58 protein-coding genes (2 of these 58 cut by a window edge) are annotated in these 57,671 nt (G+C 32.6%); 44 read left to right on the plus strand and 14 right to left on the minus strand.

All coding sequences use genetic code 11. The features are described 5' to 3' along the window. Positions 1–253, plus strand: the 3' end of a protein-coding gene (pglS, locus tag AOB58_RS00290) for a 6-phosphogluconolactonase (RefSeq protein ID WP_021339833.1). 785 nt of this gene lie to the left of the window's left edge; only the last 253 of its 1,038 coding nucleotides appear in the window; its start codon lies off the left edge, out of view; it ends in the stop codon at positions 251–253. 66 nt (positions 254–319) lie between these two features. Here pglS and AOB58_RS00295 read toward each other — a convergent pair whose 3' ends face one another. The 3 genes from AOB58_RS00295 to AOB58_RS00305 all read right to left on the minus strand — a co-directional run bounded on the left by AOB58_RS00295 (position 320) and on the right by AOB58_RS00305 (position 3,378). Then, positions 320–1,699, minus strand: a complete 1,380-nt coding sequence (locus AOB58_RS00295) for an aldehyde dehydrogenase (RefSeq protein WP_002507171.1) — start codon at positions 1,697–1,699, stop codon at positions 320–322. A 136-nt stretch (positions 1,700–1,835) separates the two neighbouring features. Next, positions 1,836–2,771: a manganese-dependent inorganic pyrophosphatase gene (locus tag AOB58_RS00300; protein ID WP_021339832.1), complete on the minus strand. Its 936-nt coding sequence runs from the start codon at positions 2,769–2,771 to the stop codon at positions 1,836–1,838. Between the two features lie 55 nt (positions 2,772–2,826). Next, positions 2,827–3,378: a cysteine hydrolase family protein gene (locus AOB58_RS00305; RefSeq protein WP_021339831.1), complete on the minus strand. Its 552-nt coding sequence runs from the start codon at positions 3,376–3,378 to the stop codon at positions 2,827–2,829. Between the two features lie 137 nt (positions 3,379–3,515). Here AOB58_RS00305 and AOB58_RS00310 point away from each other — a divergent pair, with 137 nt between their 5' ends. Beyond that, positions 3,516–4,574 carry a glycosyl hydrolase family 28-related protein gene (locus tag AOB58_RS00310; RefSeq protein WP_021339830.1) on the plus strand — a complete coding sequence of 353 codons (1,059 nt, stop codon included), beginning with the start codon at positions 3,516–3,518 and terminating at the stop codon, positions 4,572–4,574. 162 nt (positions 4,575–4,736) lie between these two features. Further along, positions 4,737–6,296 (plus strand): SLC13 family permease, encoded by a 1,560-nt coding sequence (locus AOB58_RS00315; protein ID WP_021339829.1) that lies wholly within the window; start codon positions 4,737–4,739, stop codon positions 6,294–6,296. Positions 6,297–6,381: 85 nt separating this feature from the next. Here AOB58_RS00315 and AOB58_RS00320 read toward each other — a convergent pair whose 3' ends face one another. Then, entirely contained in the window at positions 6,382–7,194 is an 813-nt protein-coding gene (locus AOB58_RS00320; RefSeq protein ID WP_002507176.1) for a prephenate dehydratase, read from the minus strand. A gap of 40 nt (positions 7,195–7,234) precedes the next feature. After that, on the minus strand, positions 7,235–8,299 hold the full coding sequence (locus AOB58_RS00325) for a nitric oxide synthase oxygenase (RefSeq protein ID WP_021339828.1): 1,065 nt from the start codon (positions 8,297–8,299) through the stop codon (positions 7,235–7,237). 229 nt (positions 8,300–8,528) lie between these two features. Here AOB58_RS00325 and AOB58_RS00330 point away from each other — a divergent pair, with 229 nt between their 5' ends. The 18 genes from AOB58_RS00330 to dinB all read left to right on the plus strand — a co-directional run bounded on the left by AOB58_RS00330 (position 8,529) and on the right by dinB (position 29,318). Then, positions 8,529–9,995 (plus strand): nicotinate phosphoribosyltransferase, encoded by a 1,467-nt coding sequence (locus AOB58_RS00330; protein ID WP_064782807.1) that lies wholly within the window; start codon positions 8,529–8,531, stop codon positions 9,993–9,995. Beyond that, positions 9,988–10,809 (plus strand): NAD(+) synthase, encoded by an 822-nt coding sequence (gene nadE / locus AOB58_RS00335; protein ID WP_021339827.1) that lies wholly within the window; start codon positions 9,988–9,990, stop codon positions 10,807–10,809. Before AOB58_RS00330 ends, nadE begins: the two co-directional genes overlap by 8 nt. Before the next feature lie 86 nt (positions 10,810–10,895). After that, on the plus strand, positions 10,896–11,474 hold the full coding sequence (locus AOB58_RS00340; protein WP_002507180.1) for a DUF2179 domain-containing protein: 579 nt from the start codon (positions 10,896–10,898) through the stop codon (positions 11,472–11,474). Next, positions 11,471–11,656, plus strand: a complete 186-nt coding sequence (locus AOB58_RS00345; protein ID WP_002507181.1) for an NETI motif-containing protein — start codon at positions 11,471–11,473, stop codon at positions 11,654–11,656. Before AOB58_RS00340 ends, AOB58_RS00345 begins: the two co-directional genes overlap by 4 nt. 225 nt (positions 11,657–11,881) lie before the next feature. Further along, positions 11,882–13,177 carry an adenylosuccinate lyase gene (purB, locus tag AOB58_RS00350; RefSeq protein WP_002507182.1) on the plus strand — a complete coding sequence of 432 codons (1,296 nt, stop codon included), beginning with the start codon at positions 11,882–11,884 and terminating at the stop codon, positions 13,175–13,177. Between the two features lie 96 nt (positions 13,178–13,273). Continuing rightward, the gene (locus AOB58_RS00355) at positions 13,274–13,576 is read left to right on the plus strand and encodes a YerC/YecD family TrpR-related protein (RefSeq protein WP_002507183.1); all 303 of its coding nucleotides are present in this window, start codon (positions 13,274–13,276) and stop codon (positions 13,574–13,576) included. A 193-nt stretch (positions 13,577–13,769) separates the two neighbouring features. Further along, positions 13,770–14,441: a M15 family metallopeptidase gene (locus tag AOB58_RS00360; protein WP_064782808.1), complete on the plus strand. Its 672-nt coding sequence runs from the start codon at positions 13,770–13,772 to the stop codon at positions 14,439–14,441. 137 nt (positions 14,442–14,578) lie between these two features. Beyond that, a complete protein-coding gene (locus AOB58_RS00365; protein WP_021339825.1) occupies positions 14,579–15,271 on the plus strand; it encodes a heptaprenylglyceryl phosphate synthase in 693 nt (230 codons plus the stop codon). Beyond that, positions 15,268–17,478, plus strand: coding sequence for a DNA helicase PcrA (gene pcrA, locus AOB58_RS00370; protein WP_002507186.1), 2,211 nt, complete (start codon positions 15,268–15,270; stop codon positions 17,476–17,478). Before AOB58_RS00365 ends, pcrA begins: the two co-directional genes overlap by 4 nt. A 3-nt stretch (positions 17,479–17,481) precedes the next feature. Beyond that, entirely contained in the window at positions 17,482–19,485 is a 2,004-nt protein-coding gene (gene ligA, locus AOB58_RS00375; RefSeq protein ID WP_064782809.1) for an NAD-dependent DNA ligase LigA, read from the plus strand. A 12-nt stretch (positions 19,486–19,497) separates the two neighbouring features. Beyond that, positions 19,498–20,715, plus strand: coding sequence for a CamS family sex pheromone protein (locus tag AOB58_RS00380; protein ID WP_056935768.1), 1,218 nt, complete (start codon positions 19,498–19,500; stop codon positions 20,713–20,715). 702 nt (positions 20,716–21,417) lie between these two features. Next, a complete protein-coding gene (gatC, locus tag AOB58_RS00385) occupies positions 21,418–21,720 on the plus strand; it encodes an Asp-tRNA(Asn)/Glu-tRNA(Gln) amidotransferase subunit GatC (RefSeq protein ID WP_002507190.1) in 303 nt (100 codons plus the stop codon). 1 nt (position 21,721) lies between these two features. After that, positions 21,722–23,179 carry an Asp-tRNA(Asn)/Glu-tRNA(Gln) amidotransferase subunit GatA gene (gene gatA, locus AOB58_RS00390; protein ID WP_064782810.1) on the plus strand — a complete coding sequence of 486 codons (1,458 nt, stop codon included), beginning with the start codon at positions 21,722–21,724 and terminating at the stop codon, positions 23,177–23,179. Between the two features lie 12 nt (positions 23,180–23,191). Next, positions 23,192–24,619: an Asp-tRNA(Asn)/Glu-tRNA(Gln) amidotransferase subunit GatB gene (gene gatB, locus AOB58_RS00395; protein ID WP_002507192.1), complete on the plus strand. Its 1,428-nt coding sequence runs from the start codon at positions 23,192–23,194 to the stop codon at positions 24,617–24,619. A gap of 212 nt (positions 24,620–24,831) precedes the next feature. Then, a complete protein-coding gene (locus tag AOB58_RS00400) occupies positions 24,832–25,749 on the plus strand; it encodes a diacylglycerol kinase (RefSeq protein ID WP_021339822.1) in 918 nt (305 codons plus the stop codon). 153 nt (positions 25,750–25,902) lie between these two features. After that, entirely contained in the window at positions 25,903–27,264 is a 1,362-nt protein-coding gene (gene rlmD / locus AOB58_RS00405; RefSeq protein WP_064782811.1) for a 23S rRNA (uracil(1939)-C(5))-methyltransferase RlmD, read from the plus strand. A 219-nt stretch (positions 27,265–27,483) separates the two neighbouring features. Next, positions 27,484–28,041, plus strand: coding sequence for a DUF3267 domain-containing protein (locus tag AOB58_RS00410; RefSeq protein WP_021339820.1), 558 nt, complete (start codon positions 27,484–27,486; stop codon positions 28,039–28,041). Positions 28,042–28,247: 206 nt separating this feature from the next. Then, positions 28,248–29,318: a DNA polymerase IV gene (dinB, locus tag AOB58_RS00415; RefSeq protein ID WP_021339819.1), complete on the plus strand. Its 1,071-nt coding sequence runs from the start codon at positions 28,248–28,250 to the stop codon at positions 29,316–29,318. Between the two features lie 30 nt (positions 29,319–29,348). Here the strand turns inward: dinB and AOB58_RS00420 are convergent, their stop codons facing one another. Both AOB58_RS00420 and ftnA read right to left on the minus strand, forming a co-directional pair. Beyond that, positions 29,349–29,903, minus strand: coding sequence for a 3'-5' exonuclease (locus AOB58_RS00420; RefSeq protein ID WP_064782812.1), 555 nt, complete (start codon positions 29,901–29,903; stop codon positions 29,349–29,351). 181 nt (positions 29,904–30,084) lie between these two features. Beyond that, positions 30,085–30,585, minus strand: a complete 501-nt coding sequence (ftnA, locus tag AOB58_RS00425) for an H-type ferritin FtnA (protein ID WP_002507198.1) — start codon at positions 30,583–30,585, stop codon at positions 30,085–30,087. A 168-nt stretch (positions 30,586–30,753) separates the two neighbouring features. Here ftnA and AOB58_RS00430 point away from each other — a divergent pair, with 168 nt between their 5' ends. Together AOB58_RS00430 and AOB58_RS00435 are read left to right on the plus strand one after the other, a co-directional pair. After that, complete coding sequence (locus tag AOB58_RS00430) at positions 30,754–32,073, plus strand: lipid II isoglutaminyl synthase subunit MurT (RefSeq protein WP_021339817.1); 1,320 nt, start codon at positions 30,754–30,756, stop codon at positions 32,071–32,073. Beyond that, on the plus strand, positions 32,070–32,789 hold the full coding sequence (locus tag AOB58_RS00435; RefSeq protein ID WP_002507200.1) for a lipid II isoglutaminyl synthase subunit GatD: 720 nt from the start codon (positions 32,070–32,072) through the stop codon (positions 32,787–32,789). The genes AOB58_RS00430 and AOB58_RS00435 overlap by 4 nt, the downstream gene beginning before the upstream one ends. 98 nt (positions 32,790–32,887) lie before the next feature. Here AOB58_RS00435 and AOB58_RS00440 read toward each other — a convergent pair whose 3' ends face one another. Beyond that, the gene (locus tag AOB58_RS00440; RefSeq protein WP_021339816.1) at positions 32,888–33,874 is read right to left on the minus strand and encodes an FUSC family protein; all 987 of its coding nucleotides are present in this window, start codon (positions 33,872–33,874) and stop codon (positions 32,888–32,890) included. A 180-nt stretch (positions 33,875–34,054) separates the two neighbouring features. Between AOB58_RS00440 and map the strand changes: the two genes are divergently transcribed. The 5 genes from map (at position 34,055) to vraR (ending at position 37,675) form a co-directional block, all read left to right on the plus strand. Next, the gene (gene map / locus AOB58_RS00445; RefSeq protein ID WP_002507202.1) at positions 34,055–34,807 is read left to right on the plus strand and encodes a type I methionyl aminopeptidase; all 753 of its coding nucleotides are present in this window, start codon (positions 34,055–34,057) and stop codon (positions 34,805–34,807) included. 104 nt (positions 34,808–34,911) lie between these two features. Then, the gene (locus AOB58_RS00450; protein WP_002507203.1) at positions 34,912–35,298 is read left to right on the plus strand and encodes a hypothetical protein; all 387 of its coding nucleotides are present in this window, start codon (positions 34,912–34,914) and stop codon (positions 35,296–35,298) included. Between the two features lie 16 nt (positions 35,299–35,314). Next, a complete protein-coding gene (gene vraT, locus AOB58_RS00455; protein ID WP_064782813.1) occupies positions 35,315–36,016 on the plus strand; it encodes a cell wall-active antibiotics response protein VraT in 702 nt (233 codons plus the stop codon). Continuing rightward, the gene (vraS, locus tag AOB58_RS00460; RefSeq protein ID WP_002511392.1) at positions 36,013–37,056 is read left to right on the plus strand and encodes a sensor histidine kinase VraS; all 1,044 of its coding nucleotides are present in this window, start codon (positions 36,013–36,015) and stop codon (positions 37,054–37,056) included. The genes vraT and vraS overlap by 4 nt, the downstream gene beginning before the upstream one ends. Beyond that, entirely contained in the window at positions 37,046–37,675 is a 630-nt protein-coding gene (gene vraR / locus AOB58_RS00465) for a response regulator transcription factor VraR (RefSeq protein WP_002507206.1), read from the plus strand. The genes vraS and vraR overlap by 11 nt, the downstream gene beginning before the upstream one ends. A gap of 195 nt (positions 37,676–37,870) precedes the next feature. Here the strand turns inward: vraR and AOB58_RS00470 are convergent, their stop codons facing one another. The 3 genes from AOB58_RS00470 to AOB58_RS00480 form a co-directional block, all read right to left on the minus strand. Beyond that, positions 37,871–39,037, minus strand: a complete 1,167-nt coding sequence (locus tag AOB58_RS00470; RefSeq protein ID WP_002511391.1) for a YihY/virulence factor BrkB family protein — start codon at positions 39,035–39,037, stop codon at positions 37,871–37,873. A gap of 230 nt (positions 39,038–39,267) precedes the next feature. Beyond that, positions 39,268–39,552 (minus strand): hypothetical protein, encoded by a 285-nt coding sequence (locus AOB58_RS00475; RefSeq protein ID WP_002507208.1) that lies wholly within the window; start codon positions 39,550–39,552, stop codon positions 39,268–39,270. A gap of 6 nt (positions 39,553–39,558) precedes the next feature. After that, entirely contained in the window at positions 39,559–40,023 is a 465-nt protein-coding gene (locus AOB58_RS00480) for a low molecular weight protein-tyrosine-phosphatase (protein ID WP_002507209.1), read from the minus strand. 155 nt (positions 40,024–40,178) lie between these two features. Between AOB58_RS00480 and AOB58_RS00485 the strand changes: the two genes are divergently transcribed. The 10 genes from AOB58_RS00485 (at position 40,179) to AOB58_RS00525 (ending at position 48,415) form a co-directional block, all read left to right on the plus strand. Beyond that, on the plus strand, positions 40,179–40,361 hold the full coding sequence (locus AOB58_RS00485; RefSeq protein ID WP_226956897.1) for a DUF1128 family protein: 183 nt from the start codon (positions 40,179–40,181) through the stop codon (positions 40,359–40,361). A 15-nt stretch (positions 40,362–40,376) separates the two neighbouring features. Then, positions 40,377–41,615: an aminopeptidase gene (locus AOB58_RS00490; RefSeq protein WP_064782814.1), complete on the plus strand. Its 1,239-nt coding sequence runs from the start codon at positions 40,377–40,379 to the stop codon at positions 41,613–41,615. Positions 41,616–41,709: 94 nt separating this feature from the next. Continuing rightward, positions 41,710–42,231 (plus strand): acyl-CoA thioesterase, encoded by a 522-nt coding sequence (locus AOB58_RS00495; protein WP_002511389.1) that lies wholly within the window; start codon positions 41,710–41,712, stop codon positions 42,229–42,231. A gap of 308 nt (positions 42,232–42,539) precedes the next feature. Beyond that, complete coding sequence (locus tag AOB58_RS13415; RefSeq protein ID WP_002507213.1) at positions 42,540–42,710, plus strand: SE1561 family protein; 171 nt, start codon at positions 42,540–42,542, stop codon at positions 42,708–42,710. 100 nt (positions 42,711–42,810) lie between these two features. Further along, complete coding sequence (locus AOB58_RS00500; RefSeq protein WP_002507214.1) at positions 42,811–43,329, plus strand: type 1 glutamine amidotransferase domain-containing protein; 519 nt, start codon at positions 42,811–42,813, stop codon at positions 43,327–43,329. Between the two features lie 402 nt (positions 43,330–43,731). Then, complete coding sequence (gene sgtB, locus AOB58_RS00505; protein ID WP_002511388.1) at positions 43,732–44,544, plus strand: monofunctional peptidoglycan glycosyltransferase SgtB; 813 nt, start codon at positions 43,732–43,734, stop codon at positions 44,542–44,544. 360 nt (positions 44,545–44,904) lie between these two features. Then, complete coding sequence (gene recX / locus AOB58_RS00510) at positions 44,905–45,723, plus strand: recombination regulator RecX (protein WP_021339814.1); 819 nt, start codon at positions 44,905–44,907, stop codon at positions 45,721–45,723. Beyond that, positions 45,701–46,015 (plus strand): YfhH family protein, encoded by a 315-nt coding sequence (locus AOB58_RS00515; protein WP_002507217.1) that lies wholly within the window; start codon positions 45,701–45,703, stop codon positions 46,013–46,015. The genes recX and AOB58_RS00515 overlap by 23 nt, the downstream gene beginning before the upstream one ends. A gap of 15 nt (positions 46,016–46,030) precedes the next feature. Further along, positions 46,031–47,563: an ATP-binding cassette domain-containing protein gene (locus AOB58_RS00520; protein ID WP_002507218.1), complete on the plus strand. Its 1,533-nt coding sequence runs from the start codon at positions 46,031–46,033 to the stop codon at positions 47,561–47,563. 9 nt (positions 47,564–47,572) lie between these two features. Then, positions 47,573–48,415 carry a hypothetical protein gene (locus tag AOB58_RS00525; protein WP_002507219.1) on the plus strand — a complete coding sequence of 281 codons (843 nt, stop codon included), beginning with the start codon at positions 47,573–47,575 and terminating at the stop codon, positions 48,413–48,415. A 114-nt stretch (positions 48,416–48,529) separates the two neighbouring features. On the opposite strand, the gene AOB58_RS00530 is transcribed toward AOB58_RS00525, so the two are convergent. Continuing rightward, positions 48,530–49,507 carry a metal-dependent hydrolase gene (locus tag AOB58_RS00530; protein WP_021339813.1) on the minus strand — a complete coding sequence of 326 codons (978 nt, stop codon included), beginning with the start codon at positions 49,505–49,507 and terminating at the stop codon, positions 48,530–48,532. 127 nt (positions 49,508–49,634) lie between these two features. Here AOB58_RS00530 and mutY point away from each other — a divergent pair, with 127 nt between their 5' ends. The 3 genes from mutY to AOB58_RS00545 all read left to right on the plus strand — a co-directional run bounded on the left by mutY (position 49,635) and on the right by AOB58_RS00545 (position 53,236). Beyond that, complete coding sequence (gene mutY, locus AOB58_RS00535; RefSeq protein ID WP_002507221.1) at positions 49,635–50,681, plus strand: A/G-specific adenine glycosylase; 1,047 nt, start codon at positions 49,635–49,637, stop codon at positions 50,679–50,681. A gap of 67 nt (positions 50,682–50,748) precedes the next feature. Continuing rightward, the gene (gene ntdP / locus AOB58_RS00540) at positions 50,749–51,291 is read left to right on the plus strand and encodes a nucleoside tri-diphosphate phosphatase (RefSeq protein ID WP_002507222.1); all 543 of its coding nucleotides are present in this window, start codon (positions 50,749–50,751) and stop codon (positions 51,289–51,291) included. A gap of 208 nt (positions 51,292–51,499) precedes the next feature. Further along, positions 51,500–53,236 carry an ABC transporter ATP-binding protein gene (locus AOB58_RS00545; protein ID WP_002507223.1) on the plus strand — a complete coding sequence of 579 codons (1,737 nt, stop codon included), beginning with the start codon at positions 51,500–51,502 and terminating at the stop codon, positions 53,234–53,236. A gap of 115 nt (positions 53,237–53,351) precedes the next feature. Here the strand turns inward: AOB58_RS00545 and AOB58_RS00550 are convergent, their stop codons facing one another. Next, positions 53,352–54,446, minus strand: a complete 1,095-nt coding sequence (locus AOB58_RS00550) for an FUSC family protein (RefSeq protein ID WP_002512520.1) — start codon at positions 54,444–54,446, stop codon at positions 53,352–53,354. A 75-nt stretch (positions 54,447–54,521) separates the two neighbouring features. After that, positions 54,522–55,811: a glutamate-1-semialdehyde 2,1-aminomutase gene (locus tag AOB58_RS00555; protein WP_002507225.1), complete on the minus strand. Its 1,290-nt coding sequence runs from the start codon at positions 55,809–55,811 to the stop codon at positions 54,522–54,524. An 82-nt stretch (positions 55,812–55,893) separates the two neighbouring features. On the opposite strand from AOB58_RS00555, the gene AOB58_RS00560 reads away from it, so the two are divergent. From AOB58_RS00560 to perR, 3 genes are all read left to right on the plus strand, one after another. Continuing rightward, complete coding sequence (locus tag AOB58_RS00560; RefSeq protein WP_002507226.1) at positions 55,894–56,349, plus strand: peroxiredoxin; 456 nt, start codon at positions 55,894–55,896, stop codon at positions 56,347–56,349. 6 nt (positions 56,350–56,355) lie between these two features. Further along, complete coding sequence (locus AOB58_RS00565; RefSeq protein ID WP_002507227.1) at positions 56,356–57,306, plus strand: phosphoglycerate dehydrogenase; 951 nt, start codon at positions 56,356–56,358, stop codon at positions 57,304–57,306. A gap of 95 nt (positions 57,307–57,401) precedes the next feature. Beyond that, on the plus strand, positions 57,402–57,671 hold the 5' portion of the coding sequence (gene perR, locus AOB58_RS00570) for a peroxide-responsive transcriptional repressor PerR (RefSeq protein WP_064782815.1). 189 nt of this gene lie beyond the right edge of the window; only the first 270 of its 459 coding nucleotides appear in the window; it begins with the start codon at positions 57,402–57,404; its stop codon lies beyond the right edge, outside the window.

Consider the following 57,671-nt stretch of genomic DNA (forward strand, 5'->3'; position numbering starts at 1 on the left):
GCACGATAGTATTGCCATTTTTAAAGTAAGTGATGATGGTTCAACGATTTCATTCGTTGATATTGTATCAAGTGGTGGCGAATTTCCACGTGATTTCAACATTACTGACTCAGACGATTTCTTAGTTTGTGCACATCAAGAAGGTGACTATACATTGACGGTTTTCAAACGTGATAAAATTACGGGAGAATTAGAAAAAGTCGATCATCACGAATCAGCACCAGAAGGCGTTTGTGTACAATTTTTAAAATAAAGACAATTGAAAATAATTAAAAAAATAACCTAGTATGGATAATACACTGCCATACTAGGTTATTTTCTATTTGTTGAAAAATGTTTTGATGTATTTAAATTTCCCTTTATATGGTGGGAATATAAGGCTTGATTCAAGTCTTGTAGATTTAAATACATAAGATTTATCATGACTAAACGTATCAAAACTATATTTACCATGATATTGTCCTATACCCGAGGCACCGACACCACCAAAAGGTAAGTTTGGGTTTGCGAGGTGCATCAACGTATCATTAATCGCGCCACCACCAAATGAAATTTCATGAAGTACACGTTCTGTTGCATTTTCATCTTCGCTAAATAAATATAAGCTGAGTGGCTTAGGTTTAGTGCGTATTAAATCAATTGCTTCATCAAAGTCATCATAAGGAATGATTGGTAAAATAGGGCCGAAAATCTCATCTTCCATTATTTTAGCATCGAAAGTAATACCATCTAAAATGGTTGGAGCGATGTATTTATCATCTGCATCAGATTGACCGCCAAATGCAATTTCTGTTTTATGAACATTTAATAAATGGTCTAAACGGTCGAAATGTTTTTGATTAATGATACGACCGAAATCTGGACTATCTTGTATAGATTTACCGTAAAATTCAGTGATGGTATTTTTGAGTGCCGCGATGAGTTGGCTTTTGACTTTTCGGTTAACTAAAATATAGTCTGGTGACACACAAGTTTGACCAGCGTTCGTAAATTTTCCGAAACAAATGCGTTCGCTTGCTACTTTGATATTTGCTGATTCATCTACAATCGCAGGAGATTTACCCCCTAATTCTAAAGTGACAGGCGTTAAGTTTTCGCTAGCTGCACGATAGACAATACGTCCTACTTTTTCGCTGCCAGTGAAAAAGACATAATCAAAAGGTAGGTGTATGAGCGATTGTGTAGTTTCTGCGTCGCCTTGACATACACTAATATATTCAGGGTTGAATACATCTTCAATAATTTGCTGTACTATATCTGCAACGTGTGGTGTGAATTCTGATGGTTTAAGTATAGCTGTATTTCCCGCTGCTATTGCACCAATTAATGGTTCAATGAGTAATTGGAAAGGGTAATTAAAAGGCCCGATAATTAAGACCGTACCATAAGGCTCTTTCATGATATAACTTTTAGTAGGGAATAAATAAAGGGGCGTGTTAACTTGTTTTCTTTTCGCCCAATTTTTAAGTTCTTTGCGTGCTGACTTAATGCTTTTTAAAGTGAATCCAATCTCGGTTGCATAAGCTTCCACTTTGTTTTTTCCTAAATCTTTTTGAAGTGCGTCGAGTAATTCATTTTCATGATTTTTAATACTTTTACCCAAGAGTTTGAGTTGTTTTTTTCTAAACTTAAGATCTTTGGTTTCGTGAGTATTAAAATATTGTTTACTATTATGGAAAGTTTGCTCTATTGAATTCAAATGATATTCCTCCTAGTATGAGATGTCGCTATGCTTATGCAAATGGATAAAAAACTGGAACATATTTACTATGTTCCAGAATACTGAGCGGCTAGGTGTTTAGTTTCTTTGTCCACTCAGTGTTTATCATATACTATTAAACGACTTCGTTTAAAGCTTCTGTAATTTGAGGTACAACTTGTTTTTTACGAGAAACTACTCCAGGTAAGAATGCAGTATTGTTTTCAAGTTCAACATTGAAAGCTTTACCTACTTTGTCTGTTTCAGGTCCTACTACTAAAATTTTAGAATCACTATTAATGATGTCAGTCACGACTAACACAAATAAATCATATTTTTCATTTGCACTTGTTTCTAACATAGCTTTTGTTAATTCTTCTTGACGTGCAAAGACTTCATCAATATCCACAGTATTAACTTGTCCAATATGAGTTGAATAATCTCCCATGTTGAAAGATTTTGCATCCATAGATAAGATATCTGAAATTGATTTGTCTGTTGTAGACGCACCTGCTTTTAACATATCTAAACCGTAAGATTCTAAGTCAACATTGGCGATCGCTTTCAATGCTTCTGCAGCTTGCACATCTTCTTCAGTACATGTAGGTGATTTGAATAATAAACTATCTGAGATAATTGCAGAAATCATTAAGCCAGCAATTTCAGGTTTAATTTCAAAACCGCGTTCTTTATACATTTTGTATAAAATTGTTGCTGTACAACCAACTGGTTCAGCACGGTAATATAAAGGTGCTGCAGTTTCAAAATTAGAAATTCTATGGTGATCTACGACATGTTGAATTGTAGCGTCAGCAATTGAATCTGCGCTTTGTTGGAATTCATTATGGTCAACTAAAATAACATTTTGATCAGCTAGATTATCGTTAAGTAATTCTGGCGCTTCTACTTTGAAATGATCTAAAGCAAATTGCGTTTCAGGACCTATTTCGCCTAAACGGTAAGACGCAGCCTCCGAATTACCTGTTTGTTGTTCAAAATCTGCCATGATGATGGCAGATGCAATAGCATCTGTATCTGGATTTTTATGTCCGAAAATATAAGTTTTTGCCATATCTAAATTCTCCTTATTTATATAGTTAATATTATTTTATCATGAGTTTGCATAGTTATTCTACTTCAGCACCTAAGGAATTTTTAAAATGATCTAAAGCCCAATCATGACCTGTTGAATTAAATGAAGCAACGCCTTTATGTGAAATACTGATAGAATAACCTAAATTATAGGCAGTAATCGCTGTATGTAATACACAAATGTCAGTACATACACCAACAATTTCTAAATGTGTTACATTTCTTTCCCGAAGCAAAATATCTAACGAAGTACCGCAAAAAGCATCATAACGTGTTTTATCTAAAAAATGTATGTGATCATTAAATAATATATTTTGATAGATATCATTTACTTTGCCGTAAAGCTCTCTCCCAGATGTTCCTAGAATATTGTGAGGAGGGAAGAGCTTGTTCTCAGGATGATAACTATTTTCTTCAAAATGTAAATCCATCATAAAGAAAATGTTCTGCTGTTTTTTATTATATACTTCAATTCTTTCCACAATATAATGTTCAATTTGTTGGCCTGGAATGCCACAAGTCATTTTTCCGTTATTTGCAACAAAATCATTTGAATAATCCACTACAATAAGTGCACTTTTTTTCATAATTTGTGAACACTCCTAATATTAAAGATAATAAGTATTATATACTAAGTAGATAAATCAATAAAGCTACAACAAACGCGTTTGAAAATCCTTAATTAAGTTTATTATAAAGTATTGAGAAAGAGAGGGATTGTCCTATGATGATTAATGCAAAGGAATTTGGATTAAAAGGTAAAAGTAAAAGCGCAGATACACGAGCAATGCAACGTGCATTGAATTATGCAAAAAAATATCCTTCGACAACAATATATGTACCTAAAGGTGAGTTTCATATACGCAAGTCACTGGTTATTTATGAGTCTACAACATTATTGCTAGATAAAAGCGCAGTTCTTAAAAGATGTGGGAAAGATGCCTTACTAAAAAATGGTAGAAGATTTAAACCTTACTATGGTTATAACGGCAACAGCCATATTTATATTGCAGGAGGAACATTTGATATGAATGGCTATGATTTCCCTTATAATAATACAGCAATGTGTATAGGACATGCCCAAGATATTCAAATTGTCGATGTGACCTTTAAAGATATTATAGGTGGTCATGGACTGGATGCATGTGGGGTAAATGGATTATATATAAATAATTGTAAATTTTTAGGATTCAATGATAGTGATGGGACAAGAACTTTTTCAGAAGCAATTCAGTTAGATATTCAAGTACCAGGTGCGTTTCCTAAATTTGGGACGACAGACGGAACGATTACAAAAAATGTAATAATAGAAAATTGTTATTTTGGCAATTCAGATACGCCTACGATGCAGTCCTGGAACAGGGCGATTGGTTCTCATGCAAGTCGTTATAATCAATTTTATCAAAATATCCATATTCGTTTTAATACATTTGAAGGGATAAAGCAATATGCACTAACACCTTTAAAATATAAAGATACGTATATTCATCATAATATTTTTAAAAACTGTGCTGGTGGTGTTCGTTTTTTAGCAGTTAAAGATGGTAAAAATGCAAAAGATTTAAAAGGGAAACAAAGATCAACTCAAGCAGGGTGTAATTTAAATATTTATCGAAATAAATTTGTTGGAACGATAGAGAAATATGCAATTCGGATTCAAAGTTATAATAATATAAAACATAAAAATATTTTTATTGCTCAAAATGAGTTTGATGAATCGCCGCCTAAAATGTATTTGAAAGACATTAAAAATTTATTTTTATCTTATGATGATAAAATTTAAAATAATGTTAAGTCTAATTAAACATGATTAGAATGCTACATTGACATTATAAAGGCTGTATTTGTAAGCGGTTTATCATTGATATTTCATTAAGATTATATTATGTTATAAACTAAGAAATGTTATGAATATTCAGAAAAGTAACTTTAGAGGGGGACGAATATGAACAATTTGAACAAAGGGGATATGAGAAGGTCACAATATTTAATGTTTTTTTCTAACAAGAAAGAAAAGAAGTCTTATAACAGTGGACAATTAATAGGCTTAATATTGGGGCCACTATTATTTGTTTTAACATTACTATTTTTACAGCCTGAAGGTTTATCAAGTAAAGGTATATTTGTTTTAGCAATAACACTTTGGATTGCAACGTGGTGGATTACTGAAGCTATTCCGATTGCAGCAACGAGTTTGTTACCATTAATATTGATGCCAATTGGACATGTATTAAGTCCAGAAGAAGTTTCATCACAATATGGTAATGATATTATCTTTTTATTCTTAGGCGGTTTCATTTTAGCGATTGCCATGGAAAGATGGAATTTACATACCCGAGTTGCTCTAACGATTATCAATACATTAGGGACAAGTACAGGAAAGATTTTACTAGGATTTATGATTGCGACAGCTTTTTTATCCATGTTTGTGTCGAACACTGCCGCTGTTATGATTATGATTCCGATTGGTTTAGCAATTATTAAAGAAGCCAGTGAATTAAAAAATAAAGGCATTAAAGATTCAAGTATTACTAAGTTTGAGCAATCCATAGTTTTAGCAATTGGTTATGCCGGTACAATCGGTGGTCTTGGCACGTTAATTGGGACACCGCCTCTGATTATTTTAAAGGGACAATATCAATCTGCATTTGGTGAAGAAATTAGTTTTGCTAAATGGATGATTATTGGTGTACCAACGGTTATTGTTTTACTATTCTTAGTTTGGGCATACATACGATATATAGCTTTTAGACATGATATGAAAGCATTACCAGGTGGTAAAGCGTTAATTAAAAGAAAATTAGATGAATTAGGCAAGATGAAATATGAAGAGAAAGTAGTTCAAGCTGTGTTCATGCTTGCTAGTTTCTTATGGATAAGCAGAGAGTTTTTACTGAAAAATTGGACATATACTTCAGAAATAGATGATGGAACTATAGCTATGTTTATTGCAGTCTTGCTCTTTTTAATTCCTGCGAAAAATAAAGAACAACATAAACGTATTATAGATTGGGATGTGGCTAAAGATTTACCATGGGGTGTATTAATTCTCTTTGGTGGGGGCCTAGCGCTAGCGGAAGGGATATCATCAAGTGGTTTAGCAGCATGGCTTGGCGATCAGTTGAAACTGATAGAAGGTGTGAGTCCTTTAATCATTGTAATAGTCATTACCGTATTTGTACTGTTCTTAACTGAAATTACATCTAATACTGCAACTGCAACGATGATATTACCAATTCTTGCAACATTATCAGTTGCTGTAAACGTTCATCCGTTATTGCTGATGGCACCTGCTGCAATGGCGGCGAACTGTGCATTTATGTTGCCAGTAGGTACGCCACCGAATGCAATTGTATTTGGTACAGGACGTATTAGTATTAAAAGAATGGCGTCTGTCGGCTTTTGGATAAACATGCTAAGTATTATCGTTATAGTACTCGTTGTTTACTTCCTAGTACCACCAGTATTAGGTATAGATGTAACCAAGCCATTGCCACTTAAATAATAATATAGATAAATAAAACTCTCCATTTCTAAATAATGAAATGGAGAGTTTTTGGTTTGTTTAATTGAGTTATATAAAAATAAACTTAACTTAATTTATTAAATGAACCAATAATTGAGACTTGGAAGTCTAGCGTGTTTAAAATTTTAATAACCTTAGCCAAATCTTCATTGATTGGTGTGTCTGCTTGTACAAAAAAGTGGTACATTCCGAGTTGTGTTTTTAAAGGTCTAGACTCAATCCAAGACAAGTTAATATTAAATAAAACAAAAGTATTTAATATGCTTGCTAATAAACCAGGTTTATCAAATTGAGGCGTGATGAGCAATAATGTATCGCTCGCATCCTCTACATCCTCGATGCTACTCGGTTGGTTACTAACGACTAAAAAGCGCGTTACATTATGTGGGAAGTCTTGTATGTTTTCCTCAATAGGTGAATAGCCGTATGCTTCACCACTACCTAAAGGTGCAATGGCACCAACGTGATTAGTTATTTTTTCCAAACTTTTGATTGTACTGTCTACATAGTCATACGTGAACCCTTGCTTTTGTATGTACTGACTCGTTTGACTAATCGCAGGCGCAATAGAATAAACTTTTGAGATATCATTTACTGTAGCACCTTGAGAACCATACAACGCGAATTGAATATCTAAATGAAGTTCACCTTGCGCAAAAATATTTTGTTGTGTTAATGCATCTGCGACAATATTAATCGTCCCTTCAATTGAATTCTCAATTGGTACTACGGCGATACTGTTATCATCGTTAGAAACAGCTTGTACTACTTCGTACAGGTTAGATTTGGCTTCAAAATCCATTTCAGATTCTGATTTATATTGTTTTGCTGCTAAGTATGAAAAGGTCCCTTTTGGGCCTAAATAATAAAGTTTCATGTGACGTTACCCCTTGTTTATATGTGTAAGGATAGAGTGTTTAATGGAATGGACAACCCGTAGATGTTGATTTCTTATAAAAGAAATTAGGTTCTCGAATTTCATTTTTATAACCATGATGATAATTTGCCACCAATGTTGGAGATAACGAAGGTGATAACCATGACCATTTACCAGTAACATCTCTTCCTTCTTTTGTTTCATTCTTTTCAAATCGTTCAAACTGCTTAGAAGCAGTCAAATGATCAACAATAGAGACGCCTTCATTTTTAAAGGAATGATACACTGCATCATTTAGTTCGACAAGTGCACGATCTTTATTGAAAGAATTATTCTTAAGTGTATCAAATTCAAATGCTTCTGCAACACTTTCTAGCAAATTATAACGATAACTATCTGTAAAATTACGAACAGCAATCTCATTTACCATATACCAACCGTTAAATGGTGCTGTTGGATATGTAATGCCGCCAATTTTTAAATCCATGCTTGATATAATAGGAACGGCATACCATTTTAAACCGAGTTGTTTTAACTTTGGATAGCGGTCATGTGTTATAGGAACTTCCTTAATTAATTCTGGGTTATAACTATGATATTTTAAATTACCTTCAGGCATTTTATAAATTAAAGGTAAGACATCAAAGTGAGTATGTTCTCCTGTCCATCCAAGATGTTCAGCGAGTTGCGTTATACTTCGTTCAGCAGGGTCGCCTTGATCTGAATAACCTGCATATCTGATTAATTGATTATTATAAATTTGTGGTGGTTGATGCTGTGAAAAGATAGTGATATAAGGTTTGATTTTTCCATTATTTGTTGCAGTTGTTATGTGATTTTCAATTGTAGCTATAAATTCATCTTCAGTTTGAATATCTCTTGCGTCTGCAACAGTTAATGAATTCCAAAAAAATCGACCAATACAACGATTAGAATTCCTCCAAGCCAATTTAGCACCATAAGTAAGTTCTTCAATTGTATGTTCATACGTGCCATTTGTTTGAATAGCAATTTCAATTTCTTTAATTCTATCTAATGTAACATGTTCATCGTAACTTAATTCTTTATGCATTGTTTTAATAAATGATTTAGCTTCATTTAACATATAAACACCTCACTTAGTATTATAAGTGATTACAGTTAATTTATAATTATAAAACTATAAATGTCACTACTTTGTCGTTAGTAATGTCACACTTTTATCAAAATTTAAAATAATGAACAATAGCAAACTGAAAATGTTGTACGAATGCTATTAAATAGGATGGTATTTCAGGTGCTAACAACGTTTCTTTTATGCTAAACTAATAGAAAAGCTGATTGGAGAGATTTTTGTGTACCAATACGAAGACGATACATTAGTATTGCATAATGATTTATATCAAATAAATATGGCTGAAAGTTATTGGAATGATGGTATTCATGAACGATTAGCAGTCTTTGATTTGTATTTTAGAAATATGCCATTCGACAGTGGCTATGCGGTTTTTAATGGATTAAAGCGTGTGATTGAATATATAAATCAATTTCATTTTTCAGACTCAGATATAGAATATTTAAAATCTATTGGCTATCAAGAGGATTTCTTGAGTTATTTAAAAGACTTGAAATTTACTGGTAATATTCGCTCAATGCACGAAGGTGAGCTTTGTTTTGGTAATGAACCATTAATGAGAGTAGAAGCGCCACTAATACAAGCTCAATTAATAGAAACGATGCTATTAAATATAGTGAATTTCCATACTTTGATTACAACAAAGGCGAGTCGTATTCGACAAGTTGCGCTGGATGATATGTTAATGGAATTTGGTACACGCCGTGCGCAAGAAGCGGGCGCAGCATTATGGGGAGCCAGAGCATCATACATTGGTGGCTTCAATTCTACAAGTAATGTAAGAGCAGGAAAGTTATTTGGCATTCCAGTATCTGGTACACACGCCCATGCAATGGTGCAAACATATGGTGATGAATATATTGCTTTTAAAAAATACGCCGAGCGACATAAGGACTGTGTGTTTTTAGTAGATACATTCCATACGCTAAAATCTGGTGTTCCGACAGCAATTAAAGTTGCAAAAGAATTAGGGGACAAAATTAATTTCGTAGGTATTCGATTAGATTCAGGAGATATTGCTTACCTTTCTAAAGAAGCGCGACGTATGTTAGATGAAGCTGGATTTACAGATGCCAAAATTATTGCTTCAAACGATTTAGATGAACAGACAATCACGAGTTTGAAATCACAAGGTGCAAGAGTTGATTCATGGGGTGTAGGTACTAAATTAATTACAGGCTATGACCAACCAGCACTTGGTGCAGTTTATAAGCTCGTTGCTGTTGAAGATAGTTCTGGCGCATATGTTGATCGTATTAAACTCTCAAATAATGCAGAAAAAGTAACGACGCCAGGCAAGAAAAAGGTATACCGTATCATTAATAAAAAAACGAACAAAGCTGAAGGAGACTACATTACATTGGATCACGAAGATCCGTATGAAACGACGCCGCTTAAACTTTTTCATCCTGTCCATACCTACAAGATGAAATTTATAAAATCATTTATAGCGAAAGATTTGCATCATGATATTTATAAAGACGGTAAATTAGTATATGATTTACCAAGTGAACAAGAAGCACAAACTTATTTGAAAGAAAATCTTACCTATTTATGGGATGAAAATAAGCGTCATCTTAACCCACAAGAATACCCTGTAGATTTAAGTACAGCATGTTGGGAAAATAAACATAAACGTATATTTGAAGTCGCAGAACATGTAAAGGAGATGGAAGAAAATGAGTAATTTACAAGAAATCATTGTTAAAGAAATGAATGTCCAACCAATGATTGACAGTGAACAAGAAGCGCGTAGCATAATTCAATTTATTAAAAGCTATGTACAATCTCACTCTTTTATCCAATCTTTAGTGTTAGGTATTTCAGGTGGCCAAGATTCCACTTTAGCTGGTAAACTGTGTCAAACTGCAGTTAATGAGTTAAAAGAAGAAAAAATTCATTGCCAATTCATTGCTGTTAAATTACCATATGGTGAACAAAAAGATGCAGCCGAAGTGGAAGATGCATTGAAGTTCATCCAACCGGACGCAGTAGTAACGATTAATATTAAATCAGCTGTAGATCAGAGTGTGCAATCACTAAAAGATGCTGGTATTTCACTTACTGATTTTCAAAAAGGAAATGAAAAAGCACGTGAACGTATGAAAGTACAATTCTCAATTGCTGCAAATAAACAAGGTATAGTAATCGGTACGGATCATTCGGCTGAAAGTGTAACGGGTTTTTATACGAAATATGGTGATGGTGCTGCTGATATTGCACCGCTATTTGGTTTGAACAAACGCCAAGGTAGACAATTATTAAAGTATTTAGAAGCGCCGAAGCACTTATATGAAAAGGTGCCTACTGCAGATTTAGAAGAAGACAAGCCACAATTACCAGATGAAGAGGCACTAGGTGTGAGTTATGATCACATAGATGATTATTTGGAAGGCAAATCAGTACCAGATGATGCACAAGAAGTTATTGAGCGTCATTATATTAAGAGTGCACATAAAAGAGAATTAGCTTATACAAGACACACATGGCCTAAAAATTAACTGCTATAACCGTAAGTTTTTAGTGACAAAATATAAACTTACTGATAGAATTACTTGAATTTAATGTAACAGAAAGGAAAATGGACATGTCAGTGATAACATCTACGCCATGGTTAATGGTTTTAGCCATTTTTATAATCAACGTTGCTTATGTAACATGCTTAACGATGAGAACGATATTAACCCTTAAAGGTTATCGCTATGTTGCTGCAATCGTGAGCTTCTTGGAAGTCCTTGTATATGTTATTGGTTTAGGTATGGTAATGTCTAGTTTGGATCAAATTCAAAATGTACTTGCATACGCCTTTGGTTTTTCAATAGGTATTATTGTTGGTATGAAGATTGAAGAAAAACTAGCACTTGGTTATACAGTAGTCAATGTAACTTCATCTGAGTATGAGTTAGACTTACCAAGACAATTAAGAGATTTAGGGTATGGTGTGACACATAATACTGCATACGGCCGAGATGGCAAACGCTTGATTTTACAAATACTTACACCGAGACGTTTTGAAGCTAAATTAATTGAGACGATTAAACAAATTGATGCAAAAGCATTTATGGTCGCATATGAACCGCGTACAATTCATGGAGGGTTCTGGGCGAAAGGTGTTAAAAGTAAAAAACTTAAACAATATGATACGGATGAAGTTGAAAGCATATGAAAAAACAACAAAAATTCAAAGTCGAAGAACACGAGTCAATTCAAGATTGTTTGGGTCGCATGCGTGAAGCTGGCTATACACCAGTTAAACGTTTTGAAAAGCCTGTTTACAAAGAAAATAAAGACGGCAGCGTAGAGGTACTTAAACAAGAAATTGAGTTCGTAGGCAAATTACAAGAATGATAAATATGGGAGCCTGATACATGTATTTATGTTTCGGGCTCTTTTTTTAATATTTTGATTCTAAATAATTTCTATAGTAGGCTTAAAAGGCTTATACATTTCAAAGTAATTCTGTTAAACTAGTATTGAAAAGAATAAACACGAACTTTAAAGTGAAAATGAACTTAAATGTGCATGTTTTGAGGTTTGTGAACTAAAACTTATGTAAGATAGGAGCTAATTTCAATGATTGAACGCTATTCTAGAGAAGAAATGTCTAATATTTGGACTGATCAAAATCGCTATGAAGCTTGGTTGGAAGTAGAGATACTTGCTTGTGAAGCTTGGAGTAAACTAGGGGATATACCTGAGGCAGACGTCAAAAAAATACGTGAAAACGCCAAGGTTGATGTTGAACGTGCACAGGAAATCGAACAAGAAACGCGTCATGATGTAGTCGCATTTACTAGACAAGTTTCTGAAACACTTGGTGAAGAACGTAAGTGGGTTCATTATGGTTTAACTTCAACTGATGTAGTAGATACTGCGTTAAGTTATGTGATTAAACAGGCAAACGACATTATTGAAAAAGATTTAGAAAGATTTATTGAAGTATTAGCGAAAAAAGCAAAAGATTACAAATATACATTAATGATGGGTCGTACACACGGTGTGCATGCTGAACCAACAACGTTTGGTGTCAAAATGGCGCTTTGGTATACAGAAATGCAACGTAATTTAGAACGTTTTAAACGCGTAAGAGAAGAAATTGAAGTTGGAAAAATGAGTGGTGCAGTAGGGACTTTTGCTAACATACCACCTGAAATAGAAGCACATGTGTGTGAAAATTTAGGCCTGGGTGCAGCTCCAGTATCAACACAAACGCTACAACGTGATCGTCATGCTTATTATATTGCGACACTTGCACTTATCAGTACTTCAATGGAAAAATTTGCCGTGGAAATACGTAATTTACAAAAAACTGAGACACGTGAAGTAGAAGAAGCATTTGCTAAAGGACAAAAAGGTTCATCAGCAATGCCACACAAACGTAATCCAATTGGTTCTGAAAACATTACAGGTATTGCACGTGTGATAAGAGGTTATGTGACAACAGCTTATGAAAACGTTCCGTTATGGCATGAACGAGATATTTCTCATTCTTCAGCCGAACGAATTATGCTCCCAGATGTTACGATTGCATTAGACTACGGCTTGAACCGTTTTACAAATATTGTTGATAGACTTACAGTATTTGAAGATAATATGCTTGGAAATATTGATAAAACGTTTGGTTTAATCTACTCACAACGTGTATTATTAGCTTTAATTAATAAAGGTTTGGCACGTGAAGAAGCATATGATAAAGTACAACCTAAGGCGATGGAGTCTTGGGAAACTAAAACACCATTTAGAACATTAATAGAACAAGACAATTCAATTACAACATTATTATCTGAAGCAGACTTAGATGAATGTTTCAATCCAAAACACCATTTAAACCAAGTTGACACTATTTTTGAAAGAGCTGGTTTAGAATAATCAGGAATAATTGAATTTTTCAAGGGAAATCGTTACACTTTAATGTATTAGTACGTTAAACTGAGATTAAATTGAAAGATACAGGGGTTGTTTTGAATGCAAATAGAAAAATTAAGAGGAAAAGCATTAGATGAATTGTTCGATGCGATTTTGACGCTTGAAAATAGAGAAGAATGTTATGAATTCTTTGATGATTTATGTACTGTTAATGAAATACAGTCATTGTCACAACGATTACAAGTCGCAAAAATGATTAAACAAGGCTTCACTTATGCGACAATTGAACAAGAATCTGGTGCATCAACTGCAACAATTTCTCGTGTGAAAAGATCGTTGCAATGGGGCAATGATGCTTATACCGTAATTCTAGATCGCATGAATATTGAAACGGCTGATTAGATAATTTTATATGAGAAGTAAGGTTAACTATTTAAGTTAACCCTAGCTGTCGATAGAGTATAATACTTTGTCGGCAGCTTCTTTATGTTTTGTAAAGTGATAGAATGGTAATTGAGACGTATCAACTACATCTTTGTTAAATGCATTCTTTGAAAATATTATTATATGTACACATGTTGGAGGGGAAATTACTGTGTTTAAGAAGTGGATAATTGTAATTGCGACTTTATTATTTATCGGTATTGTCATACGAATGTTGCTTATTATAGCTTCTAATCATCAACAACCTATGCATTCAAATATCATCGAACCTAAAAATGCATTACCAATTATTGTTGAAAGGCAAGGCGTGACGAAAGTGAATGGGCATGTCATTGTTAACAAAACATATCAATTACCGCAATACTATAAACCTGGTGAAAATAAAAAAGCCAGACATAAATTAAATGAAATGTTAGATAAAGCTGAACAAAAAGAATTAGATTTAAAATATATTAGTGGCTATAGAAGTTATAAAGATCAACAAAAAGTAGTGAAATCATATCTTGAAAATGATGGAAAAAAAGTCGCGAAACAATATACTGCTAAACCAGGACATTCAGAACATCAAACAGGATTAGCATTCGATGTAGGCACGCAAAGGTCACTCGAAAATTTCCACGAAGATTTTGAACATACAAAAGAAGCACACTGGTTAGCTCAAAACGCTTCTAAATATGGATTTATTATTAGGTATCCTAAAGGGCAATCAAAGCACACTGGCTATGCATATGAAGCATGGCATTTGCGATATGTAGGACCTGAATTAGCTGGAATTATAGACAACCAAGATACAAATTTAGAAAGTTATTACCAGTTAAATTAAATAATTACCGTAAAAAGGAAACTAAATTATAAAAATCATCTCAGAAATATTGGGGTGGTTTTTTTCGACATCATTTTAGAACTCACAGACTAAAAATGATATAATCATATGTATGTTTAAAAAAGGAGTAACATATCATGTATGACATTAAAAAGTGGAAACATATTTTTAAATTAGACCCTGCAAAGTTAATATCTGACGAAGAATTAGAAGCAATTTGTTTATCTAATACGGACGCAATTATTATAGGTGGAACAGATGAAGTTACTGAAGATAATGTGTTTCATTTAAAGCGACGCTTAAACCAATTTTCATTACCCATAGCATTGGAAATTTCAAATGTAGATAGCGTAATGCTTGGCTTCGACTTTTATTTCGTGCCTACCGTGTTAAACAGTTCAGATGTTAAATATCATAATGGCATATTGTTAGATGCACTCAAGTCATTCGGACAAATAATTGATTTTGATGAAGTCATATTTGAAGGCTATGTCGTACTTAATCCTGATAGTAAAGTCGCGAAAGTGACGCAAGCAAATACAAACTTAACGGATGAAGATATTGAAGCTTATGCATTAATGATTAATGATATGTACAAATTACCGGTTATGTATATAGAATATAGTGGTACATATGGAGAAGTAGAAATAGTAAAAGCAGCAGCAAATCAATTAACAGATACACAACTATTTTATGGTGGTGGTATTAGTGATTATAATGAAGCAAAACAAATGGCTTCAATCGCAGACACTATTATAGTTGGAGACATTATATATAAAGATATAGAAAAAGCATTAAAAACAGTTGAGATAAAGGAGTCACATAAATGAACGCATTAGTTAATAAGATGAATGAGGAACAAAGCCAAGCAGTACGTACAACAGAGGGGCCATTGCTTATAATGGCAGGTGCAGGTTCAGGCAAAACACGTGTCTTAACACATCGTATAGCATACTTGCTTGATGAGAAAGACGTGTCTCCATATAACGTATTAGCCATCACATTTACAAATAAAGCTGCCAAAGAAATGAAAGCACGTGTTGAGACATTAGTTGGAGAACAAGCTCAAGTGCTATGGATGTCTACATTTCACTCTATGTGTGTGAGAATACTTCGAAGAGATGCAGATAGAATTGGTATAGAACGCAATTTTACAATTATTGATCCAACTGACCAAAAATCAGTAATTAAAGATGTATTAAAAAATGAAAATATCGATAGCAAAAAGTTTGAGCCTAGAATGTTTATAGGCGCTATTAGTAATTTGAAAAACGAATTAAAAACGCCGGAAGATGCACAAAAAGAAGCAAATGATTATCATGCACAAATGGTTGCTACTGTTTATAAAGGTTATCAACGTCAACTTTCAAGAAACGAAGCACTAGATTTTGATGATTTGATTATGATTACAATACGTCTATTTGAACGAGTTCCAGAAGTATTAGATTATTATCAAAACAAATTCCAGTATATTCATGTGGATGAGTATCAAGATACGAATAAAGCACAATATACATTAGTTAAACTCCTTGCAAATAAATTTAAAAACCTTTGCGTTGTAGGTGACTCAGATCAATCTATATACGGATGGCGTGGCGCAGATATACAAAATATCCTTTCTTTTGAAGAAGATTATCCAGAAGCAAAAACGGTTTTCCTAGAGCAAAACTATCGTTCTACAAAAAATATTTTAAATGCGGCTAATGAAGTAATTAAAAATAATTCAGAGCGTAAACCTAAAGGATTATGGACGGGCAATACTGACGGCGATAAAATACATTATTATGAAGCAACAACTGAACGAGATGAAGCGGAATATGTTGTACGCGAAATTATGAAACATCAGCGTAATGGAAAGAAATATAAGGATATGGCTATTTTATATCGTACGAACGCACAGTCACGTGTACTTGAAGAAACGTTTATGAAATCAAATCTTCCTTATACAATGGTTGGCGGTCAAAAATTCTATGACAGAAAAGAAATTAAAGATTTATTAAGTTATGTACGAATCATTGCCAATAGTAATGATGATATTAGCTTGCGTCGTGTAATAAACATTCCAAAACGTGGTATTGGACCAACTTCAGTAGATAAAATTCAAACTTATGCAATGCAAAATGATTTAAGCATGTTTGATGCATTAGCTGAAGTAGACTTTATTGGATTATCTAAAAAAGTAACGCAAGAATGTATTAATTTTTATGATGTAATGCAAAATCTTATCAAACAACAAGAATTTCTTGAAATTACTGAAATTGTTGAAGAGGTGCTAGTTAAATCAGGTTACCGTGATATGTTAGAACGTGAACAAACGTTAGAATCTAGAAGTAGACTTGAAAATATTGATGAGTTTATGTCTGTTCCCAAAGATTATGAAGAGAATACACCATTAGAAGAACAGTCATTAATTAACTTTTTAACAGATTTATCTTTAGTTGCAGATATAGATGAAGCGCAAATTGAAGATGGTATCACGTTGATGACAATGCACTCTGCTAAAGGTCTAGAATTTCCGATTGTATTTATCATGGGCATGGAAGAGTCTTTATTCCCACACATTAGAGCAATTAAGAGCGATGAGGAACATGAAATGCAAGAAGAGAGACGTATTTGTTATGTAGCTATCACACGTGCTGAAGAAACATTATATTTAACACATGCAACATCAAGAATGTTATTTGGACGACCACAATCCAATATGGCTTCTAGATTTTTAAGAGAAATACCTGAAGATCTATTGGAAAATGAAACTAAATCTAAAGCAAAAGCTAAAACACAAGGCACTAGCTTCCGTTCAGCAACAAAAGAACCAGCTAAAAGAGGTTATAGCCAACGTGCTACAGCTACTAAAAAAACACAAGTGTCTTCAGATTGGAAAGTTGGAGATAAAGTTGTTCATAAATCATGGGGCGAAGGCATGGTTAGTAATGTAAAAGAAAAAAATGGTTCTGTAGAATTAGATATCATCTTTAAATCAGAAGGACCGAAACGCTTACTTGCACAATTTGCACCAATTGAGAAAAAGGGGGAATAAAATGTGGCTGATTTACAATCACGTGTCGATGAATTGCATCAATTGTTAAATCGCTATAGTTTTGAGTACTATGTTCAAGATAATCCATCAGTGCCGGACAGTGAATATGATAAATTGTTGCATGAGTTAATAGACATTGAAGATGCTCACCCAGAATATCGAACGCCTGACTCTCCAACGGTAAGAGTCGGTGGTTCTGCTCAATCAACTTTCGAAAAGGTAAGACATAATACCCAGATGCTCAGCTTAGGCAATGCATTTAATGAAGAAGACTTAAGAAAATTCGATCAACGTATACGCGAACGTATAGGTGACGTAGAATACATGTGTGAATTGAAAATAGATGGCTTAGCAGTATCTTTGAAATATGAAAATGGCCGATTTGTACAAGGGTTAACACGTGGAGATGGTACTACAGGTGAGGATATTACAGAAAATTTAAAAACGATTCATGCTATCCCTTTGAAAATCAAAGAAACTAGAACATTTGAAGTTCGCGGCGAAGCATATATGCCTAGACAATCATTTTTTAATTTAAATGAAGCAAAAGCTAAGAATGATGAACAAGCGTTTGCGAATCCGCGAAATGCTGCTGCCGGTTCACTTAGACAATTAGATTCAAAGCTCGCAGCTAAACGTAAACTAAGTGTTTTTCTATATAGTGTCAATGATTTTACTCAATTTAATGCGAATACGCAAAGTGAAGCGTTAGATGAATTAGATGAGTTAGGCTTTAAAACGAACCAAGAACGTCAACGTGTACAAACGATTGATGATGTGATTGCATATATTGAACATTGGACTGAAAAAAGAGAAGCATTACCATATGATATTGATGGTATTGTAATTAAAGTGAATATGGTAGCACATCAAGAGGAACTTGGCTTCACTCAAAAATCACCGCGTTGGGCGATTGCATATAAATTCCCAGCAGAAGAAGTAATTACAGATTTAGTGGATATTGAATTAAGTATAGGTAGGACAGGTGTCGTCACACCTACAGCTATTCTTGAACCAGTAAAAGTTGCTGGAACTACTGTTTCTCGCGCTTCTCTACATAATGAAGATTTGATTCATGACAAAGATATTAGAATTGGCGACAGTGTAGTAATTAAAAAAGCAGGGGATATTATACCTGAAGTTATTAAAAGTGTATTAGATAGACGTCCAGATAATGCGGAAGTTTATCATATGCCAACACATTGTCCAAGTTGTGAACATGAATTAGTACGCATAGAAGGCGAAGTAGCTTTGCGTTGTATCAATCCTAAGTGCCAAGCACAACTTGTGGAAGGCATGATTCATTTTGTTTCTCGACAAGCAATGAATATCGACGGTTTAGGTACAAAAATCATTCAACAACTGTATGATAATGAAAAAATAAAAGACATTGCAGATATTTTCTACTTAACAAAAGAAGATTTATTACCGCTTGACCGCATGGGAGAGAAAAAAGTAGATAACTTGATTAATGCTATTGAAGTGTCTAAAAACAATTCTTTAGAAAAGCTATTGTTTGGTTTAGGTATCAGACATCTTGGCGTAAAAGCAAGCCAAGTCATAGCTGAAAAATACGGCACAATGGATAAATTATTCGAAATAACAGAAGAAGACTTTGTTGGTATACATGACATCGGGCACAAAGTAGCCCAATCTGTAGTCACGTATTTAGAAAATGAAGATATTCGTGCACTTATTAATAAATTAAAAGAAAAAAATGTTAATATGACATATAAAGGTATAAAGACAAGTGATTTAGAAGGCCACCCAGACTTTAAAGATAAGACAATTGTACTTACTGGTAAGTTATATCAAATGACTAGAAACGAAGCTTCAAAATGGTTAGAACTTCAAGGTGCAAAAGTTACGAGCAGTGTAACTAAAAGTACAGACTTAGTTATCGCTGGTGAGGATGCAGGCTCCAAATTAACAAAAGCTGAAAAATTTGATACAGCAATATGGTCAGAAGAAGACTTTGTTCAGAAGCAAAATGAAATCGAGGGATAGAGGAGATAATGCATGAAACGGAAGGTTATACTATTCATCTCAGCAGTTTTTTTATTATCAGCATGTGGCAATGATGATGATAACAAAAGCAAAGAACAATCTAATGAAAATGAACAACAACAGCAGCAAGATTCTGGTTCTGTAAAAGATATTGCAACGGATAAAAATGTAGCAGGTGACAATTACAGAACAATATTACCATTTAAAGAAAGCAAAGCACGTGGCGTATTACAAGAAAATATGGCAAATAGTTATAATGGTGAAGATTTCGAGAGTGGTCTATTAGATTTAAGTAAAGAAGTCTTTCCAACTGAAGATTATTTATATCAAGATGGCCAATATCTAGATAAAGATACGATTAACGCATATTTAGGACCTAAATATACTAAAGCTGAAATCGATGATATGGATGAAGACGAACGTAAAGAGAAAAAAGCAAATGAGAATTTAGGATTAAATCCATCTCATAATGGTGAAACAGATCCTGAAAAAATTGCAGAAAATTCACCAGCATATCTTTCTAATATTTTAGAACAAGATTTTTATAATAGTGGCGATACAAAAGGTAAAAAAATTAAAGGTATGACGATTGGTTTAGCGATGAACAGTACATATTATTACCAAAAAGAAAAAGATGGAGAGACCTATAGTAAGAAATTGGATGACAAAGAAATTAAAAAACAAGGTAAGAAAATGTCTGAAGAAATACTTACTAGATTACGCGAAAATAAAGAACTGAAAGATATTCCAATTCATTTTGCTGTTTATAAACAATCTGGAGAAAACTCAATTATACCTGGCGAGTTTATCGCTGGTACGACAGTTGAAGGTGATAAAACACGTATTAATGAATGGAAAGATATTCAACAGAAAACTGCTTTATTACCATCTGGAGAGGCTGCAGATTTAGATGAAAATTTAAACTCTGATTTCAAACAGTTTAATGATAATCTCCAAACATATTTTAATAATTTCACTCAAGCAGTAGGTACTGTTAAATTCGATAATAAAGAAGCTAAGCAATTATCTGTAGATGTACCAATTGATTATTATGGTAAAGCCGAAACTATAGGTATTACGCAATATGTCACTGAACAAGCAAGAAAATATTTCGATGATATAGATGAGTATGAAATTCACATCAAAGATGGTAATAACCCTAAAGCACTAATCAGTAAAACAAAAGAAGATAAAGAACCACAAGTTCATATTTATAAAAACAACAACTAATTTTTAGTCATCTTTGTGAGGGTGGGACTATGAAATCAAATTTAAAATTTTGATTTCTGTCCTGCTCTTTTTATTTTAAAGCTTTCCGATTTTGAAAGTGCATGCTTGCCTGAGGTATGGCTCGAGCCTGTAGTCTCTCGCTCATACTATTCCCCTAGGCGTAAGCCCTTTACAAAATCGGTTTATTACATAAATTTATACAAAAAATTTTAGTATAGAGAATTTACCTTAACATATCTTTAAAACGAGATGGTTTATGTTTTAGAATTATAATCTGACTCAATAGATACTATCATTGGAACTGAGATACTAATCACTAACAATGAAGGGTTATATTTTGATTTCTATCCCGCTCTTTTTTTGAAACATGAATGGTTATACAAGAGGATTCAAAATAGCGTAAAGATAAATATTAAGTAATTTTATGATTTCACTCGATATTTGCTAAGTGTTAAACGCTTACAATTTTTATAGACTAAATTCTTTTTTTAGAAATAATAGAATTATTATACATATAAAAGTGATAAATACTTGTATCCATATTGAAAACATAGCTATAAAAGGGTTGTGAAAATATATAGTTTTTGAAAAAGTTTAAAAATAAATCACTGTAATTTACTGTTATTATCGAAAAGCTTAGATTTTTGGGCGGAATTTTGGTACAATTTTGTAATGAATGAGTAAAAAGGAGGCTTTTATTTAATGGCTAAAGTTACACGTGAAGAAGTAGAGCATATAGCAAATTTAGCTAGACTTGAAATTACTGAAGATGCAACTGCAGAGATGCAAGAAACATTAGAAAGTATTTTAAACTTTGCTAATCATATAGATTCAGCAGATACAAGTGAAGTAGAACCAACATATCACGTATTAGATTTACAAAACGTATTACGTGAAGACAAAGCAGACGAGGGTATTCCTCAAGAGCTTGCATTAAAAAATGCTAAAGAGACGGAAGATGGACAATTTAAAGTCCCATCTATCATGAATGAGGAGGACGCTTAAGATGACCATCCGTTATGAATCTGTGGAAAATTTGATCAACTTAATAAAAAACAAAGAAATTAAGCCTTCACAAATTGTGAATGATATTTATGATGCAATAGAAGAAAGTGATCCAACAATCAAATCATTTCTTGCATTAGATAAAGAAAATGCAGTTAAACAAGCGCAAGAATTGGATGAATTACAAGCTAAAGACCAAATGGAAGGTCAACTTTTTGGTATTCCTATGGGTATAAAAGACAACATTATTACTGAAGGCGTTGAAACAACTTGCGCAAGTAAAATGTTAGAAGGATTTGTGCCTATTTATGAATCAACAGTAATGAATAAATTACGAAATGAACAAGCAATACTTATTGGTAAACTAAACTTAGATGAATTCGCTATGGGTGGTTCAACTGAAACTTCATACTTTAAAAAGACAGTTAATCCATTTGATCACACTGCAGTACCTGGAGGTTCATCAGGTGGTTCAGCAGCAGCCGTAGCAGCAGGATTAGTTCCGTTCAGTTTAGGTACAGATACTGGTGGTTCAATTCGTCAACCAGCGGCTTACTGTGGCATCGTAGGTATGAAACCTACATATGGTCGCGTATCACGTTTTGGATTAGTTGCGTTTGCATCATCATTAGACCAAATCGGACCACTTACACGTAATGTTAAAGATAATGCTTTAGTATTAGAAACAATTACTGGTTTAGATGAAAATGACTCTACAAGTGCACCAGTTGAAGAGTCAGATTTCACTACTGATATCGGTAAAGATATTCAAGGTCTTAAAGTTGCGTTACCAACAGAATACCTTGGTGAAGGTGTATCAGAAGATGTTAAAGCTTCTGTTAAACAAGCTGTTGAAACACTAAAAGAATTAGGTGCAACAGTTGAAGAAGTGTCATTACCAAACACTAAATATGGTATCCCTTCTTATTATGTTATTGCTTCATCAGAAGCTTCATCAAACTTATCTCGCTTTGATGGTATTAGATATGGTTACCATTCACCTGAAGCGAACTCATTAGAAGACTTATACAAAATGTCTAGAAGTGAAGGCTTTGGTGACGAAGTTAAACGTCGTATCTTCTTAGGTACTTTTGCATTGAGTTCTGGTTATTATGATGCATTTTATAAAAAATCACAAAAAGTAAGAACATTGATTAAAAATGATTTTGACCGCATATTTGAAAACTACGATGTTATTGTAGGACCAACGACACCAACACCAGCGTTTAATATAGGTGAAGAAATTGATGATCCGCTTACAATGTATGCGAATGATTTATTAACAACACCAGTAAACTTAGCTGGATTACCAGGTATTTCTGTTCCTTGTGGTAAATCAAACGGACGTCCAATTGGTTTACAATTTATTGGAAAACCATTTGATGAAAAGACGTTATATCGTGTCGCTTATCAATATGAAACAAAATTCAATTTTCATAATGAATACGAAAAATTATAAGGAGTGGAAATCATGCATTTTGAAACAGTTATTGGACTAGAAGTCCATGTTGAGTTAAAAACAGAATCTAAAATGTTCTCTGCATCACCAGCACATTTTGGAGCAAAACCTAACTCAAACACAAGCGTAATTGATCTTGCATATCCTGGTGTATTACCGGTTGTAAATAGACGCGCTGTTGATTGGGCTATGAGAGCTTCAATGGCAATCAATATGGATATTGCAACAGAATCTAAATTTGACCGTAAAAACTATTTCTATCCAGATAATCCAAAAGCATATCAAATTTCACAATTTGATCAACCTATTGGTGAAAATGGTTATATTGATATTGAAGTTGACGGTAAGACAAAACGTATAGGCATTACACGTCTTCACATGGAAGAAGATGCTGGTAAATCAACGCATAAAGATGGATACTCTTTAGTAGATTTAAATAGACAAGGTACACCATTGATTGAAATTGTTTCTGAACCAGACATTCGTTCACCAGAAGAAGCATATGCATACTTAGAAAAACTACGTTCTATTATTCAATATACTGGTGTTTCTGACTGTAAGATGGAAGAAGGCTCACTACGTTGTGATGCTAACATCTCATTACGTCCATATGGTCAAGAAGAGTTTGGTACAAAAGCAGAGTTGAAAAACTTAAACTCATTTAGTTTTGTACGTAAAGGTCTTGAATATGAAGAAAAACGTCAAGAAGAAGAACTGTTAAATGGTGGGGAAATCCTACAAGAAACACGTAGATATGATGAGTCAACTGGTAAAACAATTTTAATGCGTGTTAAAGAAGGCTCTGATGACTATCGTTACTTCCCAGAACCAGACATTGTGCCATTATATGTGGATGAAGCTTGGAAAGAGCGTGTGCGTCAAACAATCCCAGAATTACCAGACGAAAGAAAAGAAAAATATGTGAACAACTTTGGCTTACCTGCTTATGATGCGCATGTTTTAACACTTACAAAAGAGATGTCTGATTTCTTCGAAAGTGCTATTGCTGAAGGTGCAGATGCTAAATTAACTTCTAACTGGTTAATGGGCGGCGTGAATGAGTATCTTAATAAAAATCAAATTGATTTATTAGATACAAAATTAACGCCTGAAAACTTAGCTGGAATGATTAAGTTAATTGAAGACGGTACAATGAGCAGTAAAATCGCTAAAAAAGTATTCCCAGAACTTGCTGAGAATGGTGGGGACGCCAAACAAATTATGGAAGATAAAGGTTTAGTTCAAATTTCTGACGAAGCTACACTTTTAAAATTCGTAAATGAAGCGTTAGATAATAATGCACAATCAGTTGAAGATTACAAAAATGGTAAAGGTAAAGCAATGGGCTTCTTAGTTGGTCAAATTATGAAAGCTTCAAAAGGCCAAGCCAATCCTCAATTAGTAAATCAATTATTAAAACAAGAATTAGATAAAAGATAATTAAAAATGCGTTGGATTTTAGTGTAATGTAAGGATTAGATAATGCATTACAACAATAGATATAGCAGAACCTGTAGAACGTTTTTGTCTACAGGTTCTTTTACTATTCATACGATATTATATATATTCTGTAAAATTTGGCCTAAATGCTTTTATCATTTATCTAAATCATATAATATAGATATTGAGTATAAGAAGTCGAGGGATAAAATATGAGAAAACGAGCTAGAATCATTTATAATCCAACATCTGGAAAAGAATTGTTTAAACGTACCTTGCCAGATGTTTTAATTAAATTAGAAAAAGCAGGGTTTGAGACAAGTGCATATGCAACTGAAAAAGTTGGAGACGCAACTTCTGAAGCAGAACGCAGTTTAGAACAAAACTATGATGTATTAATTGCTGCCGGTGGTGACGGTACGCTTAATGAAGTCATAAATGGTATTGCAGAGCAGCCGAACAGACCAAGTATAGGTATTATACCTATGGGTACAGTAAATGATTTTGGACGTGCGCTACATTTACCAAATGACATTATGAGTGCAATTGATGTGATTATAGAAGGCCATACAACTCGGGTTGATATTGGCAAGATGAATAGTCGTTATTTCATAAATTTAGCAGCCGGTGGTCAATTAACACAGGTTTCTTATGAGACGCCAAGTAAACTGAAATCCATTGTTGGACCGTTTGCCTATTATATAAAAGGCTTTGAAATGTTACCCCAAATGAAAGCTGTTGATATTCGTGTAGAATATGACAATGAAGTTTTTCAAGGGGAAGCATTGTTGTTCTTATTAGGTTTAACGAATTCAATGGCTGGTTTTGAAAAATTAGTGCCAGATGCTAAATTAGATGATGGTTATTTTACATTGATTATCGTTGAAAAAGCAAATCTTGCTGAATTAGGACATATAATGACACTAGCCTCTAGAGGAGAACATATAAAGCATCCTAAGATACATTATAAGAAAGCTAAATCCATTAGCGTATCATCATTTGTAGATATGCAGTTAAACGTAGATGGTGAATATGGTGGTAAATTACCAGGTAATTTCTTGAATTTAAAACAACATATCGAAGTATTTACGCCAAGTGATGTTAATAATGATGAAATAGTCGAACAATAAAAGTACGCTTCGTATAATATTACAAATTCAACTTGAAGAACTTAAGCGTTTCAAGTTAAAATGAATAGTCGAAAAAATTAAAGATACAGAATAAACTGAGAGGTTAGGTAAAGACATCAAATATCCTAACCTCTTTTAGTGTGGGGTGATGTTATGAATGCAATTCAAAAAAATGAGATCATAGAAGGAAAAGTTATAGATTTAACACATGAAGGGCATGGTGTTGTTAAATTAGATCGCTATCCTATATTTGTACCAAATGCGTTGATAAATGAAACAATAGAATTCAAAGTGATAAAAGTTAAGAAAAATTTTGCAATAGGTAAGCTACTTGAAATTAAAAAAGAAAGTGAAGAACGTGTAGAACCACCATGTGTTTATTACCATAAATGTGGTGGATGTCAGCTACAACATATGACCTATCAAGCACAGTTGAATATGAAAAAAGAGCAAGTTGTCAATTTGTTCCACCGTAAAGCAGATTTTAAGGATACAATTATCCACGATACGATTGGTATGGATAATCCGTGGTTTTATCGTAATAAATCTCAAGTACCAGTTGGAAAGAACAATGAAAATAAAGTGATTACAGGATTTTATCGTCAAAGAAGTCATGACATTATAGATATGGATGAATGTTTAATACAAGACAATATGCATCAAGACGTGCTAAATCAACTCAAATTATGGTTCAATGAATTAAATATCAGTATATATAATGAGCGTAAAAAGCAAGGTCTTATGCGTCATGTCGTAATTAGAACAGGACACCATTCTAGAGAACTGATGGTTGTATTTGTTACAAATGGGAAGAAATTCAAACAAAGTGATGTACTTACAGAAAAATTAGTAGCAGCATTTCCAGAAATAGTGAGTGTCAAACATAACGTGAATGATACACATTCGAATGTCATCATGGGTGAAACGTCATATACGCTATATGGTAAAGATGAAATTCAAGATACACTTTCAGATGTAACATTCAAAATCAGTGATCAATCTTTTTATCAAATCAATTCTATTCAAACTGAAAAATTATATCAACGTGCAATTGAATATGCTGAACTTAAAGGTGAAGAAACAATACTAGATACTTATTGCGGTATAGGTACGATTGGATTATACATGGCACCAAAAGCGCAACATGTCTATGGTGTTGAGATTGTCCCAGAAGCGATTGCAGACGCAAAGCAAAATGCGACCTTAAACCAGTTCGAAAATACAACTTTTGTCTGTGGTAAAGCTGAAGAGGTTATTCTAAAATGGAAAGCACAAGGCATTAAACCAGATGTAGTAATGCTTGATCCACCTCGAAAAGGCTGTGACGAAACTTTCTTGGAAACACTTTTAGAATTGAACCCAAGAAAGATTGTCTATATTTCTTGCAATCCATCAACGCAACAACGTGATGCGCAACAATTAGCACAACGATATAAATTAACACAAATTACACCAGTAGATATGTTTCCACATACCACGCATGTTGAAACAGTAGCACAATTTGAAAGACGCTAAATTATAATATTTTATATTTAGGTGATTATACGTGAATATAGGATTTGTGTGAATTTAATTAATAAGTTGTTTACTAATTATTGCAAAATATTGCAGAACAAGTAAGTTTGTTAAAATTCAATTACAAGCAACTAACTTACTTGAAAAGCCCATCATTAGTGGTTACAATCGTTGTATAGTCTAGGTAATAACGATGACGATGACACGGAGGGTTGACACATGTTCAAGATTGATTTGTTCTCTAGCAAGAAAATGTTAGAAGGATTTATACTTTTTCAATTTACAATAGTGATGGTTAGTATATTATTATCTTATAAATTTGCTTTTTCATTTACACACATTATAGAACAAAATATTATATTAAATTTAGTATACGGTATATTAGGATTTGCAGTTGTTTATTTCTTACATGAATTTATTCATAATATAATGTTCCGCTTGTTGTCAAAAGGCAACAAACCTACTTTTCGAATCCGCCAAGGTTTAATTACTACCCATATGCCAAATGTATATTTTAAAAAATGGCAATATATCACTATCATGTTAGCTCCCTTAGTCGTTATTACAACAGTGTTGATTATATTATTCTCATTTTTTGCATATTCATCTATGATATTTATTGCGAGTCTTCATATTGGATATTGTGTAATGGACATGTATTTCTTAACAGGCGCACTTAATAACAAAGTGCAATATATTGAAGATACAGAAGAAGGTATTATATTTTATTCAGATAGTCCAGTGCCACAAATACAGACTCAAAACGAAGTGAAATAATTGAATTTATAAATTTTAAAAACTGAGTTAGTTGTTTACTTACAGAGAGATGCTGATGATTGCGTTTAGCAGTCGTTTGTTCTGATAAGAGATGACTGACTCTTTTTTCGTGTTACTTGAGCAAATTTAAAGAAAATACATATTTTAAAAGGTAAGATTAAACTAATATTATTCATTGTATATAGACGATGAAGGAGCTGAGTGCATTGTCAGAAAGACGTATTATCCATATTGATATGGACTATTTTTTTGCGCAAGTAGAAATGAGAGATAATCCAAAGTTAAAAGGGAAGCCTGTGATTGTAGGTGGAAAAGCAAGCGGTAGGGGCGTAGTTTCAACAGCCTCATATGAAGCTAGAAAATATGGTGTACATTCTGCAATGCCCACTGCACAAGCGCATAAGTTATGCCCAAATGGTTTTTATGTTACTCCAAGATTTGAAGCATATAAAGCAGCTTCAGAAAAGATTATGAAGATATTCAAAAGTTATACTGATGTTGTAGAACCATTATCATTAGATGAAGCGTATTTAGACATTACACATCTAGTTAGAGCAGATTTACCCGCATCAAGTATTGCTCAATATATACGTAAAGATATTTTTGAAGCTACACAACTAACTTCTTCAGCTGGGGTATCTTATAATAAATTTTTAGCTAAATTGGCGAGCGGAATGAACAAGCCGAATGGGTTAACAGTAATTGATTATCGTAATGTACACGAGATATTAATGGAATTAGATATAGGCGATTTCCCTGGCGTGGGTAAAGCCTCTAAACAGAAAATGCACGATAACGCAATATACAATGGTAAAGATTTATACGAACAAAGCGAAAGAGAATTAATAAGACTTTTTGGTAAACGAGGCCATGGGCTATATAACAAAGCGAGAGGTATAGATTATAATCCTGTTAAACCAACAAGAATAAGGAAATCAGTTGGTACAGAGCGTACTTTTGCGACGGATATGAATGATGATGATCAAATATTACAAAAAATTTGGGAATTGAGTCATAAAACAGCAGAACGGTTAGCTAAATTACAAAAATCCGGTAAGACAGTTACAGTAAAAATAAAGACGCACAAATTTGAATCATTATCGAAACAGCGAAGCTTAAGAGACTCTGTCAGAGATGAAACGGATATTTATAATATAGCTTATACTTTATATACAGAATTAAAAGATCCAGATGTACCCATTAGACTAGTAGGTGTAACAGTAGGTAATTTAGAAAAAGCATCTTATGAAAACATGACAATTTATGATTATATTTAAAAAGTGAGTTCAAATTTGAAGCTAAGTTTATTAATCTTTATCCTTTAAATCTTTGCCATAAATATTAAGCATACTACTTAAATCATCATAGTGTTTTAAAAGGCGAAATGTGATCATTGCACAAGCTTTTGCATCATTTAATGCATCATGATGACCATGAAAATCTAAATTATAATATTGCATCATATAATTCAAGCCGTAGCGGTGGTTCTCTATTGTTCTTCTTGATAGTTGTAATGAACAGAAGTATTTCATATTTGGCGTATCACTACCTATAGCTTTAATACTTTCATGCAGGACATTCATATCAAAAGCAGCATTATGTGCGACAACTGGTAGGTCGTCAATGAATTGCATCATAAAAGGGTATACTTTTTCAAACGTAGGTGCATCATAGACCTCATTCGGTTGTATACCATGTACAGCAATATTTTGTTGTGAAAAGTAATCGTTTGGATTGACTAATGTGTAAAATGATTCAGTGATTTGGTGATTAACAACTTTAACCATACCGACTGAACAGATACTAGTACGTTTACCATTGGCAGTTTCAAAATCAAGGGCAATAAATGCGTCAGAATTCATTAAGCAAGGTTCCTTTCTCATGTGTGAATATGATATGACTTTATATAAATATGTGCTTAGAGTCAAGTTAATCAGATTTTAACAAGCCAAATTACAAGCCTATAATAAACATAAAAACTCATCCCAGATTTATATTGGGATGAGTTTTTTGAGACAATAAACTTAAGTTTTAATATGAAGATTACTCTTCGTCAAATGAACGTGCAGCTAATTCTTTCTCGTATAGGTAAAGTGTATTGCTGTCATCACCGATACGTTTTAGGTAATCAAGGTGTGTTTCAAACATAGCTTCTTCTTCTACTTGTTCATCTAAGAACCAATTCAAGAATGAAATAGTGGCATAATCTTTCGCTTGATTAGCTAGATCTGATAAATTATAAAATCTACGTGTAACATCTTGTTCTTGTGCTAAGCCATCTTGAAATGTTTCCAAGATACTAGAGAAATCTGATTTTGGCGCAGGAATCGTTGCAAATAAAGCGTGTTCTCCACGGTCATTGATATAATCATATATTTTTTTACCATGGAATCTTTCTTCTTTTGCTTGTTGAACATAGAAATTTGCAAAACCTTCGTATGATTCTTTGTCGCAAAAAGCGGCCATTGCCATATACGCATGTGCTGCAAAATATTCATGGTTCATTTGTTCATTTAATGCATTTAACAATTCTTTGTTTAACATAAGTAATAGCCTCCATGTATGTTTTTTTTCAGTATAGCAAATCTATTCTCATTAGTAAATAATAATGATTATAATCTGTAAAAAGACATGATTATTTCAATTGAGAATTGTTTGGAATACAACTTAATCATGTTATAATATTTGAGTGAAGAGTGAAGGAGGAAGTACATGAGACATTGGACTGCAACCCACTTAGCAAAATTGGCTAAGCAAGCAAGTAAAGCTGCTGGGAAAAAGGGCACAGACTTGCCAGGTCAAGTTGCTAGAAAAGTGGATAAAAATATTTTAAGAAAATTAGCATCACAAGTTGATGAAATTGTCTTTATAAGTGGCACAAATGGGAAAACAACCACTTCAAATTTAATTGGCCATACATTAAAAGTAAATGATGTCGACATCATACATAATAATGAAGGCGCAAATATGGCTGCAGGTATTACTTCAGCATTTATTTTGCAAATTAAACAAAGTACAAAAATTGCAGTCATTGAAATTGATGAAGGCTCGATTCCAAGAGTACTCAATGAAGTAACACCAACAATGATGGTGGTTACTAATTTCTTCCGTGATCAGATGGACCGTTTTGGGGAAATAGATATTATGGTAAATAATATTGCAAATGCAATTAATAATAAAGGGATTAAGTTATTGTTAAATGCGGATGATCCATTTGTGAGTAGATTGAAGATAGCTAGTGATACAGTTGTATATTATGGGATGAAAGCACATGCACATGAATTTGAACAAAGTACAATGAACGAGAGTCGCTATTGTCCAAATTGCGGTCGTTTATTACATTATGATTATATTCAGTATAATCAAATTGGGCATTATCATTGTGAATGTGGATTTAAACGCGAAGATACTAAATACGAAGTGTCTGAATTTAATTTAAATCCATTCATTAATTTAAATGTAGGAACTGCTACATTCAATATGAAAATCGCGGGAGACTTTAATGCTTATAATACGATTGCAGCTTATACAGTACTAAAAGAATTAGGACTCAATGATGAAGGTATAAAACGTGGATTTGAAACATATACGTCGAATAATGGACGTATGCAGTACTTTAAAAAAGACAGTAAAGAAGCAATGATTAATCTTGCCAAAAACCCTGCCGGAATGAATGCTAGCCTTTCTATAGGAGAACAACTAGAAGGTAGTAAAGTTTATGTTTTAGGATTGAATGATAATGCAGCTGACGGTAGAGATACTTCATGGATTTATGATGCTGATTTTGAAAAATTAGCCAAACAACAAATCGAAGTAATTATTGTTACAGGGCTTCGTGCAGAAGAATTGCAGTTAAGATTAAAATTAGCAGGTGTAGAAGCACCAATCATTTTAGAAAGAGACATATATAAAGCGACAGCAAAAACGATGGACTATAAGGAAAGCTTTACAGTAGCTATTCCTAACTATACTTCTCTAGCACCTATGTTAGAACAATTAAATCACTCTTTTGAGGAGGACAAAGCTAGATGAATGAATTAACTGTTTATCATTTTATGCCTGATAAATTAAATTTATACAGTGATATTGGGAATATTATCGCGCTAAGACAACGTGCAAAAATGCGTGATATTAAATTAAATGTTGTAGATATAAATGAAACAGAGGGCGTTACTTTTGATCAATGTGATATTTTCTTTATTGGTGGCGGTAGTGATAGGGAACAGGCACTAGCTACTAAAGAATTAAGCAAAATCAAAACGACATTAAAAGAAGTAATTGAAGACGGTATGCCTGGTTTGACAATTTGTGGTGGCTATCAATTTCTAGGAAGTAAATATATTACGCCTGATGGTACTGAGCTTGAAGGACTTAATATTTTAGATTTTTATACTGAGTCACAGAAAGACCGTCTCACTGGCGATATTGTAATTGAGAGCGACACATTCGGTACAATTGTTGGTTTTGAAAATCATGGTGGCCGCACATATCATCCATATGGCACATTAGGTAATGTCACACATGGTTATGGTAATAATGATGAAGATGCTAAAGAAGGTATACATTATAAAAACCTATTGGGAACTTATCTACATGGACCAATTCTACCTAAGAACCATGAAGTGACTGATTACTTACTAGAAAAAGCATGTGAACGTAAAGGTATACCATTTACGCCTAAGCAGGTAAATAACACTGAAGAAGAAGCTGCCAAACAAGTAATCGTTAATCGTGTAACACAAAAATAGAATAAGCTTAATAAAACAAAGTGGCTGTTAGAAATCCAATTGGAAATCTGACAGCCACTTTTTAAATTTTACTGCATAAGACTTATATACGCTAAGTGTTATGCAAAACGATGGTCTAATATACGATAGATTAATAGAATTTCATAAATAAGGTGACTTTTTAATTGATTATCATCAAATTCGTCTAAGCCCTTAACAGAAGTTTTCAATAATGAAGCAGATTGTTGTTGTCGTTCAAAAGATCCAGTTGTGTATATGTCATTAATACTTTGAGCAATATTTAAGATAGAGATTTTTTCTTCATTCGTAAATTGGATATGCGTGCCTTTAGGTAAATAGACTAAGTTTGATAAATGGGTGATGAACAATCTGTTTGTATGTGTACGTGTTGTTAATGATTTTAAACGTATCCATTCTGAATCATGATGTTTGTGATAGCTCAGTTCATCCTTTTGATAAGAAAGTAATGTCTCAACTTTTTGATTTAAATCTAACAATACATTTAATTGTTGGTAGGGTGCGCCTTTAGTAAATTTGCCTAACAGTAACTGACGCATACGGTGATGAAAAAGCCCGTACATTTTAGACTCTACGTCATTTATTGAAGATTCAAGTTGGTCATAATATTTTGGTGGGAACACAACAAAGTTGACTAAACCTGCAGTAACCAGACCAATAATTGCAGTTAATAATCTTGAGAAAAAGTTAAAGAAATAAGCATCATGTATACCGGGTATCATAGCCATTGCTGTTAATGTTGCAACAGTTGTTCCAGCTTGAAGTTTTAACTTAGTACAAAATATTATTGTAAATGTAGCACTAAAAGCATATGCAAAAGCAGATTTGTCCCCAAAAACAAATGTGAAAATAACTGCAAAGAGCGCTCCAATTACTGTAGCTGGCAGTCTACGATATCCTTTTTTTAATGATGCCTTTGCAGTGGGTTCAATTGTGACAATAGCAGTTAAAATTGCGAAAATAGGATTTAAATCTAATGCTAAACAAAAAAAGGCAGTTAAAAAAGTAGCCAACCCCGTTTTAATCGTTCGTGCACCTATAAGTCCTTTATACCAATTGTTGCTCATAAAAAAACTCCTAGTCATGTTATGTATCAAAAGAGAATTAACACGAATTACAAAAAGTAGCCATGTTATTCATATAATCAAAATGTTAAACTATACGTGTTCAAATATTCTAATTTATTATATCAAAAAAAGTCTGCTATAATAAGGAAGAATATAATTTACAAAAAGGAACGGGATAATATGATCGTAAAAACAGAAGAAGAATTAACAGCTTTAAAAGAAATTGGTTATATTTGTGCATTAATTAGAGATACTATGCAAGCAGAAACGAAGCCAGGTATCACAACAAAAGAGTTAGACGATATTGCAAAAGAGTTATTTGAAAAACATGGCGCACTTTCTGCTCCAATCCATGATGAAAAATTTCCTGGACAAACATGTATTAGTATTAATGAAGAAGTAGCGCATGGTATTCCAGGCAAACGTAAAATACGCGAAGGTGATTTAGTGAATATCGATGTTTCAGCATTGAAGAACGGCTATTACGCCGATACAGGCATTTCATTTGTCGTTGGCGAAGCAGACAATCCATTGAAACAAAAAGTCTGTGACGTAGCGTTAGAAGCATTTGATGCGGCTATGACAAGAGTTAAAGTAGGTGGGAAGTTAAGTCAAATCGGTAAAGCAGTCCATGCTACTGCACGAAAAAATGATTTAACAGTTATTAAAAATTTAACAGGTCACGGCGTAGGACAATCACTTCATGAAGCACCAAGCCACGTGATGAACTATTATGATCCCAAGGATAAAACTTTACTTAAAGAGGGCACAGTGATTGCAGTTGAACCGTTTATTTCTTCAAAAGCAACATTTGTGACAGAAGGCAAAAATGAATGGGCATTTGAAACAAAAGATAAAAGTTTTGTTGCTCAAATTGAGCATACTGTCATCGTTACCAAAGATGGACCAGTGTTAACTACTAAAATAGATTAGATAGTGTTTCGGTCTAAAGTCCTAATATAAGATGGTTCCGGAGCCTATACCAATGGTTCCGGATATTTTTTATAATAGAGTCTAATCGATCATGAGGTGATTCTATGAATTATATTACGTCTTATTTAGAAAAAATGACAAAACACACATTTCGCACAAGCATAGTGGAGTACCAACGATTTCTTGATAAAAAATTGAGAAGTGTTGAAATGTATATTAAATACTTAATTGAAAGAAAAGGTAATGTAGGCAGTTTAATTGATAGACTGACATTATCATTAGAAAATAAATATATTGATATGTTGGATAAAGAGTACATTGATTGTGCTGAAGAGATAGAACATAAAGATATTGAGCAAATAAAATGTGAATTAAATGAAATGGAAGCAGACTACGCTCGTATTGAAGCCGATTTATCACAACAAGCAACAGAGAGAGCTAATATTGAAACTGAGTGTGATCTAATCGAACGCATTAGTTTAGTCGCTTGAAGAAAGGTGGCGAAACATGACTCATAAATATATATCGACTGAGATGTTAATTGTTTTTACAACATTATTGATTATTGCCAATTTTTATTATATATTCTTTGAAAAAATTGGTTTCCTACTCGTGTTATTACTTGGCTGTATCTTAGCCTATGTCGGTTATTTGTATTTCCATAAAATACGGGGACTTTTATCATTTTGGATTGGTGCTTTGTTGATTGCATTCACTTTATTATCCAACAAATACACAATTATCATTTTATTTATCTTTTTAATAATGCTAATTATAAGATATATTATTTATAGGTTTAAACCATTTAAAGTAGTCGCTACAGATGAAGCAGTTGAGTCCCCAAACTTCATTAAACAAAAATGGTTTGGAGAGCAACGCACACCAGTATATGTATATAAATGGGAAGACTTACAAGTGCAACATGGCATAGGTGATATTCATATAGATATGTCTAAAGCTGCTAATATTAAAGAAAATAATACTGTAGTGATACGACATATTATAGGTAAAGTACAAATTATTGTACCTTTAAATTATAATATTATTTTAAACTTCACTGCCTTGTATGGGAATGCTTATGTTAATGAAACTTCTTATAAAGTAGAAAATAATAACATTAAAATCTTGGAAGAAACGAAAGAAGAAAACTATGCTGTAAACATTTATGTTTCGACGCTAATTGGCGATATTGAGGTGATTTATAAATGAATCACTACATAAGAGCAATAGGATCCATGTTGATATTAGTTTATAGCACATTTTTTGCTCTGTTTTTTATCGATAAAGTATTTGTAAACATAGTATATTTTCAAGGTATGTTTTATACACAAATTTTTGGAATACCAGTTTTACTATTTTTAAACTTATTAGTTATTTTTCTTTGTATTATTGTAGGATCGGTATTAGCATATAAAATAAATCAACAAAATCACTGGTTACAAGACCAAATAGAACGTTCTATTGAAGGTCAAACAGTAGGTATTAATGATCAAAACATTGAATTATATAATGAAACAATTGAATTGTATCAAACGTTAGTTCCATTAAATCAAGAAGTTCACAAATTACGTATGAAAACGCAAAACTTAACAAATGAATCATATAATATAAATGATGTGAAAGTTAAAAAGATTATAGAAGATGAACGACAAAGGCTTGCACGTGAATTACACGATTCAGTAAGTCAGCAATTATTTGCAGCGAGTATGATGCTTTCAGCTATTAAAGAAACACAGTTAGAAGCACCTTTAGATCAACAAATTCCGATATTAGAAAAAATGGTACAAGATTCTCAGTTAGAGATGAGAGCTTTACTATTACATTTAAGACCTATTGGATTAAAAGACAAATCATTAGGTGAAGGTATTAAAGATTTAGTCGTTGATTTAAAGAAAAAAGTACCTATGAAAGTTGTACATGATATTGAAGAATTTGAAGTACCTAAAGGTATTGAAGATCATTTGTTCAGAATTACGCAAGAAGCTTTATCTAATACTTTGAGACATTCAAAAGGTACCAAAGTAACAGTAGAATTGTTTAATATGGCAGATTACTTATTATTACGCATTCAAGACAATGGTAAAGGGTTCAATGTTGATGATAAGGTAGAACAAAGTTATGGTTTAAAAAACATGAGAGAACGTGCGCTTGAAATTGGTGCAACGTTTCATATTGTTTCTTTACCAGATTCAGGTACAAGAATTGAAGTAAAGGCACCATTAAATAAGGAGGATTCACATGACGATTAAAGTTTTGTTTGTTGATGATCATGAAATGGTTCGAATTGGAATTTCTAGTTACTTATCTACACAGCCAGATATTGATATTGTAGGGGAAGGTCAGTCAGGAAAAGATGCGATTGAAAAGGCTCATCAACTAAATCCAGATTTAATCTTAATGGACTTGCTTATGGACGATATGGATGGTGTCGATGCTACCGAGCAAATTAAAAAAGACTTACCCCATATTAAAGTTGTAATGTTAACAAGTTACATTGAAGATAATGAAGTATATCGTGCTTTAGATTCTGGCGTAGACAGCTATATTTTGAAAACGACTAGTGCTAGTGATATAGCCGAGGCTATTCGTAAAACGTATAAAAATGAGTCTGTATTTGAAGCTGAAGTGCTTGTGAAGATGAGAAATAGAATGAAACAACGTGCCGAATTATATGAAATGTTAACGGAACGAGAAATGGAAATTCTATTACTTATCGCAAAAGGTTACTCAAACCAAGAAATTGCGAGTGCATCACACATAACGATTAAAACAGTAAAAACACATGTAAGTAATATATTAAGTAAATTAGAAGTACAAGATAGAACACAAGCAGTTATTTATGCATTCCAGCATAATTTAATACAGTAATGAATTCTATTTTAAGTATTTCCAAAAGGCTAAAACCGAAACGTAGATGATAGACATTTACGTTTCGGTTTTAGTCTTTTTACGTGCTTTAAGGGCTCTATACTAAACAGGACTGATATAAATTAGAAAGCAAAAATAGCTGATAGACATCATGATTTAGATACCTATCAGCTATTTAGCAAAGTTTATATTAAATTATAATTTTTTGTTGTTTGAGTCTGAAATATTATGATTGGAATCAGTAGCATGTGTGGATTCATTTTCAGCATTGATATCAGCTTCGCTACCAACGTGAGTTGTTTCGTTCTCTTCTATCTCAGCCATTGTATGTTCCTCTGGTGTTTTACCAGCGACTACTTTACGTTGGTGGATAATCGCGTTGATTTCAGCGCCGATAATAATAATAAAGCCTGTAATGTATAACCATAACATTAAAATAATGATACCAGCGATACTACCGTATGTTTTAGAATAGTTAGCAAAATTTGATATATATATACCAAATAAGAATGAGCCACCTAAAAATACAATCGTAGCGAATATTGCACCTGGTATTACAGATTTCATTTTAATTTTAACATTTGGCGCTAACGTATATAAAACCATAAACGCTATGAAAATAATGATTAATGGTAATACCACACGTACTAAATTAAAAATCCATTTAATTTGATCACCTAAACCAAGTGGGCCAAATAAAAGCGAACCGATTTGTTCTCCAAAGGTAGGTAATATCAGCGCGATAGGTAAGACGATAATCATAGCAAGTGTAAATAACACACTAAATAATTTAGAAACAATAAAGTTTCTACTATCTTCAACGTCATATGCGACGTTGAAAGAGTTCATAATTGCTGTCATACCGTTTGAAGCAGACCAAAGTGCTAAAATCAAACCTACAGATAATATACTGCCACTAGCATTACTCATAATATCACCAATGATTGATGATACTTGTCCTGCATAATCTGGTGGGACGTGCTCTTTAATCATATCTCTAATCGTTGATTGTTCAACACCTATTACAGGTACTATTGATAATAAGAATAGGAGCATAGGGAACAGTGACAACATGAAGTAATAGGATAATTGTGCAGATAAACCGGATGCATCATCTTTACCTATTCTATAAATAAGATAAGAGAAAAAATTAGGGTTTTTTGTATATTTTGCTGGTTTATTGATACGTGATACAAAGAATTCTTGATTGTCTTTCTTAGGTGATTTTGATTTGAATTCATTAGGCGTGATATACGTACGATCACGCCCGATTTGTTCATCTTTTGATTTCTTAGACTTCTTATCTTCATCCTTTTTAGTTGAGTTTAGAAACTTTGAAGTTGTTTTCTCTTTTTTAGACATATCAAATCTCCTTATGTATTGATATTTTCAGTATATTGTTTAATATACTTTAAAAGTTAAAGAAGGTAAATAACTGTTTATATTCTTTTTTAAAAATTGTTTTTAGATTTTTAAAATATCGCACATTACAAGTTATATACAAAAGACAATACCTAAACATGTAATATTAGGTATTGCCTTAATTTAATTATTTAAACATGTGGAATCAAAAATACTATACTATAAACAAATTAATTGTTTAAGCGATTGTTTTTACGCTCAACGAATGTATTTTTCGCATCTTTTAAAGAACGTTCTAATTCTGGATTATTACGGCGAATTTCTTCTACCACATCTTTCCAATATACTATCTCGTCTTTTACGTTGTTGATCGCTGAAGGTTTTTGAGAACGATTGCCTTCTTTTCTATCTTTAATTGATTGTTTTAATGATTGGCGAGTTGATTTGTCAGCCAATGTTGCTGCGCCTCCAATTACGGCACCTAATAGAATTCCTGGAATTAATTTATTTTGCATGATGTTTTACCCCTCTCTTAGATTTGCATCTTTAACTATAAAATCAATTAAGTTATCACAAGATGATTGTACCATTTTATAAACACCTTCGAAATTATTTGTATAATAAGGATCAGGTACGTCAGTCTCATTCATATCACTAAAGTCTAATAGTTTATACAATTGTCCATTAATGTTTGAATTGATCTGTTTAATATTCTCTACATTACTTTGATCCATTGCAATGATATAATCAAAGTCATCATCAGCTTTAAATAGTTCACTGATCATGTTATCAAAGGGTATATCATTTTTAGTGAGAATATCTTGCGTACCCTCATGAGGTGGCTGACCTAAGTTCCATTCACCTGTACCTCTAGAGGTTACGTTTAAACCTGTTATCTTTCGATCTAGTAATCTTTGTCGCATAATAGCTTCTGCCATTGGTGAGCGACAAATATTGCCTAAACAAACGAATGCTACTGAAATCATGTGACTACCTCCAAATTATATATTGCTAATTCCCATTTTAAAGCTTTTTTAATCATTTCTAAAGCATTATTGTGATAAAAGTTTTACAAGAAACGTAAATTTGATAAAATAAGTTGATAAAAGGGGTGAACGAAGTGACAAATACTAATGAACAAATGATAGTAGAAATAAGAGAACGTTTAAATCTTGTGAATCAAAGCTTGATTGATCCAGATAAATATGAAGAAGCAGATAAGCAAGAAATAGCTGAAATTCATGAATATGTAACATCAAAAGCGTCATTTACACCAAGTGAAGCAGCTGCAATTGCAGACGCACTTGGTCAAATACGCAAATAAAAGGAGTGTATAAATATGACTCAATTACAAGAAAAATTAAAACAATACGCCGAACTTTTAGTTGGTGTAGGAATGAATGTACAAGAAGGTCAACCAGTATTTATTCGCTCAAGTGTTGATGCTATTGAATTAACACATTACATAGTAGAAGCTGCATATAAACGAGGTGCATCTGATGTTAAAGTTGACTATAGTGATGATCGACTTTCTCGCCTAAAATTCGAATATGAACCAGTAGAACATTTTGAAAGTAATGAAGTGAAAGATTATGAAGTGGCTAAGCGCATGGATTATGTAGATAGAGGCGCTGCAAATTTAGCACTCATAACACAAGATCCTGATTTATTAAATGGCATTGACCGTGATAAATTATCAACTTTCCAAAAACAGTATGCTACTGCATATAAAGGATATATGGAAGCAAGTCAGAAAAACCAATTTCCATGGTGTGTGGCAGCCTATCCATCAAAAGCTTGGGCAAGTCGTGTTTATCCAGAACTATCAGAAGAAGCAGCTTACAACACGTTCATTGATGAAGTATTAGATATCGTTCGCGTAGATGGAAATGATCCAGTGGCTAATTGGAAAGACCATGTTGCTAATCTAAGTAAACATGCAGATAAATTACAAAGTAAAAATTATAAAGCACTTCACTATATTTCTGAAGGTACAGATTTAGAAATTGGTTTACCAGAAGGTCATATATGGGAAGATGCAACAAGTTATGCGAGTGGTGGTCAAGCCTTTGTAGCTAATATTCCAACTGAAGAAGTGTTCACTGCACCTCATAGATTAAAAGTAAATGGCTATGTGACGAATAAATTGCCATTAAGTCATAATGGTAATATTATAGATGGTTTTACATTAACTTTTAAAGATGGAGAAGTAATTGATTATAAAGCTAAGCAAGGCGAAGAGGTTTTACGTGATTTATTAAATACAGACGAAGGTGCTAAGCGATTAGGTGAAGTTGCACTAGTACCTGATGATTCACCGATTTCTAACCGCAATACCATTTTTTATAATACATTGTTCGATGAAAATGCATCTTGTCACATTGCATTAGGCTCAGCTTATGGTTTTAATATAGAGGGTGGTACAGAAATGACTACAGACGAAAAGTTAGCACAAGGATTAAATGATTCACTTATTCATGTGGACTTTATGATTGGTAGTAAAGATTTAACGATTTATGGCGTGACACAAGAGGATGAAAAAGAACTCGTCTTCGAAAATGGTAACTGGTCAAAATAGAGAGAGAGGGATGAGTTGTCAGTGTTCTGAAATAGTCTACTATATTCAGAGCACTCACTTTTTGTCTGATAAAAGAAAAGGGATTGATTAAATTATGGAAAGACCAAAACGTAAATCGATGTCTGAAGCACGAAGTATTAAAGAGAGACAAGTATTCCCACAGGAAACGAATCATTTAAAGACAATGTTTGGCGGTATGTTGATGGCGAACATTGACGAAATTTCTGCTATAACAGCAACGAAACATAGTAATTCACAGGTGGTCACAGCTTCAACTGATTCGGTAGACTTTTTAAAACCAATTAAAACAGGTGCTGTAGTTTCTTATGAAGCTATGGTCTCATATGCGGGAAAATCTTCGATGGAAGTCTGTGTTCAAATTATTATAGAAGATGTGCTTAAAAATGAAAGACATTTAGCAGCATTAAGTTTTTTAACATTTGTAGCACTCGGTGAAGATGGTAAGCCAATAGAAGTACCTCAAGTATATCCAGAATCACAGACAGAAAAGTGGTTTTATGATACGGCACCTGCTCGAGTCAAGAGAAGGAAAGAACGTAGAGAAGAAAGTAAAAGCACGATTGAGTTCTTATCAAGCGTGCAACAATTAGGATAATACAAATCGAGGGTGCAAATCGGATTAATACAAGCCGATATGCACCTTTATCACTTTATATATTTTTTTAAAATGGCAGTGATTTATGCCGATTACTGAGTAGTTAATAAAGCACTAGCTAAAAACTACAAGATAAGATTGTGCCTGAGCACAACGAGCACAAAAAGAGTGTCAACAAAGTCAGAGACGCGTTGACACTCTGAAACACTACACTTAGTATTTCGTTATAATATTATTCTGCTACTATCAAAAGTTGTTAATTCCATGTTAGGATAATAATATCTTATAAAAAGGAGTCTCATTAGATAATGAATGAAAATCAAACAATTGATCAAATAAAAGAAAGATTAGAAAAGTTTATTGACGATATAGACCAAGTTAATCCAAACGAAGTAAAAGTGGAAGACATTGATGAGTGGATTGGTTTATTAGATCAGTTAGAAGAAAAAGTAAAAACTGTATCAAACACATCTGAATAAGTTCAGTCTGTCCATAAGTGAGATTGAGCTACTGTATGTTTAACTTTTCTTAATTTCGTCTATACATAATGTAGAACGCAAATAGGAAAGGTGATTATACATGGCTAAAAAAGTAGCAATCATAGTAACAAATGAATTTGAAGATGTTGAATTAACAAGCCCTCAAGAAGCAATTGAAGAAGCGGGGCATGAAACAGTAATTATTGGCGATACAGCGAATAGTGAAGTTGTTGGTAAACATGGTGCAAAAGCTACAGTAGAAGTTAGTATTGCAGATGCTAAGCCAGAAGATTACGATGGATTATTAATTCCAGGTGGATTTTCTCCAGATCATCTACGTGGTGACTCAGAAGGTAGATATGGTACATTTGCTAAGTATTTCACAAAAAATGATGTTCCAACATTTGCAATTTGCCACGGACCTCAAATTTTAATAGATACTGATGATTTGAATGGACGTACTTTAACAGCAGTGTTAAATGTCCGTAAAGATTTATCTAACGCAGGCGCACAAGTTGTAGACGAATCTGTAGTTGTAGATAAAAATATAGTTACGAGTCGTACACCTGATGACTTAGATGATTTTAATAGAGAAATTGCAAATCAATTAACAGATTAATTGAAATTTATTAATTAACGTAAACTTTGGACGTGATTGTCCATAATATATAACTGGAAAAACGTATGGTAATGATTATATTTTATAGGTTGAATTTAAAGTTCAATCTTTTAGATATATTCTGACGCTATGGGTTTTTCCAGTTTTTATATTTTACAATGATAATTATCGCGATAGTATATATGGTGAGGATGGGACATAAATAGATATCCCATCCTCATATCTTATGGTTGTATAATGCTTAATAAACCCAAACATATATGAAATATGCTTACAATGAAACTCTATGCGTAGCGTGACATACACCCTTGGACTGATATTTTCAATTTGGTGTAGATAAACATTTAAACTATTGATAAACTCACTTATAATGATATGAGAGCAACATAAAGGAGCTAGCGCATGAAAAGAAGCGATCGTTATAAGCAAACTAAAAAACAAACCAGTCAAAAAAATTCAAATATACCGCAGCATAATACCTATTTCCAACCAGTAAATAAACCACCAAAAAAGAAAAAAGGAAAAGGTTTGTTGATAAAGATATTAATACCTATCATCATTTTAATCGCTGCGTTTATAGCTACAATGTATGCATTTTCTTTACGAGCAGATGTTGATGAATTGAGAAGTATTGAAGATAAAGAAACATTCGTCTCAGTTTCAAATATGCCAGACTATACTAAGGGTGCATTTATAGCAATGGAAGACGAAAGATATTATAAACATAATGGATTTGATTTCAAAGGTACGTCACGCGCACTATTTTCAACAATAAGTGAGAATAGCGTGCAAGGTGGAAGTACCATTACGCAACAAGTAGTGAAAAACTATTATTATGATAATGAACAATCACTAACAAGAAAAATCAAAGAATTATTTGTAGCACATCGCGCAGAAAAAACGTATGATAAAAATGAAATTTTAAGTTTTTATGTAAACAACATTTATTTTGGAAGTGATCAATACACTGTTGAGTCAGCAGCAAATCACTTTTTTGGGGTAACAACAGATAAAAATAATCCTAATTTACCTCAAATATCTGTATTACAAAGTGCAATTTTAGCTAGTAAGATTAATGCACCAAGTGTATACAATGTGAATAACATGTCGGATAATTTTATCAATCGTGTAAAAATAGATTTAGAGAAAATGAAACAACAGGATTATATTACTGATGAGCAGTATGAAAATGCAATCCAAGAACTCGGCGTGTAATAAACTAAGAGAATAGAATACTACAGTCTAAATTCAGTAGGTGCATGATTTATACATGTTTCAGCCTCAATTATTAAATTGTCAGTAGTTGACAGAATTGAAAATGCGCTTATATCAAGCTATTAAAGAACTACTACTTCGTTTATGAAGACAAGTAGTTCTTATGTAAGTGTTTTAGCTTTTTCTAATCAGTTTTGTGGGAGTGGGAATACGAAATCAAATTTTGATTTCTATCCTACTCCTTTTTTGATGTTATAATTTAAATATACATACAGGGATTAATAGCAATTTCAAATATGCTATACACTATAATTCCATTCATAATCAATATAAGTTATTCTTATAAGTGGAGTGAATTATATGCCTAAAATAACAAAGATAGAAGTGCAAAAAAAGAATAAAGAACGTTTTAATCTATATTTAGATGATGAATTTGAAATGGGAATCGATATTGATACCTTTGTCTATTTTAATTTAAACAAAGGTCAAATTGTTGAAGCTAAAGATATGGAAGAAATCCAAAGCTATGAACAATACAGGCAAGCAGTTAATGCAGCTATTCAATATATTTCATATAGAAAAAGAACTGACCATGAAGTAATAAAACATCTTACAAAGAAAGAAATTTCAGAGTCAGTTATTGCTAAAGTCATAGATTACTGTCATGAGCAAAAGCTCATAGATCATAATGATTATGCGAATAGTTTAAAAAACACCATGATCTTAACGACAGATAAAGGTCCTGGAATATATAAACAAAAATTACGAGAAGCTGGTATTGAACAATTAATTATTGATGAATATAGCCAGATTTATGAACAGGAGCAATCTATGGAAGATATATTAAAAGTTGCAAATAAAATTTTGAAACAGAAAAAAGGGCCATTAGTAAAAAGAAAAGAGAAATTAACACAATCATTAATGCAAAAAGGTTATTCTTTTGAGAAAATTAAAGAAGTAATGGATGAAATGGATTTTTCACAACCTGAAGAACAATTAGATGAGTTATTACAAAACGAATTAGAAAAAGCATATAATAAATATTCAAGAAAATTTTCAGGTAGAAAATTAATTAATAAAACAATAGAAGCACTTATGAGAAAAGGCTATAAATATGATAAAATTAAAGCTAAATTAGAAGAGAGTGGAATAGTAGATGGAACAGAAGAAATTGAGTGAAATGAGTGAAATTGAATTACGTCATGAGATACAAGGTTATAAAGAGAAAATGCGTAAAGCAGAAATGAATGGCATTTTTAATGAATATGACGTATATGCAAGTAAAGTAATTATTGCAGAAAGCTATCTAGTAGATAGAAACAAAGTAGAATTAGGTAAAATATACAAATTAAATGATGGCACAGAAAGCTATTTCAAAGTTGAACGGTTAAAAGGCGTTTTTGCGTGGGGCTTTAGAATTAAAAGTTCAGAACCTGAAGAAGGTTTACCACTCGCATTATTAAAATTGTAGAAGGATGAAGATAGGATGGGTAGTTCAATTATATTAAAGTTACTAAATGTAACTCATTATTATAGAAATAAAAAATCCTCCAAATGGTATTTACCATTTGGTTATGATGAAGAAGATATAGAATTGAATAATTTTAACCTCCATATCTATCAAGGTGAAGCTTTAGGGATAATAGGTGAACCGGGTTCTTCTAAATCATTAATAGGGCGTTTATTAAGTGGTGAAATACAACCCGATAAGGGAAAAGTCGTTATAAAAAGAGACTTGTTTTTTGCTGATATTGAAGATAAATTATTGCAACATACTTCTGTAAATGAGTTTGTGGCTAATGCAGTCATATTGTTTCAATATAAAACTTCGGATCATAAAGTAGAGCAAATTATAAGGTATGCACACCTTGAAGATAAAGCGGATGTTAAAGTTAACCGATTAACTGATTCACAATATGCACAATTATTATTTGCATTAGCAAGAACTTCAAAAGCAAGTATTATTATTTTTAATCATATATTACAATTTTTAGATGAATCTTTTATCGAAAAAGCAATTGGACTTACAGAAGAATACATAAATCAAAATTCAACAATTGTGATGATCGATGATGATGTTCAACGTATAGCTCAGACGAGTAATTACATTGCCTGGGTCTCTCATGGTCAACTTAGAATGGAAGGCTCTTTAAATCAAGTATTACCAGTATTTAAAGACCATGAGAAAGATAGATTGTCATTGGAAGATGAACAAGAGAAGGCGAACTTTGATGTTGATTGGAAAAAAAGTAGAACAAGAACGCCGGAATTAACATACAATTTCAAACGTATAGAAAGATATAATCATGTGAAACCACCTGTTGCATTCGTTAGATTTTGGACGTGGCTTTCAGTATTTGTAGTTGGCTTATTATTTATGGCAGTTTTAATGTTTAATAATGTTGGGAAGTTACAGATTGGACAAAATATTGATCAAGCCTCAATACAAAACCAAAATAAAGATCCATATGAAGAAATGCTAGGTTACGCTATCGTATTAGATGAATCTATTACTGTGGAAGATATGGAAAATGGAAATAAACAAAAAATAAATCAGTATGGTTTTGTAACAATTACTGCTGAAAATAATGAGAATTATAGAATTGATGTAGACAATAAACATTATAAGGTTGCTAAAAATAAAGTGCGATTCTTTGAACCAGCAGCTTTATATGAAGAACATAGTTCTAAATCATTAGCACCATACATGCATAATAACTATATTAATTTTTATGAATTTTTCAACAGTCATTTGCATAAAAAACATAGTACAGTAACAGAAGGGCTTGTTCCAGAAAATAATAAGGACAATCGCTTTGTAGTACCTATAGTACAACAACCTATTTCTATGATTTTTAATGACGAAAATAAACTTAAAGGCTTTACATTCCCTATTAAGAAGAAGGAAGAATTAAAAGAAAAGTTCGATATTGAAAATAATTTCTGGATTACTAAATCTGGAGAAGGCTATTTTATGGCTGATTTAAAAAATAATAAATGGATATATATTGAATTGTAGGTGTAAAGAATGATTGATAGTATAATTAGTTTTTTTAAAAACGTGCCATATCTTAGCACACAAGCATATCACCGATTAAAATCACAGTGGGTATGGCTTGTCATACCATTTTTATCAAGCTTGGCATTGCTATTTTTATTAATGTTAATATTTAAAATAAAAGGCACTGAAGAACTAATTCAAGCTCGTGCCTATTTTAGATTGGCTGGGTTAACAACTTTTGCTTATATTTGGATTGCTGTATATCGAAGCTATAACACTTACAAAATTGATTACTTTACTGGTAAGCTATTTAACTTGAATCCAATATTTCAAAATGTTGTTATAGCAATCATTACGAGTATAACAATGTTTATAACTTTAATTATTATGATATATGCAACACCTGTTAATATTGAAAGTTCTATACCCTCTACGTTTTATTACGTTGTAATGTCGATGCTATTCATGATACTTGTATCGACAATATTAGGTCTTTCAGCTATTGTTCGTCGCAAAATCAATGTCATGTTTTATGTGATTTCATTAGTGATGTTTTTTATTGTTCCAATACTCTTTATACCAACAAGTAATACGACACTGATCTCGCACATATTAATGTTGAATCCACTATATTACCTTATTGAAGGTGTTTCACAGTCGGTCGTACTTGGTGCGTTAAGCTTGAATAATATACCTTATCATTTATATTATATATTATTTTTAGCAATACTTTGTGTAGTTATTTTTGCTAAATATCGAATAATGGCACACAGAAAATATTTGTACGCAATTCCTGATGAAACCATTGTTTCGCATTCAGATACAGATGAAAATATGATTGAAGCGGATGACTTAAACGAAAAAGATTAAAGATTATGGATTATTAATTAAACTAAAATAAGAAAAGAACTGGAAAGATTCGTTATCAATCAACGAATCTTTCCAGTTCTTATTGTATTTAGAGGTATTAAATTCTTTAACGTGTTACTTTGCAAATAATTTTTTCTGTAATTTATCTTCGCTAAAGACCCAGCCGATATAAGAATGATCGATAGTCATTTCATCGTCTAAATGGGCAATAGCTACAAAAGAATAATGTCCATTTTTTAAATAACGTAAATCAATTAATCTGATTTCGGTTGTTTCATCATCTAATTTTCTAGCTTCCCAACGATAAATAGTTGAGAAGTTAAGGAATGTTTTAATATTTTTATCACCTTCAACATATTGCATTAAATCATCACTTGGAAATGGGTGACGTTTTGATTTGTCACTAAATACAATGTTTCTACCAAAACTACGTCCCACATAATCATGTTCTTCAGTTTGTATTGCAACACGCCATTGCATGAAGCGAATTGTCGGAGCTACAAATACTTTTACTGGATTATGTTCTTGTTGAATTTGTTTTAGAGCTTGTTGTTTAATCACAGCTTGCATTCTAAAGCGAATGATATAATATACTACAAGAATAGCGATAATTGGGAAAAACACAAGATATGGATGAATCCCAACTAACCAAAGCAGTATTCCGATACACCACAAGATAAATATAATTGGATCAAACGTATTAATTACACTGAGTTGTATCCATTTGTTAGTAATAGGCCTTAGCGCTTGTGTACCATAAGAATTGAAAATATCTACAAACACATGTAGAAATACTGCAAGCTGAGCCCATAGCCAAACATGTGTTATATCAACGTTTTTGAAAAATGTAAAAATTAATAAAGTAATTAATAAAGGCCATAATATCGTAAAGGGTATTGAATGTGTAATACCTCTATGATTTGATATATAGGTAGCGTTATCTTTTAATTTAAAAACAGTGTCGCCATCAGGTATTAAAGAGCCAACTACTAATGTGGTAGCTGTGGCTACAAATGATCCTGCCATTGCCGGGTCTTGAGTAGCTAAAGCTGTTAAACCGATACCCATGACAATATGTGTGCCTGTATCCATAAGTATTCAACTCGTTTCATGTCAATAATATATATTCATTATAATCTAATATCATAAATAATAAAAATAACATACTAAAATTTATTTTGAAATTTTTAAGAATTACTAATAGAAAGAGATGTGTAAAATGTTTAATGAGTCAAAATTCAAGAATAATCTCGTTACATGGTTTGACGAACATCAACGTGAAATGCCCTGGAGAGAAACCTCTAATCCATATTATATATGGTTGAGTGAAGTAATGTTACAACAAACCCAAGTTAAAACGGTTATAGATTACTATCATAGATTCATTCATCGCTTCCCAACTATTACTGAGTTAAGTCAAGCACATGAAGATGAAGTGCTCAAATATTGGGAAGGCTTAGGCTATTATAGTAGAGCACGTAATTTTCACACGGCAATAAAAGAAGTACATGAAAGTTACAACGGTGTCGTACCAGACGAACCGGTGACATTTGGAAAGTTAAAAGGTGTAGGCCCTTATACACAAGCAGCAGTTATGAGTATTGCTTTCGACAAACCTTTAGCAACTGTGGATGGAAACGTCTTTAGAGTATGGTCACGACTAAACAATGATGAGAGAGATACGAAATTGCAATCAACACGTAAAGCATTTGAGAATGAATTACAACCATACGTTGAGCAAGATGCCGGTACATTTAACCAAGCAATGATGGAATTAGGTGCATTGGTATGTACACCGAAAGCTCCATTATGTTTATTCTGTCCGGTTCAAGATCATTGTGAAGCATTTGAACAAGGGACTGTTCAATCATTGCCTGTAAAAACAACAAAAGTTAAGAAGAAACATATAAAACAGCATGTTTATCTTCTTCAAAATGAAGATAATGCTTATTTAATTGAAAAACGTACACAAAAATTATTGAATAATATGTGGGAATTTCCAATGTACGAAGCAGAGGAAGATAAGCATATCAACACAGTATTAGGGACACAAGTGATATTTGATCAAACACCTGCATTTAAATTAAAACATCAATTTACACATATCACATGGGATATTGAAGTGTTTATATCTCAAGAAAATGTGCATAAAGATGACATTATTTTACCAGAGAATATGGTGTGGATGCAGTTAACAGAAAAAGAAGACTTTAATTTTCCTGTAAGTATGACAAAAATATATAATTTCATAACTAAACATTGTTAGATTCGGTGTTGTATCTTGAGGTATGTTATAATTCTATATGTGAAATTAAGAAAAGGTGGTGTGGAGCATGGTAAAAGAATCCATACCTAAAGAAGGTCAGACAATTAAGATTCAAAGTTATAAACATGATGGTAATATTCATCGTGTTTGGTCTGAAACTACTATATTAAAAGGTACGGAAGATGTTGTTATCGGTGGGAATGATCATACGCTCGTCACAGAAAGTGATAGTCGTACATGGATTACGAGAGAGCCTGCAATTGTATATTTTCATTCTGAATATTGGTTTAACGTGATATGTATGTTTAGAGAAGATGGCGTTTATTATTATTGTAATTTATCTTCACCATTTGTTTGTGATGAAGAAGCTTTAAAATATATCGATTACGATTTAGATATTAAAGTATATCCAAACGGTAAATATCATTTACTAGATGAAGATGAATACGAGCAGCATATGAAACAAATGAATTATTCATCTGATATCGACGTGATTTTAAGAAGAAATGTAGATATTTTACAGCAATGGATTGAACAGAAGAAAGGTCCGTTTGCTCCAGACTTTATTAAAGTTTGGCGAGAACGATACAAAAAAGTTAGAAATTATTAAGCAGATTTAATGTTTTTAATTTAATTATCATTTATAGTGATATGAATGTGAACAATACAAACAAGAAAAAATTAAGTTTGCTATAAAATATTCGTATTCGCAAATGAAATTGTCAAACAACTTTAGATAGTGCATAAATTAGCAGCCTAGTTGGACCATCAACATAGGCTGTTTCATTTGCAAATATAGTGTGGGGAGGAATCGTTTTATGATTCGCAGATATTTACAATTTGTTCGACCATATAAATGGCGAATCATTGCCACTATACTTGTAGGTATTCTAAAATTTGGTATTCCGATGCTGATTCCATTATTAATTAAATATGTCATTGACGATATTATCAATAATGGTGCGATAACAGTAGAAGAAAAAATCACAAAATTATTAGTTGCAATGGGTATAGCAGCGTTTATCTTTGTGATAGTAAGACCACCAATTGAGTTTTTAAGACAATATCTAGCACAGTGGACAAGTAACAAAATTTTATATGATATACGTAAAAAGCTTTATCATCATTTGCAAGCTTTGAGTTCAAGATTTTATGCGAATAACCAAGCAGGTCAAGTTATTTCAAGGGTTATTAATGATGTTGAGCAAACTAAAGACTTTATATTAACTGGTTTAATGAATATATGGCTTGACTGCATAACTATTATTATTGCATTAACTATTATGTTCTTCTTAGATGTCCAGTTAACTTTAGCCGCACTGATTATATTCCCTGTATATATTTTAACTGTGTATTTCTTCTTTGGTCGTTTGAGAAGTTTAACAAGAAAGAGATCACAAGCATTGGCAGAAGTACAAGGATTCTTACATGAACGTGTACAAGGGATGTCAGTTATAAAAAGTTTTGCGATTGAAGATAATGAAGCAGGAAACTTTGATAAACATAACCAAAATTTCTTACAAAGAGCGTTTAATCATACGCGTTGGAATGCTTATTCATTCTCAGCAATTAATACGGTTACAGACATTGGACCTTTAATCGTTATTGGTACAGGAGGGTTCTTAGCAATCAATGGATCAATAACAGTAGGTACTTTAGCTGCTTTCGTGGGCTATCTTGAACAACTATTTGGTCCTCTTCGTAGATTAGTTTCTTCATTTACAACATTGACACAAAGTTTTGCGTCAATGGACCGTGTATTCCAACTTTTAGATGAAGATTACGACATTAAAAATAAAAAAGGTGCACTGCCAATAGAAATAAAACAGGGACACATCGAATTAACTAATGTTAAGTTTAAATATGATCAAAATGAAGCAAATATCCTTAAAGATATTAATTTAGAAATTAATCAAGGTGAAACTGTGGCATTTGTTGGTATGAGTGGTGGAGGAAAATCTACTTTAATCAATTTAATACCTAGGTTCTATGATGTTACCGAAGGCGAAATAAAAATTGATGGTACCAATATCAAGTCATATTTAACAGGTAGCTTGAGAAGACAAATTGGCTTAGTTCAACAAGATAATATATTATTCTCGGATACAATTAAAGAAAATATATTATTAGGTAAACCAGATGCTTCAGATGAAGAAGTTATTAATGCTGCTAAAATGGCCAATGCGCATGATTTTATCATGGAATTATCTCAAGGTTACGATACAGAAGTAGGCGAAAGAGGGGTTAAACTCTCTGGTGGACAAAAACAACGTGTTTCTATTGCCCGTATTTTCCTAAATAATCCGCCAATTATTATTTTAGATGAAGCGACGAGCGCACTTGATTTAGAAAGTGAGTCTATTATTCAAGATGCCTTGAGTGTATTAAGTGCAAATCGTACAACACTGATTGTTGCACATAGATTATCTACAATCACACATGCTGATAAAATTGTTGTTGTAGAAAATGGTGAAATTGTTGAAAGTGGTTCACATTCAGCATTATTAGCTAAAAAAGGTGCATACGAACATCTATATAGTATTCAAAATTTATAGTCAGTAAATATTTAAAAGCGCACTCGGTATTTTAATGTATACTGAGTGCGCTTTTGTGTTAAACGATAAAAATACCCTCTGAGCAGATGGAAATTAAGCTCAAAGGGTATTTTATTTATAAATCGAAGTCTTCTTCTAGTATATCAATTTCATTATCATTTCGATGGTACGTGAAGAAACTAATACGTAGTCTATCTAAATGTTCTAAAATATAACGATATTCTTCAATTGCTGAAATAATTTGCATAATATTAGTATATGAGTACATTGATTGATAAGGATTTTGAATGATTTCTTTTTGAAATGCATCCATCAAATCTTTCTTCTGTGGATTTGAAATCTGACTATCAAGTTGATCTACATCATACCGTGCCTTTTTTGAAAGACTGATGAAGATTTGTTCGTGATATGCAATCAATGTGTCGATTTCTAATTTAATCTGCAAAAGTAATTCATTATTTAAATTATGAAGGTCATTTTGATAACGATTCATTTTTCTCAACACTTCATACGCTCTCCGAGTGCTACGGACTAATTCTTTAAAAAGAATTTTTTTCCTATTTTGTGCATACAGTTGCTTTTTAGTCCATGGTTTTTCTTCTGAATAATAACCTAAAGTTTCTTCGAGTTTATCAATACGAGTAACAATTAACCCTCTATCTTCTTTAATATGATGATACTCAGAGGTGTCATTTAAAACCAATTTAAACCATACAAAAATATCAGAACAGATATTCAATGAATTATAGTAAATTTTAGATTCAAATTTAGGTGGTAGAAATAAAAGGTTTACTGCTGAAGAACTAAGCACACCAACCATAACAAGTACAAATCTATAAAAGGCAGAAACATAAAAGTTACCAGTATGTTGTCCCATAATAATTAAAGCAGTTATACTTGCTAGCGTAGCAACATGTTCCAATTTGAAACGAAACAGGATTGCAATTAATAAAATTACTGTAACACCCATGATTACAATATTATTACCAAATATCGTAACCATCACTACTGCTAAAACAGCACCAACAAGGTTACCTATTGCTCGTTCCCCAATTGTTTTTATTGAACGAAAAACACTTGGTTGCATTGCAATGACAGCACTGACTGCAGCAATGGCTTTTAAACCAGCTTCATCAGGTAATAGAGAAGCGATAAACAAAGCAAGTATAATTGCGATACCTGTTTTGAGAATACGGGCTCCTAATTTCAAATGTACCGCTCCTTAATATATTTAATAAAATAATGTTTATACTTGTTATACAACGATTGGGTGTAAAATTCAAGTTTATACCATTTGACTAAATGCATAATCTACCGCTTTTAATGTTGAATCAATGTCTTCATCCGTATGTTCAGTAGTTAAAAACCAAGCTTCAAATTTAGAAGGAGCAAGATTAATACCTTGGTTTAGCATTAATTTAAAGAATTTAGCAAATGCGTCTCCATCAGTATTTTCAGCCTGAGTATAATTTTCTACTGTTTCATCTGTAAAATATAATGTTAGGGCACCATACACTCTATTTACTGTAGCAGTAATATTATGTTTTTTAATTAATGAAAGCAAACCATCCTCTAAACGTTTACCTAATGCATCTAATTTTTCATAAACGCCATCTTGCTCTAATACTTCTAGAAGTGCAATACCAGCTTTCATGGATAGTGGGTTTCCTGCCATGGTACCAGCTTGGTATGCTGGACCTAAAGGTGCTACTTGTTCCATAATATCTTGCTTTCCTCCATATCCACCTATAGGTAAACCGCCACCAACAATTTTACCGAAGGCTGTTAAATCAGGATATACATTATAAAGATCTTGTGCGCCACCGTAATGGAAACGGAATGCTGTAATGACTTCATCATATATAACTAAGCTTCCATTATTATGAGTAAGTTCATTTACTTGTTCTAAGAAACCAGGTTTAGGTTTAACCATGCCAAAATTACCAACAATAGGTTCAACCAATACGGCAGCAATATCTTCACCCCAATAGTCAATAGCTTCCTTATAAGCATCAATATCATTGAAAGGAACTGTGATTACTTCTTGAGCGACACTTTCAGGAACACCAGCAGAATCAGGTGAACCTAGTTGAGAAGGCCCACTACCCGCAGCAACTAAAACTAAATCAGAGTGACCGTGATACTGACCAGCAAATTTGATAATTTTAGTTCTTTTAGTATAAGCACGGGCGACACGGATTGTAGTCATAACTGATTCTGTACCTGAATTAACAAATCTAATCTTTTCTAATGAAGGCATAGCATCACGTAATTTTTTAGCAAATTCAATTTCTAGTTCTGTAGGCGTACCATATAATACACCTTGTGCAGCCTGTTCTTGAATAGCTTTAGTAATATGTGGATGTGCATGACCAGTAATAATAGGGCCATAAGCTTGTAAATAATCAATGTACTTATTTCCATCTACATCAAACAAATATGCACCTTGACCAGAGCGCATCATAACTGGTGCGCCACCGCCAACTGCCTTATATGAGCGAGAGGGTGAATTGACTCCTCCTAGAATATACTCATTAGATAATTTTTGAAGTTTTTCACTTTCAGTAAATTTCATACATATCAACCTCTTTTAATTTAATAATTTCGTCTATTATCGTATCATAAAATTAAGAATAAAAAGGAATAGGGTGAGTTAAATGTTAAGAAAAGGCGATCAATTTCCATCATTTAAACTAGAAAATCAAAAGGGAGAGTTTATTTCTAATGAATCTATAAAAGGAAGTAAAGCTGTACTTTACTTTTATCCAAGAGATAATACACCTACATGTACTACTGAAGCATGTGATTTTAGAGATAATTTAGCAATCTTTAATGATTTAAATGCCAAAGTGTATGGTATTAGTGGAGATAGTAAAAAGAAACACGAAAATTTCAGCCAAAAACTAGATCTAAACTTTGATTTATTAGTGGACGAGAATTATGAACTGTCAGAAGAAGTGGGTGTCTATCAATTGAAGAAATCATTTGGTAAAGAATCGATGGGGATTGTAAGAACTACATTTGTTATTGATGAAGATGGTATTATAATAGATGTAATTGAAAAAGTTAAAGTTAAAACACAAATGGATGAACTAAAAGAAATCTTGGGGTGAACATAGATGAAAGCTGTCAGTTTGAAACGAATGGGAGATTTAGAATCTAAATTAATAGAAGCATATCCAGCTGTCGAATTTGTATTTACAAAGGGTGTTTCTGAAATAGAAGAACAAGATAAGAAAGATTTAGATATAATATTCGGCTATGATGGTAAACTTAATCAATCATTTTTAGAAAATTGTCCAAACCTTAAATGGATGGCATGGTATTCAACAGGTGTGAATAGTTTACCTTTAGATTATATTGATAAACATAATATATTACTTACTAATGGTAAAGGTATACATGCCAAGCAAATGTCAGAATTTATTATAGCTTATATACTAGATGACTATAAAAAAATGAGGACTTCCTATATTAATCAACAAAATAGATATTATGATTCAAAACTTACGGGCTCAAGAGTGAGTGGAGAAACAATTTTATTTCTAGGTACAGGAAGTATCGCTCAATATACGACAAATATTGCAAACGCAATGAATATGAAAGTCATTGGTATCAATACAAATGGTCATTCAGTAGAGGGATTTAGTAAAACCTTCGCATTAAATGAACTTTCTAATGCTTTAACCGAAGCGGACATAATTGTTAACACGCTACCTGAAACTGAGCAGACTATACACCTCATAACAAAAGCGCATTTCGAATTAATGAATGAAACAACATTATTTATAAATGTAGGCAGAGGGACAATTGTTGATGAAAGTGTATTAATTGAAGCTTTAAAAGAAAAACAAATTAGACACGCATATATAGACGTGTTCGAAAATGAGCCTTTAAATCCAAGTAATGAATTATATTCATTAGATAATATTACTATTACTGCCCATATCACAGGTAACGGCAAAGAAAATATGAGTGAGGTTACGGATATATTCATTAAAAATCTCAACCATTTTCTCAATAAGGGGTTTTTAATTGAGAATGAAGTGGATCCTAAACAAGGCTATTAAAGACTTTTAAGCAATGAAGATTGACATTTCACACATCAAACAGTTATATTTATATTAAGTAATAATTATTCTTAAATAGAAAGATGGTGAGTGAAATGAGTGCAGAGATGGAAACAGTTGAACATCAACTAGAACATTCAATTGCGTCTTTAAGAAATAACGGTATTAGAATAACACCTCAACGACAAGCAATATTGAAATTTTTAATTGCTTCAGAGACACATCCTACAGCCGATGAGATTTATCAAGCACTTTCACCTGATTTTCCAAATATAAGTGTTGCTACAATATATAATAATTTACGTGTTTTTAAAGATATTGGTATAGTAAAAGAATTACCATACGGAGATTCTTCAAACCGTTTT

Source organism: Staphylococcus sp. AntiMn-1, assembly GCF_001663395.1.
Classification (GTDB): domain Bacteria; phylum Bacillota; class Bacilli; order Staphylococcales; family Staphylococcaceae; genus Staphylococcus; species Staphylococcus equorum.

Bases quoted from the DNA above. Each gene is read 5' to 3' on its own strand.
- AOB58_RS00300 (WP_021339832.1), bottom strand. From the start codon at position 2,771: ATGGCAAAAACTTATATTTTCGGACATAAAAATCCAGATACAGATGCT.
- AOB58_RS00305 (WP_021339831.1), bottom strand. From the start codon at position 3,378: ATGAAAAAAAGTGCACTTATTGTAGTGGATTATTCAAATGATTTTGTT.
- AOB58_RS00310 (WP_021339830.1), top strand. From the start codon at position 3,516: ATGATGATTAATGCAAAGGAATTTGGATTAAAAGGTAAAAGTAAAAGC.
- AOB58_RS00315 (WP_021339829.1), top strand. From the start codon at position 4,737: ATGAACAATTTGAACAAAGGGGATATGAGAAGGTCACAATATTTAATG.
- AOB58_RS00320 (WP_002507176.1), bottom strand. From the start codon at position 7,194: ATGAAACTTTATTATTTAGGCCCAAAAGGGACCTTTTCATACTTAGCA.
- AOB58_RS00325 (WP_021339828.1), bottom strand. From the start codon at position 8,299: ATGTTAAATGAAGCTAAATCATTTATTAAAACAATGCATAAAGAATTA.
- nadE (WP_021339827.1), top strand. From the start codon at position 9,988: ATGAGTAATTTACAAGAAATCATTGTTAAAGAAATGAATGTCCAACCA.
- AOB58_RS00340 (WP_002507180.1), top strand. From the start codon at position 10,896: ATGTCAGTGATAACATCTACGCCATGGTTAATGGTTTTAGCCATTTTT.
- AOB58_RS00345 (WP_002507181.1), top strand. From the start codon at position 11,471: ATGAAAAAACAACAAAAATTCAAAGTCGAAGAACACGAGTCAATTCAA.
- purB (WP_002507182.1), top strand. From the start codon at position 11,882: ATGATTGAACGCTATTCTAGAGAAGAAATGTCTAATATTTGGACTGAT.
- AOB58_RS00355 (WP_002507183.1), top strand. From the start codon at position 13,274: ATGCAAATAGAAAAATTAAGAGGAAAAGCATTAGATGAATTGTTCGAT.
- AOB58_RS00365 (WP_021339825.1), top strand. From the start codon at position 14,579: ATGTATGACATTAAAAAGTGGAAACATATTTTTAAATTAGACCCTGCA.
- pcrA (WP_002507186.1), top strand. From the start codon at position 15,268: ATGAACGCATTAGTTAATAAGATGAATGAGGAACAAAGCCAAGCAGTA.
- AOB58_RS00380 (WP_056935768.1), top strand. From the start codon at position 19,498: ATGAAACGGAAGGTTATACTATTCATCTCAGCAGTTTTTTTATTATCA.
- gatC (WP_002507190.1), top strand. From the start codon at position 21,418: ATGGCTAAAGTTACACGTGAAGAAGTAGAGCATATAGCAAATTTAGCT.
- gatA (WP_064782810.1), top strand. From the start codon at position 21,722: ATGACCATCCGTTATGAATCTGTGGAAAATTTGATCAACTTAATAAAA.
- gatB (WP_002507192.1), top strand. From the start codon at position 23,192: ATGCATTTTGAAACAGTTATTGGACTAGAAGTCCATGTTGAGTTAAAA.
- AOB58_RS00400 (WP_021339822.1), top strand. From the start codon at position 24,832: ATGAGAAAACGAGCTAGAATCATTTATAATCCAACATCTGGAAAAGAA.
- rlmD (WP_064782811.1), top strand. From the start codon at position 25,903: ATGAATGCAATTCAAAAAAATGAGATCATAGAAGGAAAAGTTATAGAT.
- AOB58_RS00410 (WP_021339820.1), top strand. From the start codon at position 27,484: ATGTTCAAGATTGATTTGTTCTCTAGCAAGAAAATGTTAGAAGGATTT.
- AOB58_RS00420 (WP_064782812.1), bottom strand. From the start codon at position 29,903: ATGAATTCTGACGCATTTATTGCCCTTGATTTTGAAACTGCCAATGGT.
- ftnA (WP_002507198.1), bottom strand. From the start codon at position 30,585: ATGTTAAACAAAGAATTGTTAAATGCATTAAATGAACAAATGAACCAT.
- AOB58_RS00430 (WP_021339817.1), top strand. From the start codon at position 30,754: ATGAGACATTGGACTGCAACCCACTTAGCAAAATTGGCTAAGCAAGCA.
- AOB58_RS00435 (WP_002507200.1), top strand. From the start codon at position 32,070: ATGAATGAATTAACTGTTTATCATTTTATGCCTGATAAATTAAATTTA.
- AOB58_RS00440 (WP_021339816.1), bottom strand. From the start codon at position 33,874: ATGAGCAACAATTGGTATAAAGGACTTATAGGTGCACGAACGATTAAA.
- map (WP_002507202.1), top strand. From the start codon at position 34,055: ATGATCGTAAAAACAGAAGAAGAATTAACAGCTTTAAAAGAAATTGGT.
- AOB58_RS00450 (WP_002507203.1), top strand. From the start codon at position 34,912: ATGAATTATATTACGTCTTATTTAGAAAAAATGACAAAACACACATTT.
- vraT (WP_064782813.1), top strand. From the start codon at position 35,315: ATGACTCATAAATATATATCGACTGAGATGTTAATTGTTTTTACAACA.
- vraS (WP_002511392.1), top strand. From the start codon at position 36,013: ATGAATCACTACATAAGAGCAATAGGATCCATGTTGATATTAGTTTAT.
- vraR (WP_002507206.1), top strand. From the start codon at position 37,046: ATGACGATTAAAGTTTTGTTTGTTGATGATCATGAAATGGTTCGAATT.
- AOB58_RS00470 (WP_002511391.1), bottom strand. From the start codon at position 39,037: ATGTCTAAAAAAGAGAAAACAACTTCAAAGTTTCTAAACTCAACTAAA.
- AOB58_RS00475 (WP_002507208.1), bottom strand. From the start codon at position 39,552: ATGCAAAATAAATTAATTCCAGGAATTCTATTAGGTGCCGTAATTGGA.
- AOB58_RS00480 (WP_002507209.1), bottom strand. From the start codon at position 40,023: ATGATTTCAGTAGCATTCGTTTGTTTAGGCAATATTTGTCGCTCACCA.
- AOB58_RS00485 (WP_226956897.1), top strand. From the start codon at position 40,179: ATGATAGTAGAAATAAGAGAACGTTTAAATCTTGTGAATCAAAGCTTG.
- AOB58_RS00490 (WP_064782814.1), top strand. From the start codon at position 40,377: ATGACTCAATTACAAGAAAAATTAAAACAATACGCCGAACTTTTAGTT.
- AOB58_RS00495 (WP_002511389.1), top strand. From the start codon at position 41,710: ATGGAAAGACCAAAACGTAAATCGATGTCTGAAGCACGAAGTATTAAA.
- AOB58_RS13415 (WP_002507213.1), top strand. From the start codon at position 42,540: ATGAATGAAAATCAAACAATTGATCAAATAAAAGAAAGATTAGAAAAG.
- AOB58_RS00500 (WP_002507214.1), top strand. From the start codon at position 42,811: ATGGCTAAAAAAGTAGCAATCATAGTAACAAATGAATTTGAAGATGTT.
- sgtB (WP_002511388.1), top strand. From the start codon at position 43,732: ATGAAAAGAAGCGATCGTTATAAGCAAACTAAAAAACAAACCAGTCAA.
- recX (WP_021339814.1), top strand. From the start codon at position 44,905: ATGCCTAAAATAACAAAGATAGAAGTGCAAAAAAAGAATAAAGAACGT.
- AOB58_RS00515 (WP_002507217.1), top strand. From the start codon at position 45,701: ATGGAACAGAAGAAATTGAGTGAAATGAGTGAAATTGAATTACGTCAT.
- AOB58_RS00520 (WP_002507218.1), top strand. From the start codon at position 46,031: ATGGGTAGTTCAATTATATTAAAGTTACTAAATGTAACTCATTATTAT.
- AOB58_RS00525 (WP_002507219.1), top strand. From the start codon at position 47,573: ATGATTGATAGTATAATTAGTTTTTTTAAAAACGTGCCATATCTTAGC.
- AOB58_RS00530 (WP_021339813.1), bottom strand. From the start codon at position 49,507: ATGGATACAGGCACACATATTGTCATGGGTATCGGTTTAACAGCTTTA.
- mutY (WP_002507221.1), top strand. From the start codon at position 49,635: ATGTTTAATGAGTCAAAATTCAAGAATAATCTCGTTACATGGTTTGAC.
- ntdP (WP_002507222.1), top strand. From the start codon at position 50,749: ATGGTAAAAGAATCCATACCTAAAGAAGGTCAGACAATTAAGATTCAA.
- AOB58_RS00545 (WP_002507223.1), top strand. From the start codon at position 51,500: ATGATTCGCAGATATTTACAATTTGTTCGACCATATAAATGGCGAATC.
- AOB58_RS00555 (WP_002507225.1), bottom strand. From the start codon at position 55,811: ATGAAATTTACTGAAAGTGAAAAACTTCAAAAATTATCTAATGAGTAT.
- AOB58_RS00560 (WP_002507226.1), top strand. From the start codon at position 55,894: ATGTTAAGAAAAGGCGATCAATTTCCATCATTTAAACTAGAAAATCAA.
- AOB58_RS00565 (WP_002507227.1), top strand. From the start codon at position 56,356: ATGAAAGCTGTCAGTTTGAAACGAATGGGAGATTTAGAATCTAAATTA.